Here is a 57671-nt window from a genome sequence, read left to right on the forward strand (position 1 = left end):
GCCTTCTTTACGCAACTGCTTCATCAAATATTTTTCAACTGGGATGTAACGCATTTTTTTGTTTACGTTCGCGCACAAAGGAACGATCGCTTTTGGCGAAAAAGATTCCGCCATTCGAAGAGCGAAAACGCCACCCATCGCGACACCAACAATAGCAATCTCATGATACCCTTCTTTTTCTAAAAAAGTATAACCTGAAACCGCATCTTCGTACCACATATCAGGCGTTGTCTTCAAAAACAGCGCCGACTCATCTCCGTGACCTCGAAAGTTCGGCGCATAAACCGTATAGCCATTTTCAGCTAAATGTTCGCCTAAACTCCTCACATCTTCTGTCGTTCCCGCAAATCCATGCAGGAGCAAAACAGCACGATTTCCTGCTTTAATCATAAAGCTACGATCCGCACTCATTTGTAAGCAGTCCTCCTAAAAAATAGATCATTCCGCGAAAAAAATCGCAAATGCAATAGCCATATCATAACGCGAACCAAGACGCCTGTCAACACCTAAATTCCGACTTTTTTTTGCACTTTTAACAAGAACCACGAAACGAGGCTTCACACCTAATCTTCCTTCTTCCAAAAAGAGGAAGCTTTCACCAAATCAAAAGCCCGCCAAAGTCAATTTGACGAGCTAGAACTTCCTTTTAAAATAAGCCTTCCTTCGCATCTTCCTGCCCGGTGAAAATTCGCCCAGCTGGAGAAACCTTTAGCAAGCAGAGCCACAAACCGATCAAAATACTCGTAAACGCTGTAAATAGTATCCAAAACGCCGCAACACTCATCAAAGGCTGTTCCCGAAACGTACTAACCGTAAAGCCAATATTCGTGTGTTCCATAACTTTGCCGTTCACATAAAGCTTGCCTGCCGGATAAAGCGAGAAATTCTTAGAATTATATCTGCCGAGACTAAGCGCATGTCCATGGCCAGTATCTCCCTTTGTAATTTCCGTGAATTTCAGCTTATAACGTCCACCATTGGCCTGAACTGGTTTGGGTAGATTAATGACTTGGGTGGGTGCATTAAACTCGCTACCCTTCATATCAAACTGTCGTAGTTTCTTTCCACCCGTGTCATCATAAAGAGCAATTCGGTATTCTCGTGACGCATCTGGTTCTTGGATCACTTTGAATGTTAACTGATCAAAAGGTTCATTAGCGATAAACGTCTCCGCTACAACACTGTCTGATGTAATGGGAGTTCCTAGATATGCATAGTCTTGTTTCACTTGATAAACATGAAATGGCCTTTTTTCTTGCGCAAGCGTATTGAATTGAAGTCCAAAACAGACAATAGCAGTAGCAAAAACAACAGCACTTCCAACAAGAAACGGACGATGTAAACTTGTTCGCCAATTATTCGTTGTACGATTCGCTAGGAGCTCTACCAAGAATTTAATGCCATAAAGAGCTGAAAGAAGCATTAGCGGTGTGAATAACAGAATATAGCGCTGGTTTGCTTCCCAAATCAAGTGGAACAATATGACACCAACGAGCGTGACATTTAAGAAAAATGCGAAATCGAACTTCTTACATTTGAAAAAGCGAAGTGCACCAATCGCGATACACAATAAACTCATAATATGAAAAATCTGCGCAAACGTGTAAATTAGAATTTTTCGATCGCCAAATAAATAATTGAATGTTGGCGTAAACTCGTTGGTTGAATTAATATACCAAGCATAGGCACGTGAACCATCTGTCCATGTATTCTTTAACTTGTTGTTATAAAGTGTCAAAAGTTCCTTAGCTGAATAATTTTGCAAACGCTCTTTAATCACCTTTATATTTGCTTCTTTTTTAGCTTCTTTGCTATGAAAAGACGACGTATACTGAAACTCATTGGTACTATAGCGACCAGCAGGCTCAGAAAGCCCCATCATCACAAAATGTGTCGGCGGAACCTCGTAACGATCATTTTTTTCGAAACCAAATAACGAATAAAAGGGCATAGCAACTGAGGTGACAAGTAAAAACATAATTCCAATAGAAGCAAGGCTCAGTAAAAACTTTTTGTAGTTTTTAGCAAGCCAAACGTGAATAAGTAGAGCAGGAAGTAAAATGATCAAATTTGGTTTAGCTTGATAGCCTATGGCAAATAACAAGCCAATCACGAGTAGCAACCACCAGCTTCCCTTCTTCAGATACCGATAGTAGACTAAGATAATAAGCGAAACAAATGGCAAAGCAATCGTATCCGTATAAAAATAAAGCGTATAAGTAAAAAGTGAAACACAGGTTAGTAACACAAGTAAGAATAAGTTAGCCATTCGAATTCCCAGTGAATCTTTTACTACATAAACCAAGGAAAAAATGGTAATGAGCATAGATAACATAACCCAAAGATTATCAAGCAAATAGAAATTCTCAATCCCAATATGCGAGCCAAAATTATAAATTCCATAACGCAAGATTGTAACAAAAATATTATTTAAATAGGTTTGGAAATATGTATAATCTTGAAAATGTCCGCCATTTGCGAGCATTGTAAGCACCTGTTGCTTTACAACAAAACTATCCACGTACATATTCATCTTCATTGTAAGTGCTAAAAACAGCTGGAAGACGATAACAACCGTGACTAATGCAATAAAAATCAATCTATTTACCTTTTGGTTTAACAATGTAAACCCTTTGAAAATGGCAATAAACAAAAAAAATAGCCGCTAAAGCAAAGAGAAACAAGTTAAAAGAATTGCCAATAACTTCCATAAACGGATAAGCAATACTTAGATAGGCTAAATAGGCAATAACTATTACGAAAGCAGATGTAAAACTATAGCCAATTACTCTTCTAAACATTTTTTTTGATACATCCTTCCTTACTAATTACAAATAACACTTTTCTTCTTTTTTTATGTATAAAAAATTCATTCGATAGATAAAAAGCAGTGAAAATCTGCAACAACTCTATCTATTCTAGCAAAAACTACTCTTTTTGGAAAGCGAACTCATAAAAAAAACAGCCGTTTCCTCTCAGAAACAGCTGTTTTTTGCGAATAAGTTATCAAAACAAGCTTATTTTTTCAAGTTGTAGAAAGCTTTAAGACCGCGGTATTGAGCAAGGTCTTGAAGATTGTCTTCGATACGAAGCAATTGGTTATATTTAGCAACACGGTCAGTACGAACTGGCGCACCAGTTTTGATTTGACCAGCGTTTGTAGCAACTGCGATATCAGCAATTGTAGAATCTTCTGTTTCACCAGAACGGTGAGAGACAACTGCAGTATAGCCAGCTTCTTTAGCCATTTCAATAGCATCTAGAGTTTCAGTAAGCGTACCGATTTGGTTAACTTTGATAAGGATTGAGTTAGCGATACCTTCTTCAATACCTCTTTCAAGTTTTTCAGTATTAGTAACAAACAAGTCATCACCAACAAGTTGAACTTTTTTACCAATACGTTCAGTAAGAAGTTTGAAACCTTTCCAGTCATTTTCATCCAATCCATCTTCGATCGAGATGATAGGGTATTTATTGATCATTTCTTCGTACCAAGCAACCATTTCTTCAGAAGTACGAGTTACGCCTTCCCCTTTAAGTTCATAGTTACCAGAATCACGGTTATAGAATTCAGAGCTTGCAGCATCCATTGCAATCTTAACTTGTTCACCTGATTTATAACCAGCAGCTTCAATAGCTTCAATGATAGCTTCGATCGCTTCTTCATTCGATTCAAGGTTAGGAGCAAATCCACCTTCATCACCAACACCAGTGTTAAGGCCTTTATTCTTAAGAACACCTTTAAGCGCATGAACGATTTCAGCACCCATACGAAGTGCTTCTTTAAAGTTAGGAGCACCTACAGGCATAACCATAAATTCTTGAATATCGACATTATTATCAGCATGTTCTCCACCATTTAAGATATTCATCATAGGAACAGGAAGAACTTTTGCATTTGTACCGCCGATATATTCATAAAGATGAACACCAAGTTCATCAGCAGCAGCACGAGCAGCAGCAAGAGAAACACCAAGAATAGCATTCGCACCTAATTTACCTTTATTAGGAGTACCATCAAGAGTAATCATAGCTTTATCAATACCAATTTGATCCGTTACATCAAAACCGATAATTTTTTCAGCAATAATATCGTTAACATTTTCGACAGCCTTCAAGACACCTTTACCAAGGTAGCGAGATTTGTCGCCGTCACGAAGTTCAACAGCTTCGTATTCACCAGTAGAAGCACCACTAGGAACAAGAGCGCGACCAAACGCACCAGCTTCAGTATAAACTTCAACTTCGATAGTAGGGTTACCACGGGAATCAAGGACCTCACGTGCGTAAACTTCAGTAATAATGGACATTTAAATTCTCTCCTTTGTTGGGGCTCTTATGAGCAAAGCGAATTAGAGCCCCAATATGCATGCGAGCAAAGCGAGCATGTAATCCTTAAAAGGCTCTTATGAGCAAAGAACTAAGACAACAGCCTGAGCTCCTATCCTTAAAAAGCTCTCACGAACAGCTGACCATAAAAGGCTAGCATCCAAACCCTCAAAAAACCATACAAGCAAAATTCAACATACATATTGGGAAACCGCAAAACTCATCCCCACAATTTAATTACATTTTTATTGTAGCTTTGTTTACTAAAAAACAAAAGTAAAAACTATGTTTATTTCTCAATCAAGCTTTCGCCAGTCATTTCAGCAGGTTTTTGAACCCCTAAAAGGTCAAGCATAGTTGGTGCAACATCCGCAAGACGACCATCCGTACGCAAAGTAACACCTTTTTTCGTTACAATAACAGGAACAGGGACCGTAGTATGAGCCGTATGTGGTTTACCTTCCGGTGTTACCATTGTTTCCGAGTTACCATGATCGGCGAAAATCACAGCCGAACCGCCTTTTTCAAGAATCAAGTCAACGACACGTCCAAGATTTTCATCTACCGCTTCAATCGCTTTGATTGTCGGTTCAAGCATCCCAGAGTGTCCAACCATATCGGGGTTAGCAAAATTCAAGATAATCGCATCATGTTTATCATTTTGAATATCGGCAACAAGTGCATCCGTAACTTCATACGCACTCATTTCAGGTTGCAAATCATAAGTCTCCACTTTTGGCGAATTGATCAAAATTCGATTTTCACCTGGGAATTCTTCATTACGACCACCATTCATAAAGAAGGTAACATGCGGATATTTTTCAGTTTCGGCGATACGAAGTTGTGATAGCCCTTCATTCGATAAAACTTCCCCGATTACATTTTTCATTTCAATCGGTTCAAATGCAACCTCAGCATCCACACTTGGATTATAAAGCGTCATCGTCACGAATTTAACATTTTTCGGATGTTTCGCGCCACGGTCGAAATGTTCCCATTCCTTATCCGTAAACGCGTTAGAAAGCTGGATCGCACGGTCAGGACGGAAGTTGAAGAAAATAACAGCATCATTGTCTTTAACAGTAGCAACTGGTTTGCCATCTTTTTCAATAATTGCAGGAACCACAAATTCATCATTCTTCCCATTTTCATAAGAAGTTTCAACTAATTTGACTGGATCTACAAATTTTTCGCCTTCCCCGTAAACAATGGCTTTGTATGCTTTTTCAACACGTTCCCAACGTTTATCACGATCCATCGCATAAAAACGTCCAGAAACAGTAGCAATTTGGCCATAACCAAGCTTATCGATTTCCGCTTGAAGTTGTTCTAAATACTCAATTGCTGATTGTGGCGCCACATCGCGACCATCAAGAAACGCATGAATATAAGTGTTTTTGACACCTTTTTCTTTTGCAGTTTCAAGTAAAGCCGTTAAATGATTGATATGGCTATGCACACCACCATCAGATAAAAGACCAAACAAATGTAAATCAGAATTGTTTTCTTTTGTGTGGCTAAATGCGTTATTAAGAGCTTTATTCTCTTGGAATTCGCCTTCTTCGATCGCTTTATCGATTCTAGTTAAACTTTGATAAACAATGCGTCCAGCTCCGATATTAGTGTGTCCTACTTCCGAGTTCCCCATTTGACCATCTGGAAGACCAACGTCAAGTCCAGAAGCTTTTAGCGTACTATGCGGAAATTCAGCCCAATATTTATCGAAATTTGGTTTTTTTGCTTGTGCAACAGCATTACCAACTGTTTCATCTCGTTTACCAAATCCATCCAAAATAATAATTGCTACAGGAGATTTACTCATTTATTTTACTGCCTCCAATAATGCCAAGAACGATTTAGGTTCTAAGCTTGCGCCTCCTACAAGAGCTCCATCGATATCCGATTCAGCCATGTATTCTGCAATATTTTCAGGTTTAACACTGCCGCCGTATTGAATACGAACTGCTTCCGCTGCTTTTTCAGAAACAGCTTCCGCAACAGTTTTACGAATCACAGCACAAGTTTCATTTGCATCTTTGCTTGTTGAAGATTTACCTGTTCCAATTGCCCAGATTGGTTCATAAGCAATAATGGATTTAGATACTTGCTCTTCAGTCAAGCCTTTAAGTGCAGCTTTAATTTGACCACTTACCCAGTCATTTGTTTGTCCAGCTTCTCTTTGCTCTAAAGTTTCGCCGCAGCAAATGATTGGTAACATGCCATGTTTTAAAATAGCATGTGCTTTTTTATTGATGTCTTCGTCTGTTTCATGGAAATACTCACGACGTTCAGAGTGGCCGATTACAACATAAGAAACACCAAGATCAGCAAGAGCAAATGGACTTGTTTCTCCGGTGAATGCACCTTCATCTTCGAAGTAACAATTTTGCGCTGAAATTTGCAAATTTGTACCTTCAGTAAGACGAGTTAAGTCACGTAAGAAAAGTGCTGGAGAAGCAATTACAGAGTCTACAGCTTCTCTTCCAGGAACTTTACCTTTTACTTCTTCAACAAATTCAGCTGCTTTTGCGGCCGTTTTGTTCATCTTCCAGTTTCCTGCAATAATTGGTTTACGCATGAAAAACATCCTTTCGCACTTTATTTTTATTATTTATCACTAATGGCTGAAACGCCAGGAAGTTCTTTTCCTTCTAAGTACTCTAGTGAAGCTCCGCCACCAGTTGAGATATGCGTGAATTTATCCGCATAACCAAGTTGCATTGCTGCTGCTGCAGAGTCGCCACCACCGATGATTGTTGTCGCATCTTTCAAGTTTGCAATCGCTTCGCAAACACCAATTGTTCCCTTCGCGAAATTGCTCATTTCAAATACGCCCATTGGTCCGTTCCAAACAACAGTTTTCGCACCTTGAAGTTCTTTTGTGAAGAGTTCAATAGTTTTCTCACCAATATCAAGACCTTCTTCATCAGCAGGAATTTCATCTGATGCAACAGTATGGAAAGGCACGTCATTACTGAATTCTTTTGCAACAACTGTATCAATTGGAAGCACTAGCTTGTCGCCAGCTTTTTCCATTAGGCTTTTTGCAAGATCCACTTTATCTTCTTCAAGAAGTGAAATCCCAACTTCATAGCCTTTTGCTTTCATGAAAGTATAAGCCATACCGCCGCCAATTAGTAACTTATCGGCAACCTTTAGCAAGTTTTCAATAACACCGATTTTATCAGAAACTTTTGCACCACCAAGAATGGCAACAAATGGACGATCTGGGTTTTCAACAACGCCACCAATAAATTTGATTTCTTTTTCCATTAAGAAACCAGCAGCTGTGTCAAGATGGGAAGCAATCCCAACATTGGATGCGTGAGCACGATGAGCCGTACCAAAAGCATCGTTTACAAATACGTCGCCAAGGCTAGCCCAGTATTTACCAAGTTCTGGATCATTTCCACTTTCTTTTTTACCATCAATATCTTCAAAACGTGTATTTTCAAATAGAAGGACGTCGCCGTCTTTCATTTCATTGATTGCATTTTCAAGTTCTGGACCACGAGTCACAGGAACAAATTTCACTGCTTTGCCTAGTAATTCGCTTAAACGTTCAGCGACTGGGCGAAGAGTTTTGTCTTTTTTATCTTCTTCGGTTTTCACTTTTCCAAGGTGGGAAAATAGAATTGCTTTCCCATGATTTTCAATAATGTACTTGATCGTTGGAAGGGCAGCAACAATACGGTTATCGTTTGTAATTTTGCCATCTTGCATCGGAACATTAAAGTCAACGCGGACAAGAACTTTTTTGTCATTCAAGTCTAAATCAGTGATTACTTTTTTAGCCATTTCACATTTCCTCCGTTACTTAAAAGATTTTTAAGTCATTTTAACAAACAAGCGGAAACAAACTTCTTTGTCTCCGCTTATTCGGTTAAAACTATTTAGTTCCTACTTAAATTATTTAGCAATTTTAGCGAAGTATTCAAGTGTACGAACTAGTTGAGCAGTGTAGCTCATTTCGTTATCGTACCAAGAAACTGTTTTAACAAGTTGTTTGTCGCCAACAGTCATTACTTTTGTTTGAGTTTCGTCAAATAGTGAACCGTAAGTCATACCTTTAATGTCAGAAGAAACGATTTGATCAGCTGTGTAACCAAATGTATCAGGATCGCTTGCATCTTTCATTGCTTTGTTTACATCTTCAACAGAAACTGTTTTGTCAAGAACTGTTACAAGTTCAGTTAATGAACCAGTTGGAACTGGAACACGTTGAGCAGCTCCATCCAATTTACCTTTAAGGCTTGGAAGTACTTCACCAATTGCTTTAGCAGCACCAGTGGAGTTAGGAACAATGTTTTCAGCTGCTGCACGAGCACGACGGAAGTCACCTTTAGGGTGTGGACCATCAAGAGTCATTTGGTCACCAGTGTAAGCGTGGATTGTAGTCATAAGACCTTCAACGATACCAAATTTTTCATCTAGAGCTTTAGCCATTGGAGCTAAGCAGTTTGTTGTACAACTTGCACCAGAAATAACTGTTTCAGTTCCGTCAAGTGTTTCATGGTTAACATTGTAAACGATTGTTTTCATGTTACCAGTTGCAGGTGCAGAGATAACAACTTTTTTAGCACCAGCTTTAAGGTGAAGTTCAGCTTTTTCTTGAGTTGTGAAGAAACCAGTACATTCAAGAACGATTTCAACACCTAGATCGCCCCAAGGAAGTTCTTCAGGGTTACGGTTAGCAAGAACTTTTACTTCTTTACCATTTACTTTGAAGAAACCATCATGTACTTCAACGTCACCGTCGAATCTACCTTGCGTTGTATCATATTTTAAAAGATGAGCTAACATTTTAGCATCTGTTAAATCATTGATCGCAACTACTTCGATTCCTTCTACTTCTTGGATACGACGAAATGCTAAACGTCCAATACGTCCAAAACCATTAATACCAACTTTAACTGTCATAAGTCATTTTCCTCCTTAGAAAAATAAGTGAAATTTTTTATTTCAAAAGGGTATTACTCCCTTTTAAAAGCATATTTGCTGCTCCTTCATCAGTCACGAGAATCGTGTTTTTCGGAGCACTCTTCATGTAGGATTTGATTGCTTTGGCCTTTGATGAGCCACCAGCAATCGCAATGATGTGTGGAATTTTTGCTAAATCTTCAAACTGCAAGCCGAAAGTTGATACTTTATGAACAACTTCCCCTTGTTCATTGAAGTAGTAACCGAAAGCTTCGCCCACTGCTTTTCGCTCAGTGATTTTCTGGATCACTTCTTCACTAGTATGGCGTCTTTTCGCCATCGTTAGCGCATCGCCCACTCCATGAACGATTGCATTAGCAGATTGTACAAGGCGTAAACCTTCTTGGATCGCAGGTTCTTTTAAAAGAGAACGGTAGGCTTCTTCACCGAGTTGTTCTGGGACATAAAGCACCCCATGTTTCGTTCCTGTTTTTGTTGCTATTCGGTCGCAAATCGTATTGGCTTGATTATCCAAATCCTCTCCGATCCCGCCCCGTCCAGGAACAAACAGTAATTCTCGCCCTTTGGCAAAATCACTCGGCATCGTGTCGGCAAAAGCAGCCATTGTAGAGCCACCCATAATCGCGATGATGTTTCGTTTTTTAGTTAGCGCCAAATCAAGTTGTTTGACGGCAACTCGTCCCATTTCTTCACGAACCCAAGGTGTAACATCGCTGTCACCTTGAACGACTAAACACTTTTGAATGTTTAGGACTTCCGAAAGCTGATTTTCGATTGAATGTAATCCCGAGAGCTGATTCATCGCGCTTTCTAAATCGCGAAAAACAACAAGCCCTTCTTCGGTGACTGTCATTCCAGATGACCTGATATCGATCAATCCTTGTGTTTTCAAAAACTCAACTTCGCCGCGAAGAACTCGCTCGCTCATGCCAAGCATTCCAGCTAACGTCCGTCTACCAACAGGTTCTGCAAAATAAATGGAGCGCAAAATCTGATAGCGTTTTTGCATAACGGCCAGCACATCGGGTAATAATTTTTTTTTGAATGCTTATTAAATCTGACATAGTTATTACTCCTCGTCGATCTGGACAATCATAGACCCACATAGTCACGAAACGTCCCATCAGAATTAAAAAAAAGTAGCGGTAAAGGTTATCCCAATTCAAAATATGGATCGGATTATTTAAATGAGACTTCCCATTTGAAACCTTTTTTCGCTTTTGTTTGTAGCCTTATAAAGTTATTCATTCTCTTTCATTACCCTACGAAAACATTGTAACAGGCAGGAGCAAATACTTCAAGTAATAAGTAGGGAATTTATATAAAAACAATAGAAAATTTACAATCTCTTTATGCCTCATCTTGTTCAGAGTATCTTAATTTCTTTTTAAAAGTTTTTCATTTGAAATCCCGGTTCAATAAAAGGACAAAAAAAAGCCTCTAAAAGAGACTTTTAATGACTAATTTAATCAAACCGCTTACGTTTAGATGAAGAAGGGATGGAAAGCTCTAATCGATATTTAGCCACTGCCCTTCTAGAAATTTCGATATTCTTTCCTTCTAGTAGTTCAACAATTTTTTGATCAGATAACGGCTTTTTCTTGTCTTCTTGTTCAATGTACTCATTAATCCATTCTTTAATGCTCGTGCTAGAAACACCACCAGCATCTTCTGAATCATCATTTTTCTTTGGTAAAGCTGAGGAAAAGAAAGATTTTAATTCAAAAACTCCATTTGCTGTTTCAAGATATTTTCCATTTACAGCACGCGAAACGGTTGATTCATGTACGCCTATTTCTTCAGCAATTTCTTTTAAGGTGAGCGGAATAAGTGGCTTTTGGGAATCTGTAAAATGGTCTTGTTGATGTCGAACAATCGCTTTTCCTACTCGTTCAAGCGTATCCTCGCGCTGTTCCATCCCTTTTTTCAGCCAATCATATTCCCCTGTTTTTTGTTTTAGAAATTCGGATACTTCTTTTTCGTTGTTATCGTTCAATTGTTTATAGTATTGTTCCTGGAATCGAATTTGTGGCAAGAAGTTTTTTGCTATAGAAACGATCAATTCTCTACCTTCTTGTTGCAAAATCAAATCTGGAACTACATACTGAACCGTTTCTGTTTCAAATTCGGACCCTGGCTTTGGCTGCAATGTCCGCACATAATCTGCAACTTCTTGAATGTCTGACAACTCCACATCAAAGGCTTTCGCAATATTTTTCCATTTTTTATTTGCAAAATCCTCAAAATACTCATTAAGCAGATCATACGCAATATAGGGTGCATCACTTGATCTATCAATTTGCAGCAAAATACATTCCTGTAAATTCCGCGCAGCTACACCGGCTGGTTCTAGACTTTGAAGCACTTGGAGCACTTGAAAAATCTCTGTTTCTTCTCGCTTTAAATTATGAGCAACCGTTTTCAAGTCAATCGTCAAATAACCCGACGGCGATAAACTTTCAATTAAATAGAGAGCTATTTTCTTTTCAGTTTGTGATAAGTCAAGAAGCATGATCTGGTCTTGCAAGTGTTCTGAAAGTGTTTCAGAGCGGCTCACCACTTGTTCAAGAAAATCATTCCCCGCTTGTGCTGTATTTTTACGTTTTTTATAAGAATAATCGGTTGCAATATCTGCGCCCGATGTTACTTCAATTAAAGGATTTTCAAGCGCTTTTTCTTCTAAAAACGCGGTAAGGTCTGCGGCAGTGAATTGAAGCATTGCAATCGACTGCGACAATTGCTGTGTCATTGCCAGTTTCATCGTCTGCTTTTGCGCCTGTTTTTGGACAAAACTCGATTCAAGCCTCACAAAATATCCCTCCCGTTTCCAAATTCCCCTTAGCGGCAAATTACAAATTTACCTTTGCTCCATTATATCACCCTCACTTCTTTTTTGTAATGCTTTTTTGAAACGAAAGGATTTTTCTTCTTCCATTATAAAAGACCCTCTTTCTGCTTAGAGGGTCTTGTTATTTAGCGTGGTAAGTGGTTTATTGAGAGTTCATAATCAATTTTCTTTTAGTAACAGCATACGATGTAAATTAACTTACATACTCCCTTCCCTCTAGACAATTATTCGGACATCACTTTTCTTTGCGGAACTTCTTCATTATCTATTTTTTTCTTTGAAGATTTAGCACGAACTCCTATCACTTGGTCGAGCATATACCAAAGTGCAGATCGATTATTTTCGGAACAATAAGTGAAAAACTCACGATGAATTTGTTGGTGATCTACTTTACTTTCAAAATTGCGTTTTGCTAAGCTTTCTAGTGCCATCAAAACTTCATTCTGATCAAAAGCAACATCCCCAATAAAAATACTTTGAAAATCAATATAATCTCTTTTATAATGCGTTGCGAAGAAATCACTCTGATCAAATTGTGTGAAAATAACTGGCTTCTTCATATATAAAAAGTCAAAAAACACACTCGAATAATCTGTAATCAACAAATCACTTTGCTTCAACAATTTTTGTATAGGCTCTTTTTGGACAAATTGAATTTGTTCGTTCCTATCAAAGCATTCCAAAAAACCTTGAAATTCATAATGTAAATAAAATTTGCATTGAAGTTGATGTTGTTTTAAAAAACGTAGGAATTTCGGATCATTAATTAATGTGTTGAAAAATCGAAAATACGCAGATTGTTTAAAAGTATTCATTGTAGATGCAGTTTCTTCAGAATGCTGAAGGTAAGATTTCCCAGCTAAGCCTACTCGCCATGTTGGCATAATAAGAATAGTTTTCTTCTCGTCCTTCTTGTCGTTTGGTTCCAGAAGTTTATCAAAGCGAGATAAGCCCGCAGCTAGTAAATCCGATTCTTGATAGTTTCCTTTACGCATAAAGCGTTCCTTCTCATAATGATTTGAAATTAGTACTTTTGCATAATTTGTCTTATATTTTGAGAGTGGGTAGTAAACATCATTGTACGTAATGCCATGTTGGATGAAAATTCTTTGATAATTTATCAGATCGCCAAAAATATTATAGTAGGCTTCTTTTGTATAGTTAGTTGGTTTCATATAAGCATCAATATCATAAGCGTTAACAAGTTGACAGGCATTCAACAAATATAAATAATGCTTAATGGAATCCTTTTTGATAACTTTTCCATAAAGTGCCGCTTGCTCATAACCAGGGCTACCTGCTTGCCCAATATAATAATGGTGCTTATCTTGAGAAGCCGCATATTTAAAAAAGTGCGCTGCATTATCTTGAAACGTATCTCCCCGTTCCCCTATAAGCACAATGTTTTTTCGAAAGAAAAAATATGGCTTAGTCAACCAATAGGCTAAGCGAAGTTTTCCACCAACTCGCAGCTTTCTTCCTTTGAAAATTTTGTTAAATTGATATTTAAAGGAATCCCGTACTGTTGTCGCATATATAAGTAACTGCTTATGCTCTTTTTCCCAAACTAAACGAAAACTCCCTTTTGCAGCTGGATAAACCCCTTGAAATTTTCCAATCATGCCTGAAAAACGCAGAGGTAACGTGACAGTTTCCGAAGTACTCTCATCTTTTAATCGATAAGATAATGATGAAATGTTATTTTTATTCAACTTCATAAGAATTTCATGAGGTAGATCAAAAAACACACCTAGTACAGCTTCCTTTCCAACAGTGTGCAAACTATCATAACGAGGAAAGGTTTTTGCTTCGATTAAAACTTCTTTCTCATCAATTTTCAGTACCAGATCCAGCTGATTTTTCAATTTATCAAAATGTACATGTGGTAAAACGATCTCTCCAATGAGGCGAAGAGCAGTGTCTTTGTTTTCAATAAAATCAATCCAAATAGAGAAAGGATTGCTTTCTAGCTTTGCAGTTACTCTCGTTCTTCTTATTGGAATCATAATTTTCTGGTTTTTCACACGTAGAAACTCTGTTGTAAAGTATCCAGCCTTAAAAGTTTCCCAATCTTCTTCATAAAGGCTATAATATAGCCATTTATTCTTGGTTGTAATGAATGATGAGATAAGAGGAAAAGGAACCTGTTGATACAGAGTGGTCAAGCGATTAAATAATTCTTTTTTTTTGCTTTTCCGTGAACTGACTAAAGTTTCTTTCAAAAGCATTTAAAAAAGCCATTATATGTTCTTGCGACAAATTGACAAATTTCTTCTTTCATTTTAGGTGTCGCTACTTGAATTTCTAATAAATGCTCATTTACAGTTAAATGATCCAAGAAATTTTGCGGGTTAAGAAATAATTGATCCATGATCGAAGAGGACTCCTCTCTTTTTCTATATCTGTAAACCACCTTATCTATCAGACCTATTTTCTTGGCCTTTAACATTAAAGGAATAATTGCAAAAGCATCTTCAAAAGTCATACCTTCAGGAAAAGAAAACTGCTGATTTTTTAGCCACTCCGTTCGAAATAATTTATTACATGGGGAAGGACAATGAATAGCTTTCGTACCGTTTGTTCCAAGGTCAAGGATATAATCTCCAGAACCAAATAGACTTTTCCACACATAATTTGGGGTTTGAGCCGGAAACATCTCAATATCCCCCATTACAATGTTCAATGAATGTTTATTGATAAAGTTCAACATTTTGAAACATGTGTAAGGATATAGTTGATCATCAGAATCCACAAACATAAGAAATGGGGTCACTGTTAGTTGAATTCCCATGTTCCGAGCAGCAGCAACTCCTTTTCCTTTGTTTTTATAAACATGGATATTCGGATAATTCTTGCTCGCCTTTACACAAATATCGTAACTTTTATCTTCAGAATGATCATCAATTAAAATAATCTCTAGGTTCTCATAAATTGACTGGTTAGCTAAAGATTCAACACAAGAGGAAATGTATTTTTCAACATTATACACAGGGACAATTATCGTGATTTCCTTCTCCACATTTTTCTCTCCTTTTTGTTTTTCTCAGTTGTTAAAAAATTATTCACAAACCATCTGACATCCACATACATCCAAAGCATTTTGTTTTTAAGCTAAAGATATTTTCTAAACCGATTTGTTGCAAAAACCTTAGATTTACGAAAAATAAATTTAGCAGTAGTCTATATTCCCTACTTTTCCAATTCTATCTAACCTTCTTTCTCCCAACTTCCATACTCATTTTAGCAACAACCACTTTTTTTCATCTGTGACTTTGTTTCATTTACAAACTATTTTCAAGGCATTTTTTTTGTCAATATACAGCTTTTGAAAATTTATAGCATACAAAAAAGAAGTAGGAGCTTAGAAATTTCATTTCTTTATTCCTACTTCCTTATCTTCTTAAGGTTAAAGTATCCAATTTATTCTTTAGCGCGGTAAATGGTTCATAAAATTTTGGTAAGCAAATCCTTCAACTTCTTGCTTGCCAAAATGATGTTCCAAAACAGCAATGAAATCTTGAAAATCCGAAGCATTTTCAAGGCCTTTTACATGTGATGGAATTCCATCAAAGTCTGATCCAAATCCAATATTTCGAATCCCACCAAGTTCTGCGATATGTTCAATATGCCGTACCACATCTTCCATATCCGCCGTGCCACTTTCCGTTGTGAAAAGTGGATGGAAAATCACATGAATCATAGCGTCTTTTTCAATCATTGCTTTAATTTGGTCATCATTTAAATTACGTTTATGTGAACAAATTGCTTTTGCACTTGAATGACTAGCGATTGGAAATTCTGAAATATCCATGACATCCCAAAAACTCTTCTCACTTAAATGTGAAACATCTGTAAAAGCTCGGTGTGCATTTAAACGTTTTACAATTTCTTTTCCAAAGCGAGTTAATCCTGCACCGCGTGTCTCTTCAATCCCATCTGCTGCAAGATTGGCATTATTCCACGTTAAGCCTACTGACAGAACGCCGCCATTTAGCAGTTGCTCCAACCGTTCAATATCTTGCCCAATTGGTTCAACTCCTTCAAGAGTCAAAGCAGCTGCAATTTTCCCTTCTGGAAGTGTTTCCAAATCCTTCCATTTTTTAAGTGGCTTGATGACACCATTTCGATGCAATACATGTTGCTTAAAAATATTGCTTTGTTCCACCGCTTTTTTCCATTTCTGCTCAACCGGAACCTCTGGATCTAAGAAAATGGCAAAACTTTGCAGAAGCATTTCCCCTTCCATCATCCGCTCAAAATTCACATCAAGTTCTGGAGAATCTTGAAATGTAATTCGTCCTTTAGCTTGTTGCAACTTATAAAGCACATCGCAGTGCATATCCACAATTTTCACTTGTTATTTCCTCCTTCAAACAGCGATTTCCCTTCAAGTCCCAACAATTTATTTAATGTTGCTCGGTGCCATTTCCTTCCAAAAACGTGCTTACTGACCAAATATGTCCCAGCTTCAAGCGACTGTTCTTCTGTGAGCGCTTGAATTTTCAGCTGATAAACAAGGTTTTTCTTGCCAATTTCCACCTTGTGTAGCTTTTCTTTGGCTAAGTAATGCATTTCTGCTTCTCCCATTTTAAACTGGAAAGTAAACATACCCACATCCGTAAATGCAAGAACGAGCGTATGTCGCGTTCGCATAGTTGGCCCTGCATAAAGTAAATCGATGTCGTTCACTACAAGCTCATTTTCCCTAGCAAAGTCATAAATTTCTTTTTCAAGTCGTTCTTTTAAGCCCAAATCTTACCACCTTTTTCTCGTTCACACGTATTTAACACTTTTCTTCAAAAATAGTTTTTTAAACCTGAATATCCAAATAAGAATAAGCTCGAACATCAAAACGGTTACGACTGCGCGAAAACTCAATCGGCCTACCATCTTTTTGATAAATAACTTGTTTAATTTCAAGAATTGGGTCATGTTCTCCGCAATTTAAATATTTCTCGTCATACGCAGAACTTTTATCTGCAGAAATCGTTCGGTAAGCGCCCGCAAATTTAATTCCTAGTTCTTTTTTCAAATAAGAATAGATCGAGTGGCAAATGTGATTTTTTGTAAGCCCGGGAACCAGATCTACTGGCATATAAGTATGCTCTAAAATGAATGGTTCTCCGTCCAAAATCCGGAGCCTGAGAATATTGTAAACCGGTTGACTGTCACTTACCATTAGCCTTTCTTGGATTACTTCATCCGGGAATTCCACGGTAAACTGAATGGGTTCACTCACAAGATCATGGTTCGTGTTTTCAAAATCATTACTAAGACCCTGGTAATCTTTTAAATAAGATAGATTTTTGTCTTTAAGAAACGGATGATTTAAAATTTTAGTTCCCGATCCGCGCTGTGAATACACCAAACCTTCCATCGTCAAAATATTGATCGCTTTTTTGATCGTCATTCTGCTCACACCAAACTCATCCACTAAATCAACTTGGTTTGGCATGAAACTATCAGCTGGATATTCGCCGTTTTGGATGCGTTCTCGTAATATATTCGCGATTTCTTCATATTTTGGCACCTTCTTCACCTCCATTTGAGTATAACTGAATCCGCCAATTTCCTCAATCTAAAATAGTAAAGAAAATCGCTTCTCTCCTGATTCAGCCTTACTTTTTTGTAACGATGAAAACTTCATGAACCATTTACACGAAGTTAACACGTTCTTCAATAAAGCCTAAAACTCACCTACTATACTAAAAAACAAGGAGGGGTTACATATGAAAAAATGGGTGAAAGTAACAGGAATTGCAGTTGTTGGAACCAGTTTACTACTCACAGGCTGCCAGTCAGATAAAAAAGCGAGAACAAGCGAAAAAAAACATAACCTCAGCGCAGATGATAGCTGGCGAACAAATCAAACTAGATGGCGCTGTTAACGTCCGCGACTTAGGAGGATACAAAACTACTGATGGCAAGAGGATTAAATCGCATAGACTAATTCGTTCAGCAGAACTTTACAAGTTAACCGGGGAAGACATTCGCAAATTAAAAGGCACTTATCGACTGCATCAAATTGTAGACTTTCGGACAAATAGCGAGGTGAAAGAAAAGCCTGATCCACCTATCCAAGGCGTTCGCTATACACATGACTCGATTATGAAAGACAATGGCGCTTCAACAAGCATGGCTGATTTAACAGCTAGCTTATCAAAAATGGACAATCCTGAAACCTTTTTAATTCAAGCTAATCAAAGTTTTGTGACGGATGAACATGCTCGACAGGCCTATAAAGAGTTTTTCAATATCTTGCTCAAAAACGATAAAGGTGCCGTTTTATGGCATTGCACAGCCGGAAAAGATAGAGCCGGATTCGGAACCGCACTCGTTCTTTCAGCGCTTGGGGTTCCCAAGAAAACGATTATGAAAGATTATTTACTTTCCAATAAGTATCGTGCTGCTGAAAACAAAACAGCGATCGAGGAAATTTCCAAGCAAACCGATGATTCAAAAGTGATCAACGGAATGAAAGCTATCATGGATGTGCGTGAAAACTATTTAGATGCTGCCTTTACGGAAATCAATGAGCAGTATGGTTCAATGGAACGCTTCCTAAAGAATGGACTCGGCCTCACGAATGCCGACCTCATAAAATTGAAAAATAAATATTTGAGCTAAAAAAGAAAACAAGACAGTTAAACCTCGCTTCCAGGTTCCTGCCTTGTTTTTATTTTTAAAATCGGGTTTTCTTTTTGACGATCAAGTGCGCGCAAGAACGGATACCAAATGAGTGCGACGATGAAAAAGTCGACAACTTGAAGAGCTCCGCCAAGCCAAGAGTTTGTTGCAAGTACGCCACTTGCGACGATCGGCACTGTCCACGGAACAGACACTCCCGTAGGCGGTGGTACAATCCCTGCTGCCATGACAAGATAATTAAGAGTGGTCACAACAAGCGGTGCGAGCACCCACGGGATAAGAATCGTCGCATTAAGTACAATCGGCAAGCCAAAAATAACTGGTTCATTGACGTTAAAAATACCGGGAGCAAGTGCGAGTCGGCCAATATCCTTGTACTGCTTTTTCTTAAGAACAAAAGCGAGTAATACAACTACGGCAAGAGTCATACCTGAACCACCCAAACCGACAGTAAAAGTCTCCATAAATGGTTTTGTAATGATATGCGGAAGCTCTCGTCCGTGTTGATAAGCTTCTAAATTATCAAGCATCAATGTATTCCAAATCGGGTCCATGACCGAGTTAACAATAATTTGACCATGCAATCCGAAAAACCATAAGAATTGAACCAAAAACAATGCCAATAAAGTTGCTGGTAAACTGCTTCCAAGACCGGTTAATGGTTTTTGGATGATTTCATACACAACATCATGCAAGTTCGCATGGAAGACACCCGTCATGACTGCATTAATAATGAGAAAAACAGACAAAGTTAAAACAGCTGGAATCAGTGCAGAAAATGACTTCATAACAGCCGGTGGCACTCCTTCTGGCATTTTGATTTGCCATCCTCGCTTAGTTACCCGACAATAAATTTCAGCCGCAAGAAATGCTGCAATCATGCCGATAAACATTCCTTTCGCGCCGAGCCGATCGAGGGCAAGAACCCCGGAGACTTCCTCCCCACCTGCCGCAGTAGCTACAAAAGGTGTCAAGATTAAAAAACTGGCAAATGAAACTGCCCCGCCAAAAATCCCCTCTACATCATAAGATTTAGATAAATAATAGCCAATACCAAATGTCACAAAAAGCGTCATAATACTCATTGTTGCATTTTGTCCATTTCCCAAAAGCTCCGTTAACATCGCCTTTGTGCTATCACTTAGAAATGGCAAATTTGTAATGACAACAACAATAGAACCAAACATTGTGAGCGGAAACGCCAACATGAAAGCATCCCGAAGTACTGATAAATAACGATTTTTTCCGAGTGCATTCGCAAGTGGCAATATCTTCTCCGACAACTTATCCATAAATCCATTCATACCTTCACCCCATTTTTTGAAATCGATTACATTTAAAATGTATCATCATTATTTTTAAATGTCCAGTCATTTAGTAAAAAGGATTGATTTTTAGCAAAAAGGTCGTTATGATAAGTAGTAAGAAGAGCATTAAATAAAAAAGAAGTGCCTTTTCACTTCTAGCGGAAGGAAGAACAGACATGTTAGGTGCAATTGAAGCAGGAGGAACAAAAATAGTTTGTGCAGTAGCTTCGAAAAACTCCATCACACAAATTGTGGAACGCATTAGCATCCCAACAGGTACGCCACAAGAAACCTTACCTAAGATCATTGCTTTTTTTAAAAACTACGAAGTCGAAGGTATTGGAATAGGGTCATTTGGACCAATAGATGTTGATCCAAATTCTCCTACATATGGATTCATTACCAATACACCAAAGCTTGCTTGGAAAAACTTTGATTTTCTTGGCACGATGAAACAAACATTTGATGTCCCTTATTTTTGGACAACAGATGTCAATGCAGCCGCTTTTGGTGAATTAAAATACGGCGCGGCTACTGGAAATGAAAATTGTATCTACATAACCGTCGGAACAGGAATTGGCGGTGGAGTTGTTTTAAATGGGAAAGTAATGGAAGGAAAAGGGCATCCTGAGATTGGACACATCTATATTAATCAATTAGCAAGTGACCCTTTTGAAGGCCATTGTCCTTACCACAAGAATTGCTTAGAGGGTCTAGCAGCCGGCCCCGCAATTGAAGCGCGCGCTGGCAAACCCGCACAAAATATAGCAGCCGATGATCCAGCTTGGAAACTGGAAGCTCACTATCTGGCTGAGGCTTGTGTCAACTACACCCTTTCGTTCTCGCCTGAAAAAATTATTTTCGGTGGCGGGGTTATGAAACAAGCACATTTATTTCCGCTTATACGAGACAAGTTCATGGAGCTACTAAACAATTACTTGCCAATCAAGCAAGTAGATCAGTACATTGTCCCTTGCGCCTTGCAGGATAATGCTGGAATTGTGGGCTGCTTGGCGCTTGCTGAGGAAGCGTTAAAATCAATAGATAGAAGAACTAATTAACTACCAGCTCAAATATCGATAAGAATACTATCTACCGTTTTGCTTGCTTTATGTTCATTTTCATATAAAAATAAGCCCTGACTTTTGTCGGGGCTTTATTTCCTTATTTTACTTTTTCATTGACCATCAGGAGACACCTGATCGATATCCTTTATTTTGGAACCATTCAACCTCTAAAATCTCGGAAGTTTTTCCAAAATTTCGTAACCGCAGTACTAGTTCCTAGCAGAACTTTTCTTTTGCTGGTTCTTTTTTGATTAAATTCCGAATTTCTCTTATCCCACCAAACGTACTATACGATGATAAGAATTTTTGCTATGAAAATCATAAATAATAAAGAATCTATAATAATTAAATACTATTATTCATTTGCTTTTTCTCAAAAATTTATATAACCAGATAATTAAGACTAGAGGAACGCCAATTATTACTAAAAAAAACACCTAGGGTAAAAAGAGAGTCCCAAATAGTAAGTGCCTCGCCTAATAACATTATATAACACCTCTTTCTTCATACAGGCAATCAAGTTTCTTATTATTTTATTTACAGAATTCCACGTAAGCAAGATCGTCCTCTTTACTTTTATACTGCCACAAATACACAAAAGTAACAGTAAAATGGAGCATTAAAAAACATCTTACAAATGGCGAAAACGCTTGGCAAAACTTAATCTATCACCATTTATAAGATGTTTTTCAATTTACTTCTAACGCCCTCGGAGGGAATCGAACCCCCATTTTAAGAACCGGAATCTCACGTGCTATCCGTTGCACCACGAGGGCAATTTTTACCGTACGATTAATTATTATAGCCGAAAAACCTGCTTTTTACAAGTTTTATTCCAATTTCAAAGCCTTTCATTTGACCTACTTTGACCTTTGTTATATGATATAATCATTACATGAGGGAGAGTCTTTCTCTCGTTCTAAATTATTGCTATTCACAGGAGGAATCTTGATATGAATTTAATCCCTACAGTTATTGAACAAACAAGCCGCGGCGAACGTGCTTATGATATCTATTCTCGCCTTTTAAAAGATCGCATTATCATGCTTGGCTCTCCAATCGACGACAATGTGGCTAACTCAATTGTATCTCAGCTACTATTTCTTGATGCACAAGACCCTGAAAAAGATATTTTCCTTTATATTAACTCACCTGGTGGAAGCATCTCTGCTGGAATGGCGATTTATGACACCATGAATTTCGTCAAAGCAGATGTTCAAACAATCGGAATGGGCATGGCAGCTTCAATGGGTTCGTTCCTTCTTGCAGCTGGTGAAAAAGGAAAACGATTTGCCCTTCCAAACTCAGAAATTATGATTCACCAACCACTTGGTGGCGCTCAAGGTCAAGCGACTGAAATTGAAATTGCTGCTCGTCATATTTTGAAAATCAAAGAACGTATGAACCAGATTTTATCTGATAAAACAGGTCAACCACTTGAAGTCATTGCACGGGACACAGATCGCGATAACTTCATGACCGCAGAACAAGCTAAAGAATACGGCTTAATCGATGATATTGTCGTTAATAAAGCTGCTTTAAAATAAGTTATACGTTTTGACCTTGCACCTTATACAGGTGCAAGGTTATTTTTATGCACAATTATGCGACTATGTATCACTTCTTTTTTGTAAATGTCACAAATTTTTTTAATTATTTTTCAATTTAGTCTTTCTTTTTTAAAAAAATTTACTGTATAATAACTTCTAAAATTAAATAAAAAGGAGAGATTTTATGGCAACAATCGCAGCATTCCTGGCGGTCATGGTCGCTATCTTCGTTGGTGAGTGGGTTTCCACTTGGACGAAGGCACTCATCCCGTCACTTTTCATCACTTCGGTTATTTTCATCATTGGTTATTGGACCATTTTCCCGAAAGACCTTGTCGAAAAAGCTAGTTTCGGCGTCAACTTTGCGAGTATTTGCGTACCGCTTCTATTAGTCCACTTAGGTACCAGCATGAATTTAAGACAACTTGCAAGACAGTGGAAAGCAGTTGCCATTAGTCTCCTTGGCGTTTGCGGAACGCTTCTGCTGACGCTTACGATCGGGAGCTTTATTTTTGATCTTCACACTGTTTTAGCCGCTGTTCCTGCCATGGTTGGTGGAATCGTATCCGCCCTCCTAATGAGTGACAGTTTAAACCAAATCGGCTTAACTTCACTTGCTACATTGCCGGTCTATATGATTATGTTCCATGGGATTTTTGGCTATCCAATCACTTCAATCATGCTCAAAAAAGAAGCACGACGTTTACAAACTAATTTCCAAAGTGGTAATATTAGTCAAACAGATTCTTTAGAAGAAATTGATGAGGAAAATTCCAAAAAATTCATTGAAAAACTGCCAAACGACTATAAAACAGGTGCATTTATTTTAGCACGTGTTATACTAGTAGCATTAATCGCTTTTGCGGCAAGTCAGTTAATTCATAATTTTATTAATTTCAATATCTTATGTTTACTTTTCGGCGTTATTTTCTGTGAACTCGGTTTCCTAGAAAAAAATGCGCTTCACAAAGCTGGAGTTTTCAATTGGCTAATTTATGGCTTAATTGCTTACATATTCATGCAGCTCAGTACTTCTACTCCAAAAGGATTTATCTCCTACATTCCTGAGATTATCGTTTTGCTTGTTCTAGGTGTCATCGGAATGTATCTTGTTTCATTTTTATTGTCAAAATATTTGAAGCTTTCGAAAGAAATGGGTTTTGCCGTGGCACTCACTTCACTGCTTGGCTTTCCAGCCGACTATATCTTAACTAACGACGTGATTAAGGACGTGTCGAAAGATCCAAATGAAGTCGATTACCTGACCCAAAATATGCTTCCTCCAATGCTTGTCGGCGGGTTCACTACCGTTTCGATCGCTTCAATTATTATCGCATCAGTTTTCATAAAATTTATATAGAAAGTAGGATGAAACATGACAAAAACAAAATTCAAAAATGCACAAGTTTTTACAGGAAACGGGGAACAATTTGAACAAATTGATTTTGGCGTTGACGAATCAACCGGACGTCTCTTTTTCGATCTTGAAAACCACAGCTTCGACGCCGAAAAAGACTTAAGCGGTCACTTTGTAATGCCTGGTTTAATCAATTGCCACACTCACGTGGTTCTTGATCCATTCTTCAAAATCGGCGGTCTTTCAACTGTTTCAAGTAAAGAAGCTGAGGCTGTTCGCGGAACCTTTATCGCCCTAGATAACATTCAAAAATCTTTAAAACATGGTGTTACCTACCTTCGTGATTGCGGTTCTTCATTCGATATCGACTTGAAGCTATCTCAACTTGAAAAAGAAGGTCATTTATTTGCTCCGGGAATCATTGGTTCTGGTCCAGCACTTGTCATGACTGGCGGTCACGGCGTTGAACTTGGACTTGAAACAGATGGCCCTGATGAAATGAGAAGAAATGCGCGGAGAAATATCAAAAACGGCGCAAGAAATATCAAAATGATGGCTACAGGTGGTGTAAGTGTAGATGGTGAAAAGCCAACTGATGTTCAACTTAGCGAAGAAGAAATGCGCGTAGCCGTTGAAGAGGCTCATCACAAAGGCTATACAGCTTGTGCGCATGCCCAAGGCACAGAAGGCATCAAAAATGCGATTCGAGCAGGGGTCGACTCCATTGAACACGGCGTTTATCTCGATGATGAAGCGATCCAAATGCTTCTTGCACATGACACCTTTGTAGTTCCAACATTGATTGCACCTTACGCTATCAACCAACATCCAGATGTACTACCTGAATTCATGGTTGCTAAATCCGTAGAAATATCGGAAGCTCACTTTGAAAGCATCGGAAAAGCTGCAAAGGCAGGTGTCAAACTAGCACTTGGAACTGACTCAGGCACAGCTTATAATGACTTTGAAAACAGCGCTGCCTTCGAAATGGAGCTGATGGTTCGAGCTGGTGTTACACCACTTCAAGCCCTTCAAGCATCTTCCAAAAATGCAGCAGAACTCTTGAAAATCAATCAAGAAACTGGAACTCTTGAAGATGGCAAACTAGCAGATTTCCTTGTTTTAAAAGAAAATCCTCTAGAAGATATCCGAGCTGTCCAAGGTGAAAAAGATGTTTATAAAAAAGGAAGACTTGTTTAAAAAAAGAACTCCCCAATGCTAATGCATCGGGGGGTTCTTTTTAAGCACGACTATATTGAACAGGTCCAGCTATTTCCTCGCCAAGTTGAATAGCTGCTTCCCTCGCAAAATATGGATTACGAAGCAACTCGCGTCCAAGAAAAATTAAATCTGCACGTCCATTTCCAAGAATCTCTTCTGCTTGAACAGCATTCGTAATAAGTCCCACTGATCCAGTTGCAATCCCAGCACCTGCTCGAATTTGTTCAGCAAATGGAACCTGATAGCCAGGATAACTTTTTGGTGCAACAGGAACTAACCCGCCACTAGAAGTATCAATGAGATCTACTCCATCTGCTTTCATCCATTTTGCAAATGGAATATAGTCTGTTGCTGTTAAGCCACCATGTGCGTAATCATCCGCAGAAATCCGGACAATGACAGGACCATCCCAAACTTCACGGACAGCTTTAATTATATCACTTAAAATCCGGTAACGATTCCCAGCTGGGCCACCATAAGAATCTTCTCGCCGATTTGTAAGCGGCGAAAGAAACTCATGAAGCAAGTAACCATGTGCAGCATGAATCTCAATAACATCAAATCCTGCTTCTGCCGCCCGGTAAGCTGCTCGTTTAAAGTCAGCTACTAATTCCTTAATTTCTTCACCAGAGAGCTCTTCTGGCGTACCATATTTCTCGCTAAAAGGAATTGCTGAAGGTGCAACAATTCGACCTTCAAGTTCTGATTTCCTACCTGCATGTGCAAGTTGGATGCCTGCTTTTGCATCATGATAGTGAATGCCGTCAGTAATTCGCTTAAGCATCGGGATTTGTTCATCATTCCAAATTCCAAGATCATTTGCTGAAATTCGTCCAATGGCTTGTACTGCTGTTGCCTCAGTAAAAACAAGACCTGTTCCACCAGCAGCACGTGACATGTAATGAGTTAAATGAAAATCCGTTGCAATCCCATCTTCTTTTTCAACAGAATACATGCACATTGGCGACATTACAATCCGATTTTTAAGTGTTACATCTTGTAATTTGTAGCTAGAAAATAATTTCGACATTAAACTCGCATCCTTTTCCTTGTTTTTTAATGTTCAACAACATGGAGCCCTACTTGCGATGGCGTTTCCCCATTTCGCATTCTCTCAGCTATCTGGTCAATCTTGCGTAATCTATGATTGATTCCTGATTTTGAAATGGGCCCCGCACTGATCATTTCCCCGAGTTCTTTAAGTGAAACATCTTCATTTGTCACTCGCAGTTCAGCAATTTCACGTAACCGTTCTGGGAGAGCATCTAGCCCCACTTCCGCTTGAATAAATTTAATATTTTCAATTTGGCGGACTGCCGCGCTAATCGTTTTGTTCAGATTAGCCGTCTCACAATTCACCAACCGATTTACTGAATTTCGCATATCTCGCATAATACGCACATCTTCGAAATGTAAAAGTGCAGAAGTGGCACCAATAATACTAAGAAACTCTGTAATTTTTTCCGCCTCTTTTAAATACGTAATGGAGCCATTTTTTCGTTCCAACGTCCGTGCATGGAGCCCAAATTGATTCATCAAGTCACAAATCGCTTCATTATGCTCCGAATAAACCGAAAAAATTTCCAAATGATACGAAGAAGTTTCCGGATTATTTACTGATCCACTTGCAAGAAATGCACCACGAAGATAGGCCCGCTTCGCACTTCTTTTTTTCACAAAGCCTCTGTCAATTGTTTTAATAAATGTGAAAGAATCCTTTAAAATATGCAGATCTTCTAAAATTTCACGTGTTTTCACTTTTAAGCGAACAATATAAACATTATTTTTTTTTCAATTTCATTTTTCTTCGTACTAAAAGCTCGATCGGAATATCGTAAAGCCTTTTAAGTAGCTGATACATCCGTCTTGCAGTTGCGGCATTTTCAGTCTGAACATCTGCGACTAGAGCGCCATTTGAAATGGAAACTGCCCCATTCATGCGGATAAAAGCAGCAAGTTCCGGCTTCGCTTCATCATCCGTCACTTCGAAATGCGTTAATTCTTTTTTTTGTTTCTGAAGCAAATGACACTTCACTCACTCCTTTTCTTTATAATTCGGTAGCAAATTTAGAAGTGCTGTAGCCACCTTTTCTCCGTCATGGCGAACAAGTCCATCCTCGGTCGAGAGAAAATCATGATAAATAGCCTCAACACCCAACTTGCTGATTCCTGCAGCGTCATGTACGACTTGTGCAACTTCATCAGGAAATAGCAACTCATGTGGCACTTTCTCCGTGTTGATCAATGTTTTTGTGATAAACGGCTCGCCGACATGTTCCTGAATCACACGAATATGATCCGCATCGCTAAAATAATCAGTCTCTCCTATTTGCGTTAAAATATTGGTTATATAAACTTTTTCAGCTTTTGAATTTATGACAGCCTGAGCAATTCCTTTTACAAGCAAATTCGGTAAAATACTCGTATACAAACTACCTGGGCCAATTACAATCAAATCTGCTTCCCGAATCGCCTGCGTCGCCGTCTCGAGTGGTTCCACATTCTCTGGCTCAATAAAAGCGCGTTTGATCGGCTTTTTTTTGTAGTGGAATAAGCGATTCGCCTGTAACAATATCCCCATCTTCCATTTCAGCTTTGAGAATAAGCGGTTTATCCGTAACAGGAATTACTTTCCCACGAATTCTTAATACTTTCGCTAAAACATCGATCGCATCCACATAACTTTCGTTTAATTGTGAAAGTGCAGTTAAAATTAAATTCCCAACCACATGACCCGAGAGATCACCGTCCACCGTAAACCGGTACTGAAACAAATCCGTCAAGCGCTGATCCGCGTTTGAAAGAGCAATCATGACATTCCGAATATCCCCCGGCGGCAAAACGTCCATCTGCTGTCTAATTTTCCCCGAGCTTCCGCCATCATCAGCAACCGTAACGAGCGCAGTCAGATCGATTTTTTTTCTTTTTTTAATCCTTTTAAAACAACAGGAATTCCTGTACCTCCGCCAATCACGACTACTTTCGGCATTGCATCCCTACTCATTTTAACTTTCCTTTCTGCGCTTCATATCACGGTGTGAAATAATCGTTTCGTATTTGGGCTTCAAGGCCTTACCAATATATTCAGTAAGCGCTACAGAGCGGTGTTGCCCACCTGTACATCCAATCGCGACAATAAGTTGTGTTTTTCCTTCCCGCTTATAAAACGGCAATGTGAAATTAAGCAAATCAAGTGTTTTATCAAGAAACGTTTCCGTTTCTGGCCACTTCATGACATAATCATAAACTTCTTTATCCTTTCCTGTTAAAGGACGCATCTTGTCAATGTAATGCGGATTCGGCAAGAAACGAACATCAAACACTACATCGGCATCAAGCGGCAATCCATATTTAAATCCAAATGACATCACTTGGACGTTAAAAATATCTCTATCTTCCGCCTTAAATTCTTGGTTGATTCGGTCACGCAATTCACGCGGTGACAAGCGCGAAGTATTAATAACGAGTTGCGCACGGCCTTTCAAATCGCTTAAAAAGTTCACGTTCAGATCGAATCCCTTCAAGAACCGATCCATTTGGTTCAAGCGGATGATGCCGTCTTGATTCTTTATAGCGCGAAACGAGCACTTGGTCGTCCGCTTCTAAAAATAAAATTTTTGTTGTAATAAAAGATGTATTATCAAGATCATCGAGCGCCGAGTCAATCGAATCAAAGAAATCGCGGCTCCTAAGATCCATAACGAGCGCAATTTTATTCATCTTCCCTGATTCTTTCATCAGTTCCCAAAATTTAGGAAGAAGCGAAGGCGGCAAATTATCGACACAAAAGTATCCTAAATCTTCTAACGACTGCATGGCAACCGTTTTTCCTGCCCCACTCATCCCAGTAATAATGACTAATTGTAATTGATTAGAAGCCAAAATTCCACGCCCTTTCCATTTTAGCTATTCTTTTATTGTACCACATTGTGATGAAGAAAGAATGAAAAAGAAGCTCCAAAATCTGAAGCTTCTTTCCTTATCTTATCCTTCCACTTGCTCTAAAAGCGCATCACGAACACGCGTCAATTTATCCAAGCTTTCTTCCGCTGTTTTCCCTTTAATGCTGAAATAGAATTTGATTTTCGGTTCCGTTCCAGATGGACGAAGACAGAACCAAGAACCATCTTCTAAATAAAATTTCAGAACATCAGCACGCGGTAGTGCAATCGCAGCCGTTTCACCAGTGGCATACGTCGTCTCACTGCGTAAATAATCTTCCGTTCGACTGATTTTTTCACTGCCCATACTTGTTGGCAACTGTTCACGAAAACGTGACATCAGTGCTTTAATTTGTTCTGAACCATCTTTCCCACTTAATGTGAGCGACACAAGATCATCCTTATAGTAGCCAAATTGCTCGTAAAGCTCTTCTAACTCATCAAACAGCGTAAGCCCTCGTTCTTTGGCATCGAGCATCACCTCAGAGATGGCAAGAACTGCCTGAATGGCATCTTTATCTCGTGTAAAGGCCTTCACCATGTAACCATTGCTTTCTTCATAGCCAAATTCAAATTCGTTTGAACCCGTTTCTTCAAAGCGTTTAATTTGTTCTGCAATGAATTTAAAGCCGGTTAAAACTTCAATCATCTCTGCACCATAAAATTCAGCGATATCTCGGCCAAGATCACTTGTCACAATGGATTTTAATACTGCTGCATTTTGTGACAACTCACCTTGCTTTTTCTTTTGTTTCAACAAATAGTTTAAGATTAACGCACCAATTTGATTCCCTGAAAGCACATCAAACTCACCTGACTTCGTCCGAACAGCCACACCAAGTCGGTCAGCATCTGGATCCGTTCCAACGAGAATATCAGCTTCCGTTTTTTCACCATAAGCAATCGCAAGACGGAAAGCTTCACGATTTTCCGGATTAGGTGACTTGACCGTTGAGAAATCAGGATCATTAATAAATTGTTCTTCTACTTTCACAATATTTGTAAACCCAACACTTTGAAGCGCTGGCACACCTAGAATTCCACCTGTCCCGTGAAGCGGTGTAAAAACAATCTTAATATCGTTTCCCTTTTCACGAACAAGCGCTTGATTCACAATCACTTCTTTTAGTTTATCAAGATATGGACGATCCACTTCTTCACTAATCACTTCTAACAAGCCTTTTTGTTTTCAGTATTTCCAAATCTTCAATTTGAACTGAAAAAACATCTTGAATAGCATTCATATATTCCGTAACTGCATTTGCACCCTCAGGAGGCATTTGTCCACCATCTTCTCCGTAAACCTTGTAGCCATTATATTCTGGCGGATTATGGCTTGCCGTGATCACAATTCCACTAAAACAGTTTAAATAGCGTACTGCAAAAGAAAGCTCTGGAGTCGGGCGGAGCGCCTCAAACACATAACTTTTAACACCATGTTTCCCGAGAACAGCTGCACTTTCAAATGCAAATTCACGTGACATATAGCGCGGATCATAGGCAATTACAACACCACGTTTCTTCGCATCTTCCCCATTTTCAGCAACAAAACGAGCCAAACCTTCCGATGCCTTTCGAATCGTATAAATGTTCATCCGGTTTGTTCCTGGCCCAAGCACACCACGCATACCAGCTGTACCAAATTCCATATCCCGGTAAAAACTATCTTCAAGAACTTTTTCGTTCTGAGCTTCTTCATCTAATTCTTTTCGAAGTTTTTCATCTAAATCCGAATTATCGAGCCATTTCTGATATTCAACTTGCCAGTTCATAACTAATCTCCTCTCAAAAACCCTCGTTTACTTTTCATTTTTATCATCATAGCCGTTTGGATGCGTCGAATGCCATCTCCAAGCCGCGCCAATAATATCTCGCATATCCGTATGCTCCGGTTCCCATCCTAAAACTCGTTTTGCCTTCTCGCTTGATGCAATGAGCGTACTTGGATCCCCAGGACGCCGTGCTACAATTTCATCTGGAATAGCTTTTCCAGTTACTTCACGCGCAACTTCAAGCATTTCCTTCACTGAATATCCCTTATTGCTTCCAAGGTTAAAGATATTACTTTCTCCACCATTTTTCAGATATTCAAGCGCTAAAATGTGAGCTTTCACTAAATCGACAACATGGACATAATCTCGGATGCAAGTTCCGTCTTCCGTCGGATAATCATCCCCATAAATCATCAACTTCTCACGCTGTCCAAGAGCCACTTGCAAAATAATCGGCACAAGATGAGATTCCGGATTATGATCCTCACCAATCGAACCATCTTCTTTCGCTCCCGCTACATTAAAATAGCGTAGCGCCACATAACGTGTTCCATAAGCAAGATCACACCAGTGCATCATCTTCTCCATCATCAATTTCGAATCGCCGTATGTACTTTCTGGCTCCGTACGCATCTCTTCTGTAAGCGGCACCTTCTCGGGCTCCCCGTAAGTAGCAGCTGTTGAAGAAAATACAATATGCTTCACGCCAAACTCTTCCATCACTTCAAGCAAAATTTGCGTCCCATAAACATTATTATTCAAATAGTCTAGCGGGATTTCCATCGATTCCCCGACAAGCGAACTTGCCGCAAAATGAATCACCCCGTCAATTTTCTCCTTACGAAATACCTCTTGCAAGAACACTTTGTTGCGAATGTCCCCCTCATAAAAAGTAGCTTTTTCATGTACCGCTTGTCGGTGTCCCGTTTTTAAATTATCAACAATAACCACATCATAGTTATCCGTTATCAACTGATCTACTGCATGTGAGCCAATGTAGCCAGCTCCCCCAAGAACAAGAATGCTCATCTCATTTCCTCCTCGTACTTTTTTACATTTATATCCATTCTACAACAAATCGTGTGCTTCGTCATGTGAATTCGCTAAGAACTCCACTTTATTCACAAATTCGTCATTTATCTTTCGCTTTTGCTCAGCAAAAAAAGCTGGAATCCTTCGATTCCAGCTTTTCCTCTTCCAATCACAACTTCCCAGTTACCCATAATCCGAGTTGCGATAAAATGGCGCTTCCAAGGTAAGTACCAATAAAAACGAAAATCGCAACAATTGCTACTTTCCAAGAAGTCTTCGATAAATCAATCAAGTGATCCGCAACTGAAATTCCAGCAAACGCCAAAATCGGCGTCGTAATTGACAAGAAATCCACAGCTGCAATCGCTTGAACGAAGAAATTCGATGACAAGCAGAAAATAAGTGAAACAAGTGAAACCCAACCAAGCACCGGGAAACTCTTCAAAATATTAACGGGTACTTTTTTCATGATATCCGAAACAAGAATCCCAATAAATGAAAAGCCCCATAAAACAAGGAGTCCAATGATCGTATTCATTGAAATTGGCGTTCCTTCAGGATTTTTCCACAACTTCACTTGTTGTGTAAATAAAATTAGAGCAATACTCAAAAGTAAAACTAAACCAAATTTAATGTATTTATGCTGAAGTGCTTTGTTAGACACCTTGCTTCTCCCCTTTCCTTGTTAAAACTCGGTACATGAATCTTTGTAGCGGAACCGCCAAAAAGACCATCGTATAAGTTCCCAAAAAGCTTGTTAAAAGCTGACTTGCCGCAGCAAAAGATAAAATCGTGCTGCTTTGATCAGGAACTTGAGCTGCAAGAGTTGAAGAAGCTGCGGTCATCATGCTGGCTGAACCGACCCCAGAGCTCATCGCAAGCGCTCGTACATCGAAGCCAAGATAAAGTAAGAACGGTGCAAAAACACTGAAAAAGGATCGCTCCAAAAAGAGTCCCAATTAAATAAATCGACAAAACACCGCGGCCTTCTGGCGAATTGAGTGTATATTTCTCAGAGATATAAGCGAGTTCCCCTTCACGCCCAAGACCGAGTGTTGCCCCAATCGCTTCACGGCGAAGACCAAGCATTAGCGCGATCGGAAGACCGAGCAAAACAGTTCCCAAATTTCCAAGCTCTTGGAAGATAAAAACCCAACCAATGCTGAAAATTTCTTTGATATTCGGAGCTACATCTGCCCCGTAACGTGCCATTAACGGCAACATAATATAAATTAAGTACTTTCCAGAAAACCCAACATTTTCCTTGCTATAAATTCGTTTTAAAATCCCTTTTCTAAAATAAGGAATACCGAGAATCATCCCGATTATGACAGCAAAAACGAGTGGAAGAATCGTAATCGTTACTTTCCCCATTTTCACTGGCACAATTCCTATTAATTCCGAAATCGTAATGATCACTAAAACAGTCGCTAACAAATAAATAAAATTCTTTTTCATTGGTCCTCCCTTTTATGATTCGATTATACTCAAGATTTGTTCTTCATATTCTTTGTAACTACGCTTATATAATTCCTTACGATCAATGGATCCATTCATCTCTTCAAGCACATCTGCAATAAATCCTGGCAGTGTTTCAAGCACAAATGGTTCATCGATCATTTTAAAGTCATCGCCGTGAATAGATCCCGTAAACCCACCGTAGCTGATTTGAATACAAGGCATCATAAAGGATAAATCACCAATATCTCCAGCCGCTGCAATACCACCACGGTCTTCAATAATCGCTTCCACAGCTTCATTTTTCAAATAAGCTTTCTTCACAAATTCATTCAAATAACGATTTTGAATAAATGGCAAATACCCCATTTGTGTTTGAATGTCTACTTCGCCGTCTAAACTCATCGCACTCCCAAGCGCAGCCTTGTCAAGCTTCACCGCTGTTTGTTTCATGTAATCGAGCGTTCTCGTACGAAGATCCGTTCCTACGCGCACTTTATTCGGGATGACATTCGTCGACATGTTCGAATTCATCAAAATGGGATTAAAGCGCACGAGCATCGTGTCATCCATTTGTTGCCTCATGAAGCCGAGAGCAACATTAAATAAATTAGACATACTATAGGCATTGACCCCACTAAACGGATCAAAGCCCGCATGCGCAGCTTTTCCTTCAAAATCATAGTACTTATACAAGAATCCTGCCAAGTCACAATTAATTTCGATCGTCGGCTTATCGAACGTTTCACCGATCGCATGCACACACATCGCAAAGTCGATGTCGTCAAAAACGCCCAGTTTCATCGCTTCTGGTTTTCCACCATAATATGTAATTTCTCCTCGTGCACGTAACTTTTCACGATACTCAAGGTCTAAAAATTCCTCTGCAGGAACGAATACAAAAACGATATTGAAATCAAATTTTTCATAAGCTTTAGAGCTTACCAAGTAGGCATACAAAGCGAGCGCTGTCGTAATTTGTGTAAAATGCCCACAATTATGAGCCGCCCCTGTTTCTGGATCAGCATTAAAATGCGTCGGCGCATAAACCGCATCTAGTTCAGCAATAAACGCCATCGTCACTTCCTTATCCGTCGAAAGCCACGTCTTAATCCCCGTTGCACTAAAATGTTCCAACTCCGCATCCGGATTTTCTTTCAATAAAAAGTCTTCCACCACTTTTTTGGTGTACACTTCTTTGTATCCTAATTCTGGATGATCGAACAAATCATGTGCAATTTTTGACATTTCTTCAAAGCGTTCACGAAAAAACATTTTCAAGCCACCTTTTCATTATTTTTTAAACTCCCTAGCAAAAGATCTACAGAATATTTGTTGCTGCTGAAAAATACAGCTGGAAAACTTTCATGAAATTATTTTAACATAACATTTCCGACATAGATATAGCATCCAATCGGATTTTTCTAATATTTGCAAAATCATTTCACGCTAAATAAAACCCCCACCTAACAAAAGGCGGGGGTTTTACATCCATTATTTATTCGCTTCTTCAAGCGCCAAAGTTTCCTTCAACTCTTCCACAAATTTTTGTGCATTTTGTCCAGCAATACCGCCGTCGCCGGTTGCTGTAACGATTTGTCGAAGTGTTTTCGCGCGCACATCACCAGCCGCAAAAATCCCAGGAATCGTTGTTTCCATTTCTTCATTCGTTACAACATAGCCCGCTTCATCTGTGATACCTAAGCCACGGAAAGGTTCAGTAAGCGGAACTAATCCAACATAGATGAAAACACCAGCTGCAGGGATTTCTCGTTTTGAGCCATCTTGTGTCGAAACAAGACGAACGCCTGTCACTTTCTTTCCATCACCAAGAATTTCTTCAACTTCGGAATTCCAAATAAAATCCACTTTATCATTCTTAAATGCACGATCTTGTAAAATTTGTTGTGCCCGCAATTTATCGCGACGATGGATCACCGTTACTTTATCTGCATAACGCGTTAAATAAGTTCCTTCTTCAACGGCTGAATCACCGCCACCAACAACAAGTAGTTCCTGATTTTTGAAGAAAGCCCCGTCACAAACTGCACAATAAGAAACGCCGCGACCGGACAACTCTTCCTCGCCTGTTACACCAAGTTTTTTTATGTTCAGCACCGGAAGCGATGATTACAGCACGCGCCTTGTAACTTTTTGAACCAGCCGTAACTAGTTTATAACTATTATGATCTTCAATTCCTTTAATGTCGCCATAAGCGTATTCTGCACCAAATTGTTTAGCACCGCTCAGCATTTTATCGGATAGTTCAGGACCAAGAATACTATCAAAGCCGGGATAATTTTCGACTTCGGCCGTATTCACCATTTGGCCGCCGGGAACTCCGCGTTCAATCATTAGTGTATCTAAATCTGCCCGAGACGTATAAAGTGCTGCTGTCATACCAGCCGGTCCCGCACCGATAATAATGACATCATAAATTTTTTCTTCATTTGCCATTTTTATTCCTCCTAGTTCCCAGTTCTAAATCTATCAAAAGCTTAATACGAAAACCTGTTTTCGTCTATTTTTCTGCTCACGTGGTCACGGAAAAGGAAGTTCAAACGGTTCTTCCCCGCAAATTTGTGTAGCCTCACTTGCCGTTTTCCCGCCAAAACGAACTAAAAAGTAAGCGGAAATCCCCATCAAGCGTTCCTCATCAAGCACCATCTCGGCTTCGCTCAAGCGGAAAATTGTAGCAAGTGTTTCTTTGTAAAAAGCAAGATTTGAAATAGAAAGCGGCAAAATATCATCCCCCAATTTGTTCCAAATCTGGATCAAGCATTTGCAATTTCGTTCTAAAATGCCTTCCGGTAAATATTCGAAATCTGTGAATACTAAATGTTCTAGATAGCTCCAATTGCTCATTTCAAACAGCGGATTAAACAAGAGCAATTCCGCACGCACAGAAGAAATCGAGAGTGCATAAACACCAATAAAATGATCGAGCTCATCTTCTCTGCAAAGTTCCATCAAAATTTGCGGAGCTTCGTGAGCCATCCCCCCTTTTCTCGAAAAAGGAAAAGTTTCTCGCTCGTAAACATCACAATTCAAGAACTGTTGCCAGTATTCCCGCGCATTTTCCTCCTGTCCAAGGTAAAAGGCTGTTTTTGCCCGGTAATAATAAAAACGCGGACGATCAGTCACTTCAAGGTCGACAATATCCATGAATAAATTCTCCGCCAGCGTGTAATTTTCCATCATCGCGTGTAAAACAGCCAAACGTTCTTTATGATGCGTAAGAATCGGAACCACTTTCTTTAGCTCCTCGTATAGCGCCTCCGCTTCATCCTTATGGGCTTTAAAATAATGGTACACAAATAGATCCGCCAGTCCGAGCAAGTTCCCTGGAGAGCGATCAAGTAGACGGTATAGAATCTTCAAGCCTTCCTCTTCTCGCAAATCTTCAAAATAAAGCAGCGCCAGTTGGTTATAGGCTGGCCAAAAATTAGGCTTCTCATCAATCACCTTCTCAAGCACCTGACATGCCGAAGCACTATCTTCCTCCGCCAAATAACGATTCAGCTCCCGCTTGTACTGGTAAAACTCCTGTTCAGCCTTAGCAAAATTATTTTCAAGCGCTACGCCGATCGGAGTTTCCTCAAGTAAAAGCTGAATCAGATCCTCTGCTTCTTCTTTATACTCACCAGACGAGTCAAGCTCCTGATACCGCTTAGCATATTGAAGCGCACGCCTAAAATCTTTCATATAAGCAAAATTATTGGCAATAAAATAATAGCAATACACCATATTCTCATCCAAATTCTCCAAAATATAGCGTAAAAACTGATTAGACTTGTGAAATTGCCCTATTTCCGTGTAGCAAATAGCGAGTTGACACATCACCACGGGTTCACGTGGTTCTAATTCGTGTGCTCGTTCTAAATATCCGATTGCTTCTTTGATCTTTTCTTCGCGAAAAGCCGCAATCCCCCGTTCAAAATAGAAATAACTATTTGGGAAAAAGTGAATCACTTTCGCGTCTCTTGATTCTCTTTTTTTCAACTTCTCCCCTCCATTCCTCGTTTCTTAGTTGAAGTATATCATAGATTTTTTGTTCCGCAAGTGGCAAAAAGACCGAAATAAAGAGCAACATTTATACAATGCTCTTTATTTCAGTCCCTTTTATCTTCCAGATCAAGCGGGCGTATAATTAGCGGATTTCCAAATGCCAAATGGTCATCTGGAATATCCCGATTCACAACCGCTCCAGCGCCTACTTTTACTCGGTTTCCAATCAGCACTCCCGGAAGAATCGTTACATTAGCTCCAATCATAGTATCATCACCAATTTGAACATCTCCCGTACGATATTCTTCAACCAAGTATTCATGGGTCAAAATAGTCGTATGGAACCCAATAATCGAATTCCGACCAATTTTGATTTTTTCTGGGTAAAACAAATCAAATGTCACTTTAAAAGCAATGGACGTATTTTCACCGATTTCCATTCGCAGTAGTTTTCGGTACAATTTCCGCTTGCCAGAAATCCACGGGAAATAGCGACAAAACTCTATCACGAGTGTATTCTTTAAAGTTCGCCAAAAGGAGACTGTTTGATACACTCGAAATAGCGGATTTTCTTTTTTTTCTGCTTGGCTTAAAGCGATTTAAGCGACGCATCGTTACTGTTCCTCATCGTGAACAATTTTTAGCAAGTCTCCCATTTTGTGCAACATATAATCAGGCTCATAGGTTAGAAGTGTTTCCTCACCTTTAATGCTCCATGCAACACCAGCCGTTTTCACTCCAGCATTTTTCCCAGCTAGAATGTCATGATAGTTATCTCCTATCATAATAGCTTCCTCTTGAGAAGCATTCAAAAGTGTCAGCGCCATATTAATGCCTTCTGGATCTGGCTTTGCTGTTTTCACTTGATCAAAGCCGATGACCACTTGGAAAAATTTATCAAGTCCCATTACTTTAAGGCCGCGCATCACTGTATCATAAATCTTCGTTGAGACGATAGCAAGCTTATAATCTTCTTCATAAAGAGCCCGAATGGCTTCATAAACGCCATCATATTCCAAAATAAGCTCATCATGATGTTCATTTGTAAACGCCCGGTAAAAGGTGATCATTTCTTCTGCTCGTTCCGGCAACAAATTTCCAAAGGTTTCGGAAATCGGCGGACCAATAAAAGGCAGAATCTCTTCACGAGAAAATTCTTTTTCAGGTAAAAATTCTTTTAAAGTCGCTTGAAAAGAAGCGATAATGAGTTCATTGGTATTGATCAAAGTCCCATCTAAATCGAAAAGCAGGGTTGTGATTTCTCTAGTCATGTCTACACCCTTTCCTGATTAAAGTTATTTCCTTTTTGGTACGTCCCCGAACTTGTCAGCCATATAGTAAGGCGGATTTTGTTTCATTCGTCTGTAAGCAATTATTGCAAGAGAAACGACAATAAGTAGTATCGCAAGCACTTGAGAAACGCGGAAATCGCCCCACATTAAACTATCTGTCCGCATCCCTTCGACAAAGAACCGACCGAAAGAGTACCAGATAACATAACTCAAGAAGAGCTCACCTCGCCTGATTTTTGTTCGACGCAAGATGAGTAAAACGACAAAACCTAAAACATTCCAAAGACTTTCATATAGAAAGGTTGGTTGATAATATGTACCTTCGATATACATTTGATTGATGATAAAGTCGGGTAAATGCAAACTTTCTAAGAAACTTCGCGTTGTTTCTGCGCCGTGCGCCTCTTGATTCATAAAGTTGCCCCAACGCCCGATAGCTTGAGCGATGATCAAACTTGGCGCAGCTATATCAGCCAATTGCCAAAATGAAATTTTCTTAACGCGTGCAAAAACAATGGCCGTTGCAACCGCTCCAATTAATGCTCCATAAATAGCAATACCACCGTGCCAAATTTTGATGATTTCTCCCAAGTTGTTTTTATAAAAATCCCACTGGAATACCACATAGTAAATTCGTGCACAAATAATCGAGATGGGAATCGCCCAAATCAAAAGATCAATATATAATTCCTTATCTAGCCCACGCTTGCTAGACTCTCTGAGGGCAAGTAAAAGAGCAACAACAACACCGATTGCAATAATAACACCATACCATTTGATTGAGAGCCCGCCAAGATCAATCGCAACTGGATCAAGCGGTTTAATTTGATTCTCCATGTCTAACCTACTTTCATTCACTTTGTTCGTATTGATTGTACCTTTTTTTACGTAAAAAGAAAAGGAGCCCGAATCTCTACTTTTCCATTCGCTCAAAAGGGCCCCGTTTTCAACGTTTTAATCGTTCATGCTATTGTGACTAATCAAATGATTAAGATCGCTTGTAAAGCGTTCAGCTGCATTGTAACCCATGTTTTTCAGTCTGAAGTTCATAGCAGCAACTTCAATAATAACTGATAAGTTTCTCCCCGGACGGACAGGGACTGTAATCATGGGAACATCCATATCGAAAATTTGAGTTTTTTCTTCATCCAGCCCCACACGATCATAATGTTTTTCTGGATCCCAATTTTCTAAATGTACAACGAGCGTAATCTTTTTACTCGACCGAACCGCACCCGCTCCGAAAAGTGTCATTACATTAATAATACCTAACCCGCGGATTTCCAGTAAATGTTCAATAATTTCTGGCGAAGAACCGATTAATGACAGTTCATCTTCTTTCCGAATTTCAACGTTATCATCTGCTACAAGTCGGTGCCCGCGTTTCACAAGCTCGAGCGCTGTTTCACTTTTTCCGACTCCACTATTTCCCGTAATCAAAACACCAAGCCCATAAATATCTACTAAAACCCCATGTTTTGAAATAACTGGCGCGAGTTTACTCTCTAAATAATTCGTGATATAAACTGACAGCCGTGTTGTTTTAAGGCGAGACCTGAGGACAGGAATCCCAGCTTCTTTTGCGGCTTGAAGGAGCTCATCTGGTGCTTCTAGGCTACGTGAGATTACAAAAGCGGGTGTGCGGCGCGTGCACATTTGTCTATAGCGCTTCAAGCGTTCCTGTGGTTCCATCCCCTTTGAAAACGAAATCTCCGTCATTCCGAATAGTTGTACACGGTCTTCAGGATAATAAGAGAAAAAGCCCGTCAGTTCAAGGCCTGGTCTTGATAAATCACTTGTTACGATTGGGCGATCTAATCCGTTATCTGAACAAAGCACTTCTAAATTAAGCCGCTCCATTAATTCTTTTACCGGAACAGATTTTGTCATCAAATTACCTCCATCAGGTTTTGTTTTCTTTATTTTACCATTTCTCACGCTTTTCGAGTAGTTAAATCATAAACTTCTCCTGAAATACTTCCCAAACAAAAACAGCCCCACGTGAATGGAGCTGTCTTTGTTACTTCTTATCATCCCATAATACGGAATTAATAATCATATTGGCAAATGCCATAATCGCAGCAATCAACATTGCCATTCCGAATCCATCAATACTAAATGAGCTTCCCATGAAATAAGTTGTTAGTTCAAGCATCAGCGCATTCACAACAAAGGTAAATAAGCCGAGCGTCAAAATATTAATTGGGAGCGTTAGAATAAACAAAATCGGACGAATCAACATGTTCAAGATTGCTAAAATAAAGCTTGCAATAACGGCCGTCATAAATCCATCGACATGAAAGCTGGAAAAGAAACCAGACATCGCGACAAATAAAACAGCATTAATGATTACTCCTATTAACCAGCGCATTTTCGAAAATTCACTCCCACTCTGACCCCGGAGCACTTGGCATAATAATCGCAGCAATGATGTAAAGCAAGATACCTGATCCACCGATTAAGGTTAGAATCACCCAAGCAAGGCGTATCCAAGTAACATCAAATCCTAAGTATTCTGCGAAACCGCCACAAACTCCAGCTAGCATTTTCTGTTCTGATGACTTCGTTAGTTTTTTCATCGTATTTTCTTCCCTTCTTTTAATGATTATAAAACATCTTCCTGTTTTTCTTCCAGTTCAGTTACTTTAATAATCCCAGTGTCTACTTTAGCTTGCAAAGTCGCTGTACTTATTTCTTCAGCATTTTGTGTGAAAACAAGTGCTTGGCTTGAATCGTCCCAGACTTTAGCATTTTTCAAATCAAAGTAAATTTTTTCTCGTTTAGTTCCAAGTGTTCCATCCACATTCCACGATGCGGGAATCTGGATGCGAATATCACCATGTGGGGCTTGTAAATCGGCTGATGTAGCTGAATCATTGTTCAAATTATACTCAACATCGCCCTTGGCAGATTTAGCAACAGTTGTAATAAAATTACCATCTACGACAACATCACCTTTTTGCGTAGCAAGATCCAAGTTTTCGATGTTTGCTCGCTTGAAGTAAATTTCGCCATCTTGTAAATCGGCACTTAAAAACTTACCACTTGCCGCTGAAGAACGAAGATCCCCATGATGAATCTTAATAATCGTATCCTCTGCCGAAATATCATCAAATTTTAAGTTCCCATTAAGCAATTGAATTTTAGCTTGCTCATAAAGTCTTTTCGGAACCGTTAAAACAACATCCGTCTTCAAAATATCTTTTCTTGATTCAAAAGTAAACTGCGCAGGATCAATCTCTAACATTGTTTCACTAAAGAAATAATCCCATAGCTTGTCTTCGCTCATTTGACGAATCGACCGTGCTTTTTCATGTACCGCAAGCACAACACGCATTTTCAGCTCATCTTTTTCCCAAACACGCAAGCGAACATCTCCGGTCGCGATTTGAATTTTAAATGCCTTAAATGTAGTCGCATCAAACGTAAATTCTCGAGTCGGGCGCGGTCTTGTTTCGCCGCGGTGAATGGCCGGTTCAGGTGTATGCAAAGAGCGCACTTTATCTATATGCCTCATGCGACGCTCCACATGAGCTTGTTTTCTTGCAACTCTTTCATCTATCCGGTCAAAACGCTGCTCACGTCTTTCACTCACATAGCGACGCTTTTCATCTTGTCTGCGTCTGAACTCCGCTCTTACCTCATCATTGTTCATTTTACTTGAAGGAATCACAAACAAAGCAATAATGTAAGCAATAATCGCAATTCCGGTCTTCATTGTAAAAATCGCAAAAGCAATAAAGACGAGCCGCAAAATTGTCGCATCAATTCCTGAGTACTCCGCAATACCGCCGAAAACACCGCCCACCTTACGATCTACTCTTGACCTTCTCAACTTTTTCTCCATAGCTTGTGCTTCCTTTCTTTCTAAATCTTAACCAATCATGCAGGAAACAGGAGAACTGCTTCCCACCAATTTAATTTATTTAAAGTCTCTAATTTTCACATTACCCGTCGTTGCTTCTGCTTCAACTTTTAGCGCTTCCGAGTCCGTGCTTGAAACTTTAGTAAATACCATCATTTTATTCACTGATTCCGTTTTCGAATCCAAAACTTCCGCATCCTTCACATCAAGCAGTATCTTACCTAGATTAGTATGAACGCGTCCATCCAAACCTGATTCCTTCGGTACAATGACTTCAATGTTCCCAGCGCCAGCTTTTGCCTTAAGATAAACCGCATTTGGATTTTCTAATTGATAACGAACATTACCGTTTTTAGTCGTTAAATTGCTTGAGTAAAATTCGCCCTTTACGGCAACATTTCCATTTAACGTTTTCAGTGAAACATCTCGCACCTTCCCATTTTGAACACGAACATTACCATTGATCGATTCAATTTCGGCAAGTGTTGCTTGAAGCGTACCAACACTGATATTTCCGTTCGTTGTTTTGGCAAATAGATCACGACCAACGAGCTCATCGATATGGAAGTTCCCATTTAAAATTTTGATCGAAACATAATCATATTCACGACGTGGTAAGTAGACCGTTAAGTTTGTCACAATTTGTTTAGATTTAGATTCGAATCGAAGGGTTTCCTCATCAACCCGAAGCGTTGTTCGATCAAAGAAAATTTTCATCGCTTCTTCTTCTGGATACTCCTTAAAGAGCTTAATTGCGGCTTTCACGCGAATATCTTCATTTTCCGAAGGCTTAAATTCAATGTTTCCGAGTGCCACATCAAACTCTAAAATAGAAAGTGTCGTGTCATGATAAACAAATTCACGTTCTAGCTTTGTCGATGTCAAAAACGGAAACGGCATATCCTTCACTTGATTAATCGCACTTCCTAAGAAAGAACCAATTTTTTCACCAGCTTGCGAAAGATCACTCATTACATTTTTAAGCGTTTCTTCTCGCTTCGCTTGTTTTTCTCTTTCTAGTTTTGCCTTTTCTTCTTTATTTGAGCCGCTTTCAGGACGAGGACGCGTTTTTTTTGGCTTCTCCACCACGATACGGATTATCTTTAGTGTTCCAGCCTTGTGAATAATCATAACCTGTTTCTTCTTGCTCTACTTCTTCTTGACGGGCTTCCGAGCGATCAGCTTGACGCATATTTTCAGAAGCTGCACTCTTTCCTTCTTTTTTCGAAATATTTTCAAGTAACATTAAAGCTTCCTCAGTTGAGATCACGCCTTGCTTCACGAGTTCCAAAATACGTTTACGTTCATTTTCCATGCTTTTCCCCTCCAAAAATTCATCATTTATTCAAAAATTCCAGTTGATTTAGTGTCTCATTTATTATAGTTCTATTATGACGCATCACAGAAAATCTGTCATACAACCTAAGAACGATTCTTTCTTTAGACTTTTGGGGAAAAGAAAAAGCCTGATCTGACGACTTTCCTCCAGATCAAGCTTATCAATTTATTTTTGCTTTTCTGCAACCTTTTCCTTCATACGTTTCTTATCGCGTTCCAGAATCGGTTTCAAATAATGTCCTGTATACGATTTTTTCGATGATGCGACCTTCTCAGGTGTCCCCTTAGCGACAATTTGTCCACCACCATCGCCACCTTCCGGTCCAAGATCAATTAAATAATCCGCTTGTTTGATCACATCCAAATTATGTTCAATCACAAGCACCGTATCTCCATTGTCAACAAGCCGTTGCAAAACATCCAGCAACCGCCCGATATCATCAACATGTAGTCCCGTTGTTGGCTCATCCAAAATATAGAATGACTTCCCGTTACTACGTTTATGCAGTTCCGAAGCGAGTTTCACACGTTGCGCTTCTCCACCAGAAAGCGTTGTAGCTGGCTGACCGAGACGAATATATCCAAGACCCACATCCACAATAGTTTGCAATTTCCGAGCAATCTTCGGTTGGTTTTGGAAGAAATCCAGTCCTTCTTCAACTGTCATATCAAGCACTTCCGCAATATTCTTTCCTTTATAATGAATATCGAGTGTTTCACTATTATAGCGTTTCCCACCGCAAACTTCACAAGGAACATAGACATCCGGCAAAAAGTGCATCTCAATTTTGATAATGCCGTCACCTTTACAAGCTTCACACCGTCCACCTTTCACATTGAAGCTAAACCGCCCCTTTTGATATCCGCGAACTTTTGCTTCATTCGTTGAAGCAAACAAATCCCGAATATCATCAAAAGCTCCAGTATACGTTGCCGGATTTGACCTTGGTGTCCGTCCAATTGGCGACTGGTCAATATCGATGATTTTTTCAAGGTGCTGGATCCCCTTAATTTCCTTGTGTGGACCCGGCTTAGCATTGGCCCGGTTTAACTTTCGTGAAAGTGCCTTCCGAAGGACTTCATTCACAAGCGAGCTCTTTCCTGAACCTGAAACACCTGTAACACACGTGAAAGTTCCAAGCGGAATATCCGCCGATACATTTTTTAAATTATTTGCCTTCGCTCCGATAATTTCAAGCTTATTTCCATTTCCTTTACGACGCTTCGTTGGGACCGGAATAAACTTCTTACCAGATAGATAAGCACCCGTGATTGAATCGGCGTTATTCGCAACTTCTTCTGGACTTCCTGCTGCAACAATTTCCCCACCATGTTCTCCAGCTCCGGGACCAATGTCAATCAAATAGTCCGCTGCCATCATAGTATCCTCATCATGTTCAACAACAATAAGCGTATTTCCAATATCTCGCATTCCCTGAAGAGTATTTACAAGTCGGTCATTATCTCGCTGATGCAAGCCAATCGAAGGCTCATCCAAAATATATAGCACACCAGTTAGTTTTGAGCCAATTTGTGTTGCCAGTCGAATCCGCTGTGCCTCACCGCCAGAAAGCGTTCCAGCTGCCCGGCTCAGCGTTAAATAATTCAATCCAACATTTTTGAGAAAACCTAATCGATTTCGAACTTCTTTCAAAATAGGAGCAGCAATTTGTGATTCCTTTTCCGATAAATCAAGGCCTTCAAAGAAATCAAAGCCTTCCGTAATCGAGTAATCACTCACTTCACCGAGGTGCTTTCCGTCAACTTTCACAGCGAGCGCTTCTTCTTTCAAACGATAGCCATGACAAGTTGGACAAGGCAAATTAGTCATATATTGTGCCATTTGATCTCGCGTAAAGTCCGAATTTGTTTCCCGGTAACGCCGCTCAATATTTGGTAGAACACCTTCAAATGGGATCCAAGTTTCTCGTGTCATCCCGAAATCATTTTTGTATTTGAAGAAAAATTCTTTTTCACCAGAACCCCTTAAAACAATATCTTGATGTTCCTTCGAAAGTTTTTCAAACGGTGTATCCAAGTCGATCCCAAACTCTTCACAAGCAGAAGCAAGCATTTGTGGATAATATTGTGAACTAATCGGTTTCCACGGTACAATGGCGCCTTCATTTAGTGAAAGTGATGGGTCTGGAATAACTGTTTCCACATCCACTTCAAGCTTTGTTCCAAGACCATCACAAGTTGGACAAGCTCCAAACGGACTATTAAAAGAAAACATCCGCGGTTCTAATTCTCCAACAGTAAAGCCACAATACGGACATGCATAGTGTTCACTAAATAGGAGTTCTTTTTCGCCAATCACATCTACAATCGCATAGCCATCTGCGAGCTTAAGTGCCGATTCAAGTGAATCATATAGACGTGAATGTACGCCCTCCTTGATGACAATTCGGTCAATAATAATTTCAATAGAATGTTTCTTGTTTTTTTCAAGTTCAATCTCATCATTGACATCATAGACTTCACCATCAACACGAATCCGCACGTAACCTTGCTTTTTAATTTCCTCAAACGTTTTCTTGTGTGTGCCTTTTTTTCCAGAAACAATCGGAGCCATAATTTGAATCCGAGTTTTTTCAGGATACTCAAAAACACGATCTACCATCTGTTCGATCGTCTGCGAAGTAATTTCAATTCCATGATTAGGACAAATAGGATGACCAACGCGAGCATAAAGCAAGCGCAAATAATCGTGAATTTCTGTTACCGTCCCGACTGTGGAACGTGGATTTCGACTTGTCGTTTTTTGGTCAATCGAAATAGCTGGACTTAAACCTTCAATTAAGTCCACATCAGGTTTATCCATTTGACCAAGGAACTGCCTAGCATAGGCGGACAAGGATTCCACGTAACGCCTTTGTCCTTCGGCATAAATCGTATCAAAAGCAAGCGAAGACTTCCCGGAACCGGATAAGCCAGTCATGACAACTAGCTTATCACGTGGGATTTCCACATCAACGTTTTTCAAGTTATGCGCTCTTGCTCCTTGGATTACGATCTTATCTTTTTTCAAATCTGACTCATCCTTCCGCTTTAAGTTCTAAAAGTGCATCACGAAGTTCAGCCGCCCGCTCGAAGTCAAGTGCCTTCGCCGCAGCTTTCATTTCATGTTCCATATCTTCAATCAATTGACCGCGTTCTTGTTTCGTTAGCTTACTCAAGTCTTGCAATTTCTCATTTTCCTCTTCAGAAACTGTTGTCGCAGAAATCACGCCACGAATTTCTTTCCGAATCGTTTTCGGCACAATACCGTGTTTTTCATTATATTCCTCTTGGATTTTACGACGACGTTCCGTTTCATCAATGGATTTCTTCATGGAATCTGTCATATTATCCGCATACATGATAACCTTTCCGTGTTCATTCCGTGCCGCACGCCCCATCGTTTGAATAAGCGAGCGCTCTGAACGAAGAAATCCTTCTTTATCAGCATCTAGAATCGCAACTAATGATACTTCCGGTAAATCGATTCCTTCACGCAATAAGTTGATACCGACTAACACATCGAACACACCTAGCCGCAAATCCCGGATAATTTCAATCCGTTCAAGGGTTTTAATCTCAGAGTGCAGATACTGGACTTTGATGCCAGCTTCTTTCAAATAATCCGTTAAATCTTCCGCCATTTTTTTCGTTAAAGTCGTAACTAGAACCCGTTCATCTTTTCCAGTCCGATCATTAATTTCGTCAATCAAATCATCAATTTGTCCTTCAATTGGACGAACTTCGATAATTGGATCAAGCAGCCCTGTTGGACGAATAATTTGTTCTACTACCTCTGGATTATGTTCTAATTCATAAGGACCTGGTGTTGCGGAAATGTAAACAATTTGATTGACATGTTTTTCAAATTCTTCTAGTCGTAGCGGACGGTTGTCAAGCGCCGATGGAAGTCTAAACCCGTGATCTACAAGCATTTGTTTTCGCGCTTGGTCCCCGTTATACATCCCCCGAATTTGAGGCATTGTAACGTGTGACTCATCAATCACAATTTGGAAGTCATCTGGGAAATAATCAAGCAACGTATAAGGCGTCGAACCTGGTTCTCGAAGCGCTAGGTGTCTTGAATAGTTTTCAATCCCCGAGCAGTAACCCATTTCTTCCATCATTTCAATATCATAATTCGTTCGTTGTTCAAGTCGTTGCGCTTCTAATAGCTTATCTTGACTGCGCAACTCTTTTAAACGTTCAGCTAGCTCAAGTTTAATGTTTTGAATGGCAATTTTCATAATATCTGGGCTTGTTACAAAGTGAGAAGCCGGAAAAATCGAAACATGTTCTCTGTCACCAATAATTTCGCCCGTTAATGCATCTACTTCACGAATTCTTTCAATTTCGTCACCAAAAAATTCGACCCGAATACAGTGTTCATCTCGAGAAGCTGGGAAAATTTCAACAACATCGCCACGTACACGAAAACGACCACGCTGAAAATCAATATCATTTCGGTCGTACTGAATAGCCACTAAACGACGAAGTAACTCATCCCGCCCAAGTTCCATTCCAGTCCTTAGTGAAACAAGTAATTTCCCATATTCTTCTGGTGCCCCTAAACCGTATATACAAGAAACACTAGCGATGATGATGACATCACGTCGTTCAAATAAAGCAGCCGTTGCCGAGTGTCGTAATTTATCAATTTCATCATTGATACTCGCATCTTTTTCTATATAAGTGTCACTTTGCGGAACATAGGCTTCAGGTTGATAATAATCATAATAACTCACAAAATATTCGACAGCATTCTCTGGAAAGAACTCTTTGAATTCACTATAGAGTTGTCCTGCTAGCGTCTTATTATGAGCCATAACAAGCGTCGGCTTATTAATTTCCTGAATGACATTAGACACAGTGAACGTCTTCCCGGTTCCCGTTGCCCCAAGTAAAGTTTGGTGCTTCACACCCTTATTAAGGCCCGCAACCAGTTGTTCAATCGCTCTTGGCTGATCACCAGACGGTTTATATTCTGAAACGAGTTCAAATTTATCAGTCAATGTCTCTTCCTCCATTCCAGCTCGTTAAATTTTTTTCTACCAATACATAAGATTCTTTCATTTTACCATAAAGTATTCTATTCGCCTAGCAAAAAGCGAACATATTTTCGCTTTTAAAGAGAACGAAAAAACGTCATCTCGGCGGATCACGTTTTTTCTCTCTTTATTTTATCACTTTTCTTATTTTTCACCTATCCATGTGCTTTCCTTTTGCCTTGAGCCGTTTCAGCATGACCGTTGCAACGGCAAATCCCACCGTCATGGATAACGCGTCTAGGACCATCAACCAGTATGTTCCCGTGTAACCAAGCTTCACACTCGCCGCAATTAAAATGACCATCAAAAGAAGCGCAATATAGCGATTATAAGTGATTCGCGCAAACATGATGACCAAAAGTCCAGGAAAGAAAATAGCCGAAAGCATTTGATCAATCATGTTTCTCCTCTCCTTTACTTAGAATCGTCTTTTAAAGCCTGAGCTGTAATATCATTCGTTAATTCAGGAAGCTCAGTTTTGCGGATGCCTTTTTCATGTAGCATATCTGGCAGAATTTCTGCCAGAAAATATTTCACACTTGCCATCTCCCGGTATTTATAAATCGTTGCAAGCGCCTCACTATAAATTTCAACAAAGACATTTTCTGGATTCCCCTTTTGGATCTCACCAAAGGACTCATACAGTAAATCCACTTTATCTGCAATCGCCAAAATTTTACCTTCAAGCGTTTCATCTTTACCTTCTTTTAGTAGATGGCGATAGATATTTTGAAATTCACTTGGAATTTCCCGCTCAATAAAATTTTGTGTCATGCTTTCTTCCACTTCTGAAAGCATTTCCCGAAGCTCTGCTGTCGCATATTTTACAGGCGTTTTAATATCGCCAATAAAAAGCTCAGAATAATCGTGATTCAGCGCTTTTTCATAAAGCGCCCGCCAATCGACCTCATTTCCAGCTTTCTCCTCTACATTTCCAAAAAATTGAGCGATACTTGTTACTTTGAAAGAATGTTCGGCGACGGAATGCTCCTGATATTTAAACTTTCCCGGACAACGATAAATGTTCTCAAGATCCGATAAACTTTGAAAATATTGATGAATTCCCATCTTAACACTCCTTCTTAATTATTTTTTATGACTTTGTTGCTTTTTGTTCGCTGGATTCGTATTTTCCACTTCACGCATCACAACCGCAGCCGCATAGCCAACAAGCGCAATCATGAAACCTGAATAAGAGCGAAAGTTATCCGGCACAACGAGTGCAAGAATAAGCAAAACTAAAGCAGTGAGTAGCACGCCCCAGCTGAAAAGTTTGCGTTTTCGTGCTTGATCTGCCTGGATCGGCGCATAAATCCAAATAAAACAAGTGACTTGAATCAAAATAAATTGCAAGATTCCAAGTATCCAAACAAGAGCAAGCGACTGATTAAACAACAAACCGAGGATCGCGATTGCAAACATCAAAATAAAACCTGTAATGACCGCCGTTTTTTGCTTTGACGTGAGTTTCAAACCATTCCCTCCAAAATCTTATTTGTCCTTTACTTTACCACAGAAAGCCAAAGTTTTCGACAAAAAGACGCCTTTTTCCCTTTGCAGGAAACGAAAAGACGTCCTTTCTAGTCATAAAATTTTTTCTTCTTTCGTCCGGATCAAAATTGTCAAACTAAGAAGCGTCACAATAATCGTTGCTCCCATATCTGCCATAATGGCCATCCAAAGTGTGAGTAACCCTGGTAACGTCAGCAAAAGTGCCAAAATTTTAAGGCCTAGCGCAAATGCAATGTTAAAGCCAATAATTTTGCGCACCTTTTTAGCAATCCGGATGGTGATTGGAAGCTTAAGCAAATGATCTTGCATCAAGACAACATCTGCCACTTCAATTGCGCTATCGGTGCCTTTTCCCATAGCAATCCCAAGATCTGCCGTGGCAAGTGCAGGCGAATCATTGATGCCATCTCCAACCATCATCACTTTCCCAGTTTCAGATTGAATCTTCTGGATTTGGTCCAGTTTTTGCTCTGGAAGCAAGTCGGCATAATAAGTATCCATGCCAATTTCGGATGCAACCTTTTCAGCTGTTTTCACATGGTCTCCAGTGAGCATAATGGTATTCGTCACGCCAATTTGATGTAAATCTGAAATGAGTTCCCGACTTTCTGGCCGGAGTGCATCTCGGATACCGAACATGCCGAGGATTTGCGATTCAGATGCTGTCACAACGACCGTATAGCCAGCTTGCTTCAAACTTTGCACATCTGAACGTGCTCTCTCATCCCAAGCCCCATCCGGGATTTGACTTTCATTTCCCATAAAGTAGGATACACCAGCGAGGCTTCCTACAAGGCCTTTTCCAGCGATGGTTTCCATCGAGTCCATCTTGCCGATTTCCACACCGTCGCTTTTCGCTTTTTGAGTAATTGCCGATGCAATCGGATGTAAGGAATCGCTTTCCATCCGCGCCGCAATGTCCATGAAGTGATCATTGTACTTGATCATTTCTGCTACAACTGGCTTTCCACTTGTCAGTGTTCCTGTTTTATCAAATGCAATTTGCTTTATTTTTCCAAGCTGTTCAAGAAAAACGCCACCCTTAATTAAAACACCATTTTTCGCGCTACGAGTGATCCCCGAAACAATCGCAACTGGCGAAGAAAGGATTAAAGCACATGGACAGCCGATAATTAGAACGGCTAGCCCTTCATAAAGCCATTTTGAAAAGTCTGCACCGAAAAGAAGTGGTGGCAAAAACGCAATCATTACTGCAAAAAGCATGATCGCTGGTGTATAGTAACGTGCAAATTTATCAATAAAGAGTTCAGTTGGCGTCTTCGTTTCTTGCGCTTCTTCTACAAGGTGAAGAATTTTTGCAAGGGAGGAATCTTCATATAGCGCTGAAATTTCAGCTTTTATGGTTCCTTCATTATTAATCGAACCGCCAAACAGGACATCCCCAATTTGTTTTTCAACCGGCATGGATTCCCCGGTGATTGCTGCTTCATTGAAGGAACTTGCGCCTTCAATAACCGTCGCATCCGATGGGACTTTCTCTCCAGCACGGATTAAAACTACGTCTTTTAATTGAAGTTTGGAGATTGGGATTTGACTCACTTCACCGTTCACTAAAATATTGGCAGTTTTAGGGGCGACTTTTAAAAGTTCGGACATGGATTTTCTCGCTTGACGCATGCCGAAACCTTCCAGATATTCGTTTAAGCCAAACAAAATCGCTACAACTGTACCTTCTTTATAATCACCTATTGCAAAAGCACCAATTAAAGCCACTGTCATGAGTGTATCAATCGTAAATTTCAACCGAAAAAGGTTTTTAAGCCCTTTAAAGAAAGTTTGATAGCCGCTCAGTCCCGCTGCCACAAAATAAATAGCAAAAGAAGCGCCCCAAGGAATTTTATCTCCAAGAATAAATGCGGCTAGAAACAATACCGTTGAAATGCCTAACTGAATCAAAAGTTTTTTATCATTGCCATGTTCATGGCTGTGCGCATGCTCGTCTTCTGACTGCGAGCTATCAGAATTTACAATCGCTACATTTTCTGTTTTTAAGATTTTTTCAACAGCAGTAAGCGGTACTTTGTCTGGAAGAATGAGCTTGGATGTATTATAAAAAATTTTAGCTTCACTTCCATGGTCTAAATTCCGAATTTCCCGCTCCAGTTTTTCAGAACAGTGGGCACAAGAAAGTCCTGTTAGTCGATACTCTGTCATCATGATCCGCTCCTAGCATAGGCGCCCTTAAATCATCTGTGTTCAACGTGATGAATCGCTTGTTTAAGCAATTCAAGCACATGGTGGTCATCCTGCGAATAATAAATGGTTGTACCCTCTCTCCGCGATTTCACAAGTCGTAAATTTTTCAGAAACCGTAACTGATGAGAAACCGTCGTTTGGTTGAAAGAGAGCGTTCGCGCAATTTCATTCACGGAATACTCTCGCTCTTGCAAGAGATTCAAAATTTGGACACGTGTTGGATCCGAAAGCGCCTTAAAAATTTGTGTGACATTTAGCAATGTCTCTTCGTCTAAACCCGAATGATTTTCCATATCCGTTCACACTCCATTATTATATGTTCATATAATCATATGATAGCGTGTTCGCACGGGTTTGTGCAACTTTAGTGAATTTAAAAGTTATATATTATTATATGTTAATATACACATATAATAATATATAACTTTTAAAAAGGCAAGTGAATTCCCAATTTTGTTTGACCTTCTTTTACCAAAAACAAAGTTAATTAGTAACAAGTCTACACTAGCAGTTCCTGAAGCTTTTTCATCATTTTGCTTTTCCAAAATACGAAATTTCATTAAAGATTGTTTTTTTCGATCCGAGAAAACGTTCCACTGTAAAAATAGCCTCCGGGCATGCCGGAGGCTATTTTTAGTTATTCAATTCCTCAATTTCACCGCTATCCAAATACACGATCCACTCAGAAATATTGGTGATGTAGTCTCCAATTCGTTCCAAATTTTGAGCAACAAACAGTAAATGCGAGATTTCTTCCAGATGTTCTGCATTTTCTTGCATCTGCTCAATACACTTACGCGACACAACTCGGTGTAGCTTATCGACATCATTATCACGCGCTGCAATTTCGCGTGCTGCCACCGCATCCCCTGCTAAATAAGCGTTCAACACGTCGTGAAGCATGGATTTAACAAGTTCTCCCATTTCAGGAATCTCAGGGATGGGCTTTAGCACTTTACTGTCCCCTAAGCGAATGGTCGCTTTCGCAATGCTGACTGCATGATCCCCCATTCGCTCCAAATCGGAGCTTGCTTTTAAAACTGTAACAATTTTTCGTAAGTCCGTCCCAACAGGTTGTTGCAAAGCAATAAGCTCAAAAGAGCCCTGCTCAAGTGATAATTCCATGTTATTAATAGCTTTGTCTTCTGCAACTACTTGGTCAGCAAGCTTGATATCCCGTTCCGAAAGTGACTTCATCGCTTTAAAAATTGCTTCGTTTACCAACATGCCCATTTCTAATAAATGTTGATGTAAATCATTCAATTGCTCCGTAAATAACTTTCTAACTACCATAGTGTTTTCACTCCTTATCCAAATCGACCAGAAATATAATCTTCTGTTTTTTTGTTTTGCTGGATTGGTAAAAATAGAGGTGGTATCCGCAAATTCAATGATCTCACCATTTAAGAAAAAGGCTGTTTCATCAGAGATCCTAGATGCTTGTTGCATGTTGTGTGTCACGATAACGATCGTATAATTCCTTTTTCAATTCTAAAATTAAATCTTCGACCTTGGCCGTTGAAATTGGATCAAGCGCCGAGGTTGGTTCGTCCATCAAAATGACTTCGGGTTTTACGGCAAGAACTCGCGCAATGCAGAGGCGCTGCTGCTGCCCGCCCGACATTCCTGTTGCGGGTTTGTCGAGCCTGTCACTGACTTCATCCCAAAGTGCGGCTTGGCGAAGACTTCGCTCCACAATCGCATCCAATTCTTTCCGATTCGTTACGCCATGCATCCGTGGCCCGTATGCGACATTGTCATAAATTGAGAATGGAAAAGGATTGGGTTGCTGAAAGACCATCCCAACGCGCTTTCTAAGCCCTACGAGGTCTACTTTTGCTTGATTGATCTCCTCATTTGAGATTTTTATGTTGCCAGTCGTTTTTACGTTAGGAATCAAGTCATTCATCCGATTGAGCGTTCGCAAAAATGTAGATTTTCCACATCCAGATGGGCCAATTAATGCGGTGACTTGGTTTTCTTTAATTGAAAGCGAAACTTTTTTAAGAGCTTGTTTGGTCCCATAAAATAAATCGACATCCGTTGTTTCAATCATAAATTTGGTTTTTTCGGTCGTCATTTCCATCCTATTCCCTCTCCTTTAACCAAAGTTCCCAGAAATATAGTCTTCCGTTCGTTTTTCTGATGGGTTCGTGAAAAGTTCTGTTGTTTCCTTGAATTCTACTACTTCGCCTAGATAGAAAAAGGCGGTAAAGTCAGATACACGTGCGGCTTGTTGCATGTTATGCGTCACAATGACAATCGTGTATTTCTCTTTTAGTTCATTAATTAAATCTTCAATTTTACTGGTTGAAATCGGGTCAAGTGCAGAAGCCGGTTCATCAAGGAGCAAGACTTTTGGTTGCATCGCGATAGCTCTTGCGATACAAAGCCTTTGCTGTTGCCCACCAGAAAGCGAAAGCGCGCTTTTATTTAAGTCGTCTTTTACTTCATCCCAAAGTGCAGCTCCGCGTAAACTTTTCTCAACGCGTTCCATCAATTCTTTTTTACCACGCATTCCGTGACGTTTTAGTCCGAATGCAATATTTTCATAGATGGATTTCGAAAATGGATTCGGCTTTTGGAAAACCATGCCGATTTCTTGTCGAATGCGGTAAAGATCAATCTCTTTCCGGTTGATATTAATATCATCGTAGAGAATCTTGCCTTCCATCCGGCATCCATCAATTTCTTCATTCATACGATTAAGCGCCCGCAAATAGGTAGATTTTCCACATCCCGATGGTCCAATTAGCGCGGTAACTTGATTTTCAGGAAAGGCTAGACTTACTCCTTTGATCGCATGATTATCTCCATAGTAAACGTGGAGGTCTTCTGTCGCCATCGCGTTTCGGCTTGCCGCTAAGCTAGATTCATTTGTCAAAGCCCTAGTTTTTGTTTCCTGCTTATCAAGCATCCCTACACTGGTTTGATTTTTCGTTAACAGCATCTTCAAAACTCCTTTGTTTTAAGACGAAGACGTCATTTTTTTGAATACTAATTTTCCGAGTAAACGAGCCAAAATATTGAAAAGTAACACCGATAGAATTAATACAGCAGAAGCTCCATCTGAAACAGCGCGCGCATCTGGCATAATGCCTTCCCCGTTGATTTTCCAAATGTGTACGGCAAGCGTTTCAGCGGGACGGAAAATATTGAGCGGCGAGGTGACATCTGCTGGATTCCAGTTTGTAAAGTCAAGAATCGGCGTGCTTTGTCCTGCTGTGAAAATAAGTGCTGCGGCTTCACCAAATACACGTCCTGCCGCAAGAATGATGCCGGTTATGATCGCCGGGAGAGCGGCTGGAATAAGAACCCGTGTGATAGTCTCCCATCTGGAAATGCCAAGAGCTAAGCCCGCTTCACGTTGTGTATCTGGAATCGCTCGGAGTGCATCTTCAACAACGCGGATCAAAAGTGGCAAGTTGAAAATGGTTAGTGTTAAAGCTCCGGATAATACTGAGAAACTCCAGCCCATTTGGATGACGAAAACAAGGAATCCAAATAGTCCAACTACGATAGATGGCAAGGAGCTTAAGACTTCGATCGTTGTCCGGATTAAGTCGGTCAACCAATTTTTCCGTGCATATTCTGCCATATAAATCCCTGCACCAAGAGCAATTGGGATTGAGATGAGCATTGTAATGATTAGCATGTAAAAGGAGTTCCAGATTTCAGGTCCGATTCCACCACCCGCTTTAAATGCTTGCGGAGGATTCGTCAAGAAATCGAGGCTAAGTTTTGGCACGCCTTTCACAAGAATATAACCAAGCAAACTTGCAAGTATGAGCGTAATGAGGACGGCTATGAAATAAAAGACGCCTGTAGCAATTTTATCTTTTGTTTTTACATTCATTTCGCTTTCCTCCTACGGCCGATGAATCGGATAATAATGATGAAAAAGAGTGACATCGCCAGTAGAACCATCGCAAGCGACCAGAGAATATTGTTGTCGAGTGTTCCCATGACTGTATTCCCCATCCCCATCGTCAAAATGCTTGTTAGGGTAGATGCCGGCTCGAAAAGAGACGTCGGGATGACTGCTGAGTTCCCGATAACCATCTGAACTGCGAGCGCCTCACCAAAGGCACGCGCCATACCGAACACTACAGCTGTCAATATCCCTGCGCGTGAAGAACGGAGCACAACGCGCCAAATTGTTTGAAAACGAGTTGCTCCAAGCGCGAGCGAAGCTTCCCGGTAATGGCGTGGCACTGCTTTGATCGCATCAACTGAAAGTGACGTTACAGTTGGTAATATCATTACAGTTAAAACAACGGTTGCAGCGGCAATCCCGAAACCGCTCCCTGAGATATGTTCTCGAATAAACGGGACGATAACACTTAACCCGATAAAGCCATAAACAACCGATGGAATCCCAACAAGTAGTTCAATGACTGGTTGCAACACTTTTTTCCCAAAGCGCGGAGAAATTTCGACCATGAAGATGGCTGCTCCGATCGCAAGCGGCGCCGAGATACAAGCAGCAAGCAAAGTCACGGCAAATGAACCTATAATCATTGGAAGTGCGCCGACAAGAGCATTGCCTGCCGCATCTGTTTTCGTTGGATTCCAGTCCTTTCCAGAAATGAAATCCCAAAATGATACTTTATTAATAAAAAAGGTGGATAATCCTTTTGAAATGACAAAATAAAGGATAGAAACTGCTGCAATAACCATCACGGCAATACAGATAAAGGTAATAATTTTCCCTCTAGTTTCAAGGCGTGCTTTTTTGGATGTGCGTGTTAGTTTTTCTTCATTCATGATTTCCAAAACGTAAAACTCCTTCCGTTCCCAAACATGCGGGCAAGTCTATCCCAGTTTCAAAGGATAGACTTCCCAATTTTACTATTTCTCTCATCTTCTATTTAAAGGTTTGTAATTTTTCCATCTGCGCTACGTTCTACTTTCATTTC

Annotated in this window: 42 protein-coding genes, 1 tRNA gene and 11 pseudogenes (2 of these 54 running past the window's edge); 5 read left to right on the forward strand and 49 right to left on the reverse strand. The window is 39.8% G+C overall.

Going from position 1 to position 57671, the window contains the following annotated elements:
* From MAQA_RS08325 to MAQA_RS08395, 15 genes and pseudogenes are all read right to left on the reverse strand, one after another.
* Positions 1-411, reverse strand: partial view of an alpha/beta hydrolase gene (locus tag MAQA_RS08325; RefSeq protein WP_036073057.1) — the 5' portion only. Its footprint begins 333 nt before the window's first position; only the first 411 of its 744 coding nucleotides appear in the window; its start codon is at positions 409-411; its stop codon lies beyond the left edge, outside the window.
* A gap of 27 nt (positions 412-438) precedes the next feature.
* Positions 439-561, reverse strand: a complete 123-nt coding sequence (locus tag MAQA_RS16150; protein WP_277619959.1) for a hypothetical protein — start codon at positions 559-561, stop codon at positions 439-441.
* An 85-nt stretch (positions 562-646) separates the two neighbouring features.
* Entirely contained in the window at positions 647-2599 is a 1953-nt protein-coding gene (locus tag MAQA_RS08330) for a glycosyltransferase family 39 protein (protein WP_052008543.1), read from the reverse strand.
* A 418-nt stretch (positions 2600-3017) separates the two neighbouring features.
* Positions 3018-4310: a phosphopyruvate hydratase gene (gene eno, locus MAQA_RS08340; protein ID WP_036073060.1), complete on the reverse strand. Its 1293-nt coding sequence runs from the start codon at positions 4308-4310 to the stop codon at positions 3018-3020.
* Positions 4311-4618: 308 nt separating this feature from the next.
* Positions 4619-6151 (reverse strand): 2,3-bisphosphoglycerate-independent phosphoglycerate mutase, encoded by a 1533-nt coding sequence (gpmI, locus tag MAQA_RS08345; protein ID WP_036073061.1) that lies wholly within the window; start codon positions 6149-6151, stop codon positions 4619-4621.
* Positions 6152-6907 carry a triose-phosphate isomerase gene (gene tpiA, locus MAQA_RS08350; RefSeq protein WP_036073065.1) on the reverse strand — a complete coding sequence of 252 codons (756 nt, stop codon included), beginning with the start codon at positions 6905-6907 and terminating at the stop codon, positions 6152-6154.
* 29 nt (positions 6908-6936) lie between these two features.
* Complete coding sequence (locus MAQA_RS08355; protein ID WP_036073067.1) at positions 6937-8127, reverse strand: phosphoglycerate kinase; 1191 nt, start codon at positions 8125-8127, stop codon at positions 6937-6939.
* Between the two features lie 111 nt (positions 8128-8238).
* Positions 8239-9249 carry a type I glyceraldehyde-3-phosphate dehydrogenase gene (gene gap / locus MAQA_RS08360; protein WP_036073070.1) on the reverse strand — a complete coding sequence of 337 codons (1011 nt, stop codon included), beginning with the start codon at positions 9247-9249 and terminating at the stop codon, positions 8239-8241.
* 37 nt (positions 9250-9286) lie between these two features.
* Positions 9287-10334: pseudogene (locus tag MAQA_RS08365) on the reverse strand (sugar-binding transcriptional regulator).
* Between the two features lie 401 nt (positions 10335-10735).
* Entirely contained in the window at positions 10736-12079 is a 1344-nt protein-coding gene (gene rpoN / locus MAQA_RS08370) for an RNA polymerase factor sigma-54 (protein ID WP_036073072.1), read from the reverse strand.
* 263 nt (positions 12080-12342) lie between these two features.
* The gene (locus MAQA_RS08375) at positions 12343-14346 is read right to left on the reverse strand and encodes a CDP-glycerol glycerophosphotransferase family protein (RefSeq protein ID WP_036073073.1); all 2004 of its coding nucleotides are present in this window, start codon (positions 14344-14346) and stop codon (positions 12343-12345) included.
* Positions 14337-15137, reverse strand: coding sequence for a glycosyltransferase family 2 protein (locus MAQA_RS08380; RefSeq protein WP_036073077.1), 801 nt, complete (start codon positions 15135-15137; stop codon positions 14337-14339). Before MAQA_RS08380 ends, MAQA_RS08375 begins: the two co-directional genes overlap by 10 nt.
* Before the next feature lie 408 nt (positions 15138-15545).
* A complete protein-coding gene (locus tag MAQA_RS08385) occupies positions 15546-16457 on the reverse strand; it encodes a dipeptidase (RefSeq protein ID WP_420911941.1) in 912 nt (303 codons plus the stop codon).
* An 11-nt stretch (positions 16458-16468) separates the two neighbouring features.
* Positions 16469-16870, reverse strand: a complete 402-nt coding sequence (locus MAQA_RS08390; protein ID WP_036073082.1) for a hypothetical protein — start codon at positions 16868-16870, stop codon at positions 16469-16471.
* Between the two features lie 58 nt (positions 16871-16928).
* Positions 16929-17648, reverse strand: a complete 720-nt coding sequence (locus tag MAQA_RS08395; RefSeq protein ID WP_036073086.1) for a GntR family transcriptional regulator — start codon at positions 17646-17648, stop codon at positions 16929-16931.
* Between the two features lie 199 nt (positions 17649-17847).
* Between MAQA_RS08395 and MAQA_RS08400 the strand changes: the two are divergent.
* Positions 17848-18745: pseudogene (locus MAQA_RS08400) on the forward strand (tyrosine-protein phosphatase).
* Between the two features lie 17 nt (positions 18746-18762).
* Here MAQA_RS08400 and celB read toward each other — a convergent pair.
* Entirely contained in the window at positions 18763-20070 is a 1308-nt protein-coding gene (gene celB, locus MAQA_RS08405) for a PTS cellobiose transporter subunit IIC (protein ID WP_052008545.1), read from the reverse strand.
* Between the two features lie 179 nt (positions 20071-20249).
* On the opposite strand from celB, the gene MAQA_RS08410 reads away from it, so the two are divergent.
* Positions 20250-21134 (forward strand): ROK family protein, encoded by an 885-nt coding sequence (locus tag MAQA_RS08410; RefSeq protein ID WP_036073089.1) that lies wholly within the window; start codon positions 20250-20252, stop codon positions 21132-21134.
* Positions 21135-21844: 710 nt separating this feature from the next.
* Here MAQA_RS08410 and MAQA_RS08415 read toward each other — a convergent pair.
* Positions 21845-21916: transfer RNA gene (locus MAQA_RS08415), tRNA-Arg, on the reverse strand.
* A 177-nt stretch (positions 21917-22093) separates the two neighbouring features.
* Between MAQA_RS08415 and clpP the strand changes: the two genes are divergently transcribed.
* The 3 genes from clpP (at position 22094) to MAQA_RS08430 (ending at position 25247) form a co-directional block, all read left to right on the forward strand.
* A complete protein-coding gene (clpP, locus tag MAQA_RS08420; RefSeq protein ID WP_036073092.1) occupies positions 22094-22687 on the forward strand; it encodes an ATP-dependent Clp endopeptidase proteolytic subunit ClpP in 594 nt (197 codons plus the stop codon).
* Between the two features lie 187 nt (positions 22688-22874).
* The gene (locus MAQA_RS08425) at positions 22875-24050 is read left to right on the forward strand and encodes a hypothetical protein (protein ID WP_036073094.1); all 1176 of its coding nucleotides are present in this window, start codon (positions 22875-22877) and stop codon (positions 24048-24050) included.
* 15 nt (positions 24051-24065) lie between these two features.
* Positions 24066-25247 (forward strand): metal-dependent hydrolase family protein, encoded by a 1182-nt coding sequence (locus tag MAQA_RS08430; RefSeq protein WP_036073096.1) that lies wholly within the window; start codon positions 24066-24068, stop codon positions 25245-25247.
* A 40-nt stretch (positions 25248-25287) separates the two neighbouring features.
* On the opposite strand, the gene namA is transcribed toward MAQA_RS08430, so the two are convergent.
* The 32 genes and pseudogenes from namA to MAQA_RS08590 form a co-directional block, all read right to left on the reverse strand.
* Complete coding sequence (gene namA / locus MAQA_RS08435; protein WP_036073098.1) at positions 25288-26298, reverse strand: NADPH dehydrogenase NamA; 1011 nt, start codon at positions 26296-26298, stop codon at positions 25288-25290.
* A gap of 26 nt (positions 26299-26324) precedes the next feature.
* Positions 26325-27298, reverse strand: a pseudogene (whiA, locus tag MAQA_RS08440) (DNA-binding protein WhiA).
* A gap of 5 nt (positions 27299-27303) precedes the next feature.
* Positions 27304-28272: pseudogene (locus MAQA_RS08445) on the reverse strand (YvcK family protein).
* A 1-nt stretch (position 28273) separates the two neighbouring features.
* Positions 28274-29150 (reverse strand): annotated as a pseudogene (gene rapZ / locus MAQA_RS08450) (RNase adapter RapZ).
* 102 nt (positions 29151-29252) lie between these two features.
* Positions 29253-30981, reverse strand: a pseudogene (locus MAQA_RS08455) (phospho-sugar mutase).
* A 27-nt stretch (positions 30982-31008) separates the two neighbouring features.
* Positions 31009-32010, reverse strand: coding sequence for a UDP-glucose 4-epimerase GalE (gene galE, locus MAQA_RS08460; protein WP_036073100.1), 1002 nt, complete (start codon positions 32008-32010; stop codon positions 31009-31011).
* Between the two features lie 172 nt (positions 32011-32182).
* Entirely contained in the window at positions 32183-32677 is a 495-nt protein-coding gene (locus MAQA_RS08465) for a hypothetical protein (protein WP_036073103.1), read from the reverse strand.
* Positions 32670-33471, reverse strand: a pseudogene (locus MAQA_RS08470) (DUF3100 domain-containing protein). The gene MAQA_RS08465 and the pseudogene MAQA_RS08470 overlap by 8 nt, the downstream one beginning before the upstream one ends.
* Positions 33472-33483: 12 nt before the next feature.
* Positions 33484-34746: a M20/M25/M40 family metallo-hydrolase gene (locus tag MAQA_RS08475; protein ID WP_036073105.1), complete on the reverse strand. Its 1263-nt coding sequence runs from the start codon at positions 34744-34746 to the stop codon at positions 33484-33486.
* A gap of 219 nt (positions 34747-34965) precedes the next feature.
* Positions 34966-35929 (reverse strand): annotated as a pseudogene (trxB, locus tag MAQA_RS08480) (thioredoxin-disulfide reductase).
* An 84-nt stretch (positions 35930-36013) separates the two neighbouring features.
* Entirely contained in the window at positions 36014-37474 is a 1461-nt protein-coding gene (locus MAQA_RS08485; RefSeq protein ID WP_036073107.1) for a tetratricopeptide repeat protein, read from the reverse strand.
* Between the two features lie 110 nt (positions 37475-37584).
* Positions 37585-38092 (reverse strand): annotated as a pseudogene (locus MAQA_RS08490) (acyltransferase).
* A 2-nt stretch (positions 38093-38094) separates the two neighbouring features.
* Positions 38095-38751, reverse strand: a complete 657-nt coding sequence (ppaX, locus tag MAQA_RS08495) for a pyrophosphatase PpaX (protein ID WP_036073110.1) — start codon at positions 38749-38751, stop codon at positions 38095-38097.
* Positions 38752-38775: 24 nt separating this feature from the next.
* Positions 38776-39609: a prolipoprotein diacylglyceryl transferase gene (gene lgt, locus MAQA_RS08500; protein ID WP_036073283.1), complete on the reverse strand. Its 834-nt coding sequence runs from the start codon at positions 39607-39609 to the stop codon at positions 38776-38778.
* A gap of 117 nt (positions 39610-39726) precedes the next feature.
* Complete coding sequence (gene hprK / locus MAQA_RS08505; RefSeq protein WP_036073113.1) at positions 39727-40662, reverse strand: HPr(Ser) kinase/phosphatase; 936 nt, start codon at positions 40660-40662, stop codon at positions 39727-39729.
* A gap of 130 nt (positions 40663-40792) precedes the next feature.
* The gene (locus tag MAQA_RS08510) at positions 40793-41143 is read right to left on the reverse strand and encodes a phage holin family protein (protein ID WP_036073117.1); all 351 of its coding nucleotides are present in this window, start codon (positions 41141-41143) and stop codon (positions 40793-40795) included.
* Positions 41144-41153: 10 nt separating this feature from the next.
* On the reverse strand, positions 41154-41351 hold the full coding sequence (locus MAQA_RS08515; protein ID WP_036073119.1) for a PspC domain-containing protein: 198 nt from the start codon (positions 41349-41351) through the stop codon (positions 41154-41156).
* 26 nt (positions 41352-41377) lie between these two features.
* The gene (locus MAQA_RS08520; RefSeq protein ID WP_036073122.1) at positions 41378-42619 is read right to left on the reverse strand and encodes a PspC domain-containing protein; all 1242 of its coding nucleotides are present in this window, start codon (positions 42617-42619) and stop codon (positions 41378-41380) included.
* 75 nt (positions 42620-42694) lie between these two features.
* A pseudogene (locus MAQA_RS08525) lies at positions 42695-43952 on the reverse strand (DUF4097 family beta strand repeat-containing protein).
* 189 nt (positions 43953-44141) lie between these two features.
* Positions 44142-47006, reverse strand: a complete 2865-nt coding sequence (uvrA, locus tag MAQA_RS08530; RefSeq protein ID WP_036073125.1) for an excinuclease ABC subunit UvrA — start codon at positions 47004-47006, stop codon at positions 44142-44144.
* A gap of 7 nt (positions 47007-47013) precedes the next feature.
* On the reverse strand, positions 47014-48987 hold the full coding sequence (gene uvrB, locus MAQA_RS08535; protein WP_036073128.1) for an excinuclease ABC subunit UvrB: 1974 nt from the start codon (positions 48985-48987) through the stop codon (positions 47014-47016).
* A 187-nt stretch (positions 48988-49174) separates the two neighbouring features.
* Positions 49175-49420, reverse strand: coding sequence for a CsbA family protein (locus MAQA_RS08540; RefSeq protein WP_036073285.1), 246 nt, complete (start codon positions 49418-49420; stop codon positions 49175-49177).
* A gap of 17 nt (positions 49421-49437) precedes the next feature.
* The gene (locus tag MAQA_RS08545; protein ID WP_036073130.1) at positions 49438-50091 is read right to left on the reverse strand and encodes an HD domain-containing protein; all 654 of its coding nucleotides are present in this window, start codon (positions 50089-50091) and stop codon (positions 49438-49440) included.
* Between the two features lie 18 nt (positions 50092-50109).
* The gene (locus MAQA_RS08550) at positions 50110-50445 is read right to left on the reverse strand and encodes a hypothetical protein (RefSeq protein WP_052008549.1); all 336 of its coding nucleotides are present in this window, start codon (positions 50443-50445) and stop codon (positions 50110-50112) included.
* Positions 50446-50607: 162 nt separating this feature from the next.
* Positions 50608-52710 carry a heavy metal translocating P-type ATPase gene (locus MAQA_RS08555; RefSeq protein WP_036073135.1) on the reverse strand — a complete coding sequence of 701 codons (2103 nt, stop codon included), beginning with the start codon at positions 52708-52710 and terminating at the stop codon, positions 50608-50610.
* 32 nt (positions 52711-52742) lie between these two features.
* The gene (locus MAQA_RS08560) at positions 52743-53045 is read right to left on the reverse strand and encodes an ArsR/SmtB family transcription factor (RefSeq protein WP_036073138.1); all 303 of its coding nucleotides are present in this window, start codon (positions 53043-53045) and stop codon (positions 52743-52745) included.
* Between the two features lie 340 nt (positions 53046-53385).
* Positions 53386-54045, reverse strand: a complete 660-nt coding sequence (gene phoU, locus MAQA_RS08565; protein ID WP_036073140.1) for a phosphate signaling complex protein PhoU — start codon at positions 54043-54045, stop codon at positions 53386-53388.
* 14 nt (positions 54046-54059) lie between these two features.
* Positions 54060-54838: pseudogene (gene pstB / locus MAQA_RS08570) on the reverse strand (phosphate ABC transporter ATP-binding protein PstB).
* A gap of 15 nt (positions 54839-54853) precedes the next feature.
* On the reverse strand, positions 54854-55597 hold the full coding sequence (gene pstB, locus MAQA_RS08575) for a phosphate ABC transporter ATP-binding protein PstB (protein WP_221635699.1): 744 nt from the start codon (positions 55595-55597) through the stop codon (positions 54854-54856).
* 123 nt (positions 55598-55720) lie between these two features.
* Positions 55721-56608: a phosphate ABC transporter permease PstA gene (pstA, locus tag MAQA_RS08580; RefSeq protein ID WP_036073142.1), complete on the reverse strand. Its 888-nt coding sequence runs from the start codon at positions 56606-56608 to the stop codon at positions 55721-55723.
* Positions 56605-57519, reverse strand: a complete 915-nt coding sequence (pstC, locus tag MAQA_RS08585; protein WP_052008550.1) for a phosphate ABC transporter permease subunit PstC — start codon at positions 57517-57519, stop codon at positions 56605-56607. Before pstC ends, pstA begins: the two co-directional genes overlap by 4 nt.
* 104 nt (positions 57520-57623) lie before the next feature.
* Positions 57624-57671, reverse strand: partial view of a phosphate ABC transporter substrate-binding protein gene (locus tag MAQA_RS08590; protein ID WP_036073147.1) — the final stretch only. It continues 831 nt past the right edge of the window; only the last 48 of its 879 coding nucleotides appear in the window; its start codon lies beyond the right edge, outside the window; the stop codon is at positions 57624-57626.

Source organism: Listeria aquatica FSL S10-1188 (assembly GCF_000525795.1).
GTDB classification, from domain to species: Bacteria; Bacillota; Bacilli; order Lactobacillales; family Listeriaceae; genus Listeria; species Listeria aquatica.

Coding starts and splice junctions, on each gene's coding strand:
- eno (WP_036073060.1), bottom strand. CDS start 4,310: ATGTCCATTATTACTGAAGTTTACGCACGTGAGGTCCTTGATTCCCGT.
- gpmI (WP_036073061.1), bottom strand. CDS start 6,151: ATGAGTAAATCTCCTGTAGCAATTATTATTTTGGATGGATTTGGTAAA.
- tpiA (WP_036073065.1), bottom strand. CDS start 6,907: ATGCGTAAACCAATTATTGCAGGAAACTGGAAGATGAACAAAACGGCC.
- MAQA_RS08355 (WP_036073067.1), bottom strand. CDS start 8,127: ATGGCTAAAAAAGTAATCACTGATTTAGACTTGAATGACAAAAAAGTT.
- gap (WP_036073070.1), bottom strand. CDS start 9,249: ATGACAGTTAAAGTTGGTATTAATGGTTTTGGACGTATTGGACGTTTA.
- MAQA_RS08375 (WP_036073073.1), bottom strand. CDS start 14,346: ATGCTTTTGAAAGAAACTTTAGTCAGTTCACGGAAAAGCAAAAAAAAA.
- MAQA_RS08385 (WP_420911941.1), bottom strand. CDS start 16,457: ATGCACTGCGATGTGCTTTATAAGTTGCAACAAGCTAAAGGACGAATT.
- celB (WP_052008545.1), bottom strand. CDS start 20,070: ATGAATGGATTTATGGATAAGTTGTCGGAGAAGATATTGCCACTTGCG.
- MAQA_RS08410 (WP_036073089.1), top strand. CDS start 20,250: ATGTTAGGTGCAATTGAAGCAGGAGGAACAAAAATAGTTTGTGCAGTA.
- clpP (WP_036073092.1), top strand. CDS start 22,094: ATGAATTTAATCCCTACAGTTATTGAACAAACAAGCCGCGGCGAACGT.
- MAQA_RS08425 (WP_036073094.1), top strand. CDS start 22,875: ATGGCAACAATCGCAGCATTCCTGGCGGTCATGGTCGCTATCTTCGTT.
- MAQA_RS08430 (WP_036073096.1), top strand. CDS start 24,066: ATGACAAAAACAAAATTCAAAAATGCACAAGTTTTTACAGGAAACGGG.
- namA (WP_036073098.1), bottom strand. CDS start 26,298: ATGTCGAAATTATTTTCTAGCTACAAATTACAAGATGTAACACTTAAA.
- galE (WP_036073100.1), bottom strand. CDS start 32,010: ATGAGCATTCTTGTTCTTGGGGGAGCTGGCTACATTGGCTCACATGCA.
- MAQA_RS08475 (WP_036073105.1), bottom strand. CDS start 34,746: ATGTTTTTTCGTGAACGCTTTGAAGAAATGTCAAAAATTGCACATGAT.
- ppaX (WP_036073110.1), bottom strand. CDS start 38,751: ATGACTAGAGAAATCACAACCCTGCTTTTCGATTTAGATGGGACTTTG.
- lgt (WP_036073283.1), bottom strand. CDS start 39,609: ATGGAGAATCAAATTAAACCGCTTGATCCAGTTGCGATTGATCTTGGC.
- hprK (WP_036073113.1), bottom strand. CDS start 40,662: ATGACAAAATCTGTTCCGGTAAAAGAATTAATGGAGCGGCTTAATTTA.
- MAQA_RS08510 (WP_036073117.1), bottom strand. CDS start 41,143: ATGCGCTGGTTAATAGGAGTAATCATTAATGCTGTTTTATTTGTCGCG.
- MAQA_RS08515 (WP_036073119.1), bottom strand. CDS start 41,351: ATGAAAAAACTAACGAAGTCATCAGAACAGAAAATGCTAGCTGGAGTT.
- MAQA_RS08520 (WP_036073122.1), bottom strand. CDS start 42,619: ATGGAGAAAAAGTTGAGAAGGTCAAGAGTAGATCGTAAGGTGGGCGGT.
- MAQA_RS08545 (WP_036073130.1), bottom strand. CDS start 50,091: ATGGGAATTCATCAATATTTTCAAAGTTTATCGGATCTTGAGAACATT.
- MAQA_RS08550 (WP_052008549.1), bottom strand. CDS start 50,445: ATGTTTGCAATCGCGATCCTCGGTTTGTTGTTTAATCAGTCGCTTGCT.
- MAQA_RS08555 (WP_036073135.1), bottom strand. CDS start 52,710: ATGACAGAGTATCGACTAACAGGACTTTCTTGTGCCCACTGTTCTGAA.
- MAQA_RS08560 (WP_036073138.1), bottom strand. CDS start 53,045: ATGGAAAATCATTCGGGTTTAGACGAAGAGACATTGCTAAATGTCACA.
- phoU (WP_036073140.1), bottom strand. CDS start 54,045: ATGGTAGTTAGAAAGTTATTTACGGAGCAATTGAATGATTTACATCAA.
- pstB (WP_221635699.1), bottom strand. CDS start 55,597: ATGGCGACAGAAGACCTCCACGTTTACTATGGAGATAATCATGCGATC.
- pstA (WP_036073142.1), bottom strand. CDS start 56,608: ATGAATGTAAAAACAAAAGATAAAATTGCTACAGGCGTCTTTTATTTC.
- pstC (WP_052008550.1), bottom strand. CDS start 57,519: ATGAATGAAGAAAAACTAACACGCACATCCAAAAAAGCACGCCTTGAA.